Annotated in this window: 55 protein-coding genes, 2 tRNA genes, 1 other RNA gene and 3 pseudogenes; 38 read left to right on the top strand and 23 right to left on the bottom strand. The window is 70.1% G+C overall.

The genetic code is table 11. The annotated features are described in order from the left end of the window. The coding region (locus ACX9I7_RS26360) for a DNA polymerase III subunit gamma and tau (RefSeq protein ID WP_459388728.1) at positions 1 to 1,307 on the bottom strand (1,307 nt) is incomplete at its 3' end. Between the two features lie 108 nt (positions 1,308 to 1,415). Continuing rightward, positions 1,416 to 1,510, bottom strand: an RNA gene (gene ffs / locus ACX9I7_RS26355) — signal recognition particle sRNA small type. Between the two features lie 122 nt (positions 1,511 to 1,632). Between ffs and ACX9I7_RS26350 the strand changes: the two genes are divergently transcribed. The 5 genes from ACX9I7_RS26350 to ACX9I7_RS26330 all read left to right on the top strand — a co-directional run bounded on the left by ACX9I7_RS26350 (position 1,633) and on the right by ACX9I7_RS26330 (position 4,956). Further along, a tRNA-Ser gene (locus ACX9I7_RS26350) sits at positions 1,633 to 1,720 on the top strand. 385 nt (positions 1,721 to 2,105) lie between these two features. Then, positions 2,106 to 2,447 (top strand): PadR family transcriptional regulator, encoded by a 342-nt coding sequence (locus tag ACX9I7_RS26345; protein WP_451195416.1) that lies wholly within the window; start codon positions 2,106 to 2,108, stop codon positions 2,445 to 2,447. Beyond that, a complete protein-coding gene (locus tag ACX9I7_RS26340) occupies positions 2,444 to 3,403 on the top strand; it encodes a hypothetical protein (protein ID WP_414168435.1) in 960 nt (319 codons plus the stop codon). Before ACX9I7_RS26345 ends, ACX9I7_RS26340 begins: the two co-directional genes overlap by 4 nt. A 380-nt stretch (positions 3,404 to 3,783) precedes the next feature. Further along, positions 3,784 to 4,386: a phosphatase PAP2 family protein gene (locus tag ACX9I7_RS26335; RefSeq protein WP_459388727.1), complete on the top strand. Its 603-nt coding sequence runs from the start codon at positions 3,784 to 3,786 to the stop codon at positions 4,384 to 4,386. Between the two features lie 150 nt (positions 4,387 to 4,536). Further along, positions 4,537 to 4,956 (top strand): arsenate reductase ArsC, encoded by a 420-nt coding sequence (locus ACX9I7_RS26330; RefSeq protein ID WP_414168437.1) that lies wholly within the window; start codon positions 4,537 to 4,539, stop codon positions 4,954 to 4,956. A gap of 58 nt (positions 4,957 to 5,014) precedes the next feature. On the opposite strand, the gene ACX9I7_RS26325 is transcribed toward ACX9I7_RS26330, so the two are convergent. The 3 genes from ACX9I7_RS26325 to ACX9I7_RS26315 form a co-directional block, all read right to left on the bottom strand. After that, complete coding sequence (locus ACX9I7_RS26325) at positions 5,015 to 6,265, bottom strand: tyrosine-type recombinase/integrase (protein ID WP_414168439.1); 1,251 nt, start codon at positions 6,263 to 6,265, stop codon at positions 5,015 to 5,017. A gap of 11 nt (positions 6,266 to 6,276) precedes the next feature. After that, the gene (locus tag ACX9I7_RS26320) at positions 6,277 to 6,576 is read right to left on the bottom strand and encodes a helix-turn-helix domain-containing protein (protein WP_414168441.1); all 300 of its coding nucleotides are present in this window, start codon (positions 6,574 to 6,576) and stop codon (positions 6,277 to 6,279) included. Positions 6,577 to 6,708: 132 nt separating this feature from the next. Continuing rightward, positions 6,709 to 7,254 (bottom strand): helix-turn-helix transcriptional regulator, encoded by a 546-nt coding sequence (locus ACX9I7_RS26315; RefSeq protein WP_414168443.1) that lies wholly within the window; start codon positions 7,252 to 7,254, stop codon positions 6,709 to 6,711. Between the two features lie 279 nt (positions 7,255 to 7,533). Here ACX9I7_RS26315 and ACX9I7_RS26310 point away from each other — a divergent pair, with 279 nt between their 5' ends. The 4 genes from ACX9I7_RS26310 (at position 7,534) to ACX9I7_RS26295 (ending at position 12,635) form a co-directional block, all read left to right on the top strand. Then, complete coding sequence (locus ACX9I7_RS26310; protein WP_459388726.1) at positions 7,534 to 9,069, top strand: DnaB-like helicase N-terminal domain-containing protein; 1,536 nt, start codon at positions 7,534 to 7,536, stop codon at positions 9,067 to 9,069. Between the two features lie 299 nt (positions 9,070 to 9,368). Next, entirely contained in the window at positions 9,369 to 10,118 is a 750-nt protein-coding gene (locus ACX9I7_RS26305; protein WP_459388732.1) for a DUF2637 domain-containing protein, read from the top strand. Positions 10,119 to 10,454: 336 nt separating this feature from the next. After that, a complete protein-coding gene (mobC, locus tag ACX9I7_RS26300; RefSeq protein ID WP_459388725.1) occupies positions 10,455 to 10,940 on the top strand; it encodes a plasmid mobilization relaxosome protein MobC in 486 nt (161 codons plus the stop codon). After that, positions 10,941 to 12,635, top strand: a complete 1,695-nt coding sequence (locus ACX9I7_RS26295; RefSeq protein ID WP_459388724.1) for a relaxase/mobilization nuclease domain-containing protein — start codon at positions 10,941 to 10,943, stop codon at positions 12,633 to 12,635. 80 nt (positions 12,636 to 12,715) lie between these two features. On the opposite strand, the gene ACX9I7_RS26290 is transcribed toward ACX9I7_RS26295, so the two are convergent. Next, positions 12,716 to 13,117, bottom strand: coding sequence for a winged helix-turn-helix transcriptional regulator (locus ACX9I7_RS26290; RefSeq protein ID WP_451195428.1), 402 nt, complete (start codon positions 13,115 to 13,117; stop codon positions 12,716 to 12,718). Between the two features lie 91 nt (positions 13,118 to 13,208). On the opposite strand from ACX9I7_RS26290, the pseudogene ACX9I7_RS26285 reads away from it, so the two are divergent. Beyond that, positions 13,209 to 14,058 (top strand): annotated as a pseudogene (locus ACX9I7_RS26285) (SDR family oxidoreductase). A 111-nt stretch (positions 14,059 to 14,169) separates the two neighbouring features. Here ACX9I7_RS26285 and ACX9I7_RS26280 read toward each other — a convergent pair. Then, a pseudogene (locus ACX9I7_RS26280) lies at positions 14,170 to 14,571 on the bottom strand (rho GDP-dissociation inhibitor); the annotation flags it as partial. A gap of 287 nt (positions 14,572 to 14,858) precedes the next feature. Between ACX9I7_RS26280 and ACX9I7_RS26275 the strand changes: the two are divergent. After that, a complete protein-coding gene (locus ACX9I7_RS26275) occupies positions 14,859 to 15,410 on the top strand; it encodes an HD domain-containing protein (RefSeq protein ID WP_459388723.1) in 552 nt (183 codons plus the stop codon). Between the two features lie 6 nt (positions 15,411 to 15,416). On the opposite strand, the gene ACX9I7_RS26270 is transcribed toward ACX9I7_RS26275, so the two are convergent. After that, positions 15,417 to 15,884, bottom strand: a complete 468-nt coding sequence (locus ACX9I7_RS26270) for an NUDIX domain-containing protein (RefSeq protein ID WP_451195436.1) — start codon at positions 15,882 to 15,884, stop codon at positions 15,417 to 15,419. 2 nt (positions 15,885 to 15,886) lie between these two features. After that, complete coding sequence (locus ACX9I7_RS26265; RefSeq protein WP_459388722.1) at positions 15,887 to 16,630, bottom strand: XRE family transcriptional regulator; 744 nt, start codon at positions 16,628 to 16,630, stop codon at positions 15,887 to 15,889. A gap of 110 nt (positions 16,631 to 16,740) precedes the next feature. On the opposite strand from ACX9I7_RS26265, the gene ACX9I7_RS26260 reads away from it, so the two are divergent. The 14 genes and pseudogenes from ACX9I7_RS26260 (at position 16,741) to ACX9I7_RS26195 (ending at position 30,250) form a co-directional block, all read left to right on the top strand. Further along, positions 16,741 to 17,433: an HAD family hydrolase gene (locus tag ACX9I7_RS26260; RefSeq protein ID WP_459388721.1), complete on the top strand. Its 693-nt coding sequence runs from the start codon at positions 16,741 to 16,743 to the stop codon at positions 17,431 to 17,433. 470 nt (positions 17,434 to 17,903) lie between these two features. Further along, complete coding sequence (locus tag ACX9I7_RS26255) at positions 17,904 to 18,035, top strand: hypothetical protein (protein ID WP_459388720.1); 132 nt, start codon at positions 17,904 to 17,906, stop codon at positions 18,033 to 18,035. 70 nt (positions 18,036 to 18,105) lie between these two features. After that, a pseudogene (locus tag ACX9I7_RS26250) lies at positions 18,106 to 18,312 on the top strand (DUF7848 domain-containing protein); the annotation flags it as partial. 67 nt (positions 18,313 to 18,379) lie between these two features. Then, on the top strand, positions 18,380 to 18,625 hold the full coding sequence (locus ACX9I7_RS26245; RefSeq protein ID WP_459388733.1) for a hypothetical protein: 246 nt from the start codon (positions 18,380 to 18,382) through the stop codon (positions 18,623 to 18,625). 215 nt (positions 18,626 to 18,840) lie between these two features. Next, positions 18,841 to 19,998: a hypothetical protein gene (locus ACX9I7_RS26240; protein ID WP_459388719.1), complete on the top strand. Its 1,158-nt coding sequence runs from the start codon at positions 18,841 to 18,843 to the stop codon at positions 19,996 to 19,998. Next, positions 19,991 to 20,611: a cyclodeaminase/cyclohydrolase family protein gene (locus ACX9I7_RS26235; RefSeq protein WP_459388718.1), complete on the top strand. Its 621-nt coding sequence runs from the start codon at positions 19,991 to 19,993 to the stop codon at positions 20,609 to 20,611. The genes ACX9I7_RS26240 and ACX9I7_RS26235 overlap by 8 nt, the downstream gene beginning before the upstream one ends. After that, positions 20,608 to 21,453 carry a bifunctional 5,10-methylenetetrahydrofolate dehydrogenase/5,10-methenyltetrahydrofolate cyclohydrolase gene (locus ACX9I7_RS26230; RefSeq protein ID WP_459388717.1) on the top strand — a complete coding sequence of 282 codons (846 nt, stop codon included), beginning with the start codon at positions 20,608 to 20,610 and terminating at the stop codon, positions 21,451 to 21,453. Before ACX9I7_RS26235 ends, ACX9I7_RS26230 begins: the two co-directional genes overlap by 4 nt. Before the next feature lie 619 nt (positions 21,454 to 22,072). Then, a complete protein-coding gene (locus ACX9I7_RS26225) occupies positions 22,073 to 24,100 on the top strand; it encodes an HNH endonuclease (RefSeq protein WP_459388716.1) in 2,028 nt (675 codons plus the stop codon). An 8-nt stretch (positions 24,101 to 24,108) separates the two neighbouring features. After that, positions 24,109 to 25,494 carry a hypothetical protein gene (locus tag ACX9I7_RS26220; protein WP_459388715.1) on the top strand — a complete coding sequence of 462 codons (1,386 nt, stop codon included), beginning with the start codon at positions 24,109 to 24,111 and terminating at the stop codon, positions 25,492 to 25,494. Positions 25,495 to 25,866: 372 nt separating this feature from the next. Then, positions 25,867 to 27,039: a restriction endonuclease gene (locus ACX9I7_RS26215; RefSeq protein WP_459388714.1), complete on the top strand. Its 1,173-nt coding sequence runs from the start codon at positions 25,867 to 25,869 to the stop codon at positions 27,037 to 27,039. A gap of 42 nt (positions 27,040 to 27,081) precedes the next feature. Beyond that, a complete protein-coding gene (locus tag ACX9I7_RS26210; protein ID WP_459388713.1) occupies positions 27,082 to 27,318 on the top strand; it encodes a hypothetical protein in 237 nt (78 codons plus the stop codon). Between the two features lie 223 nt (positions 27,319 to 27,541). Then, complete coding sequence (locus ACX9I7_RS26205; RefSeq protein ID WP_459388712.1) at positions 27,542 to 28,453, top strand: exonuclease domain-containing protein; 912 nt, start codon at positions 27,542 to 27,544, stop codon at positions 28,451 to 28,453. Positions 28,454 to 28,898: 445 nt separating this feature from the next. Then, positions 28,899 to 29,069 (top strand): 50S ribosomal protein L32, encoded by a 171-nt coding sequence (gene rpmF / locus ACX9I7_RS26200; RefSeq protein ID WP_392751049.1) that lies wholly within the window; start codon positions 28,899 to 28,901, stop codon positions 29,067 to 29,069. 5 nt (positions 29,070 to 29,074) lie between these two features. Beyond that, positions 29,075 to 30,250 (top strand): GTP-binding protein, encoded by a 1,176-nt coding sequence (locus ACX9I7_RS26195; protein WP_459388711.1) that lies wholly within the window; start codon positions 29,075 to 29,077, stop codon positions 30,248 to 30,250. 226 nt (positions 30,251 to 30,476) lie between these two features. Here ACX9I7_RS26195 and ACX9I7_RS26190 read toward each other — a convergent pair whose 3' ends face one another. Next, a complete protein-coding gene (locus tag ACX9I7_RS26190; RefSeq protein ID WP_459388731.1) occupies positions 30,477 to 30,890 on the bottom strand; it encodes a Fur family transcriptional regulator in 414 nt (137 codons plus the stop codon). Positions 30,891 to 31,092: 202 nt separating this feature from the next. Between ACX9I7_RS26190 and ACX9I7_RS26185 the strand changes: the two genes are divergently transcribed. The 3 genes from ACX9I7_RS26185 to ACX9I7_RS26175 all read left to right on the top strand — a co-directional run bounded on the left by ACX9I7_RS26185 (position 31,093) and on the right by ACX9I7_RS26175 (position 34,598). Then, entirely contained in the window at positions 31,093 to 31,353 is a 261-nt protein-coding gene (locus ACX9I7_RS26185; protein ID WP_459388730.1) for a heavy-metal-associated domain-containing protein, read from the top strand. A 120-nt stretch (positions 31,354 to 31,473) separates the two neighbouring features. Then, entirely contained in the window at positions 31,474 to 33,786 is a 2,313-nt protein-coding gene (locus ACX9I7_RS26180; protein ID WP_459388710.1) for a heavy metal translocating P-type ATPase, read from the top strand. A 128-nt stretch (positions 33,787 to 33,914) separates the two neighbouring features. Then, a complete protein-coding gene (locus ACX9I7_RS26175; RefSeq protein WP_459388709.1) occupies positions 33,915 to 34,598 on the top strand; it encodes a DUF899 family protein in 684 nt (227 codons plus the stop codon). 138 nt (positions 34,599 to 34,736) lie between these two features. On the opposite strand, the gene ACX9I7_RS26170 is transcribed toward ACX9I7_RS26175, so the two are convergent. From ACX9I7_RS26170 to ACX9I7_RS26120, 11 genes are all read right to left on the bottom strand, one after another. Beyond that, positions 34,737 to 35,216, bottom strand: a complete 480-nt coding sequence (locus tag ACX9I7_RS26170) for a hypothetical protein (RefSeq protein ID WP_387573405.1) — start codon at positions 35,214 to 35,216, stop codon at positions 34,737 to 34,739. Further along, positions 35,213 to 36,724 (bottom strand): hypothetical protein, encoded by a 1,512-nt coding sequence (locus ACX9I7_RS26165; RefSeq protein ID WP_459388708.1) that lies wholly within the window; start codon positions 36,722 to 36,724, stop codon positions 35,213 to 35,215. Before ACX9I7_RS26165 ends, ACX9I7_RS26170 begins: the two co-directional genes overlap by 4 nt. Then, positions 36,721 to 37,485, bottom strand: coding sequence for an ABC transporter ATP-binding protein (locus tag ACX9I7_RS26160; protein ID WP_387573401.1), 765 nt, complete (start codon positions 37,483 to 37,485; stop codon positions 36,721 to 36,723). The genes ACX9I7_RS26165 and ACX9I7_RS26160 overlap by 4 nt, the downstream gene beginning before the upstream one ends. Before the next feature lie 75 nt (positions 37,486 to 37,560). Further along, positions 37,561 to 38,517 carry a M48 family metalloprotease gene (locus ACX9I7_RS26155; protein WP_459388707.1) on the bottom strand — a complete coding sequence of 319 codons (957 nt, stop codon included), beginning with the start codon at positions 38,515 to 38,517 and terminating at the stop codon, positions 37,561 to 37,563. Positions 38,518 to 38,519: 2 nt separating this feature from the next. After that, on the bottom strand, positions 38,520 to 38,978 hold the full coding sequence (locus tag ACX9I7_RS26150) for a BlaI/MecI/CopY family transcriptional regulator (RefSeq protein WP_459388706.1): 459 nt from the start codon (positions 38,976 to 38,978) through the stop codon (positions 38,520 to 38,522). Positions 38,979 to 39,015: 37 nt separating this feature from the next. Continuing rightward, positions 39,016 to 39,846 (bottom strand): ABC transporter permease, encoded by an 831-nt coding sequence (locus tag ACX9I7_RS26145; RefSeq protein ID WP_387573395.1) that lies wholly within the window; start codon positions 39,844 to 39,846, stop codon positions 39,016 to 39,018. After that, on the bottom strand, positions 39,843 to 40,556 hold the full coding sequence (gene ccmA, locus ACX9I7_RS26140; protein WP_387573393.1) for a heme ABC exporter ATP-binding protein CcmA: 714 nt from the start codon (positions 40,554 to 40,556) through the stop codon (positions 39,843 to 39,845). Before ccmA ends, ACX9I7_RS26145 begins: the two co-directional genes overlap by 4 nt. Beyond that, entirely contained in the window at positions 40,553 to 41,920 is a 1,368-nt protein-coding gene (locus ACX9I7_RS26135) for a lanthionine synthetase C family protein (RefSeq protein WP_387573391.1), read from the bottom strand. Before ACX9I7_RS26135 ends, ccmA begins: the two co-directional genes overlap by 4 nt. Further along, entirely contained in the window at positions 41,917 to 45,069 is a 3,153-nt protein-coding gene (locus ACX9I7_RS26130) for a lantibiotic dehydratase (RefSeq protein WP_459388705.1), read from the bottom strand. Before ACX9I7_RS26130 ends, ACX9I7_RS26135 begins: the two co-directional genes overlap by 4 nt. A 46-nt stretch (positions 45,070 to 45,115) precedes the next feature. Then, positions 45,116 to 46,114 carry an LLM class flavin-dependent oxidoreductase gene (locus ACX9I7_RS26125; RefSeq protein ID WP_459388729.1) on the bottom strand — a complete coding sequence of 333 codons (999 nt, stop codon included), beginning with the start codon at positions 46,112 to 46,114 and terminating at the stop codon, positions 45,116 to 45,118. Next, the gene (locus tag ACX9I7_RS26120) at positions 46,114 to 46,689 is read right to left on the bottom strand and encodes a hypothetical protein (protein WP_387573387.1); all 576 of its coding nucleotides are present in this window, start codon (positions 46,687 to 46,689) and stop codon (positions 46,114 to 46,116) included. The genes ACX9I7_RS26125 and ACX9I7_RS26120 overlap by 1 nt, the downstream gene beginning before the upstream one ends. A gap of 474 nt (positions 46,690 to 47,163) precedes the next feature. On the opposite strand from ACX9I7_RS26120, the gene ACX9I7_RS26115 reads away from it, so the two are divergent. The 6 genes from ACX9I7_RS26115 (at position 47,164) to ACX9I7_RS26090 (ending at position 50,959) form a co-directional block, all read left to right on the top strand. Continuing rightward, complete coding sequence (locus ACX9I7_RS26115; protein ID WP_126915190.1) at positions 47,164 to 47,319, top strand: gallidermin/nisin family lantibiotic; 156 nt, start codon at positions 47,164 to 47,166, stop codon at positions 47,317 to 47,319. Positions 47,320 to 47,576: 257 nt separating this feature from the next. Further along, entirely contained in the window at positions 47,577 to 48,665 is a 1,089-nt protein-coding gene (locus ACX9I7_RS26110; RefSeq protein WP_387573385.1) for a PP2C family protein-serine/threonine phosphatase, read from the top strand. 60 nt (positions 48,666 to 48,725) lie between these two features. Next, positions 48,726 to 49,346, top strand: coding sequence for an HhH-GPD-type base excision DNA repair protein (locus tag ACX9I7_RS26105; RefSeq protein WP_387573383.1), 621 nt, complete (start codon positions 48,726 to 48,728; stop codon positions 49,344 to 49,346). A 66-nt stretch (positions 49,347 to 49,412) separates the two neighbouring features. Further along, positions 49,413 to 49,616, top strand: a complete 204-nt coding sequence (locus ACX9I7_RS26100; protein WP_189456054.1) for a DUF5988 family protein — start codon at positions 49,413 to 49,415, stop codon at positions 49,614 to 49,616. 200 nt (positions 49,617 to 49,816) lie between these two features. Then, complete coding sequence (locus tag ACX9I7_RS26095) at positions 49,817 to 50,113, top strand: type II toxin-antitoxin system VapB family antitoxin (RefSeq protein WP_004929488.1); 297 nt, start codon at positions 49,817 to 49,819, stop codon at positions 50,111 to 50,113. A gap of 123 nt (positions 50,114 to 50,236) precedes the next feature. Then, complete coding sequence (locus ACX9I7_RS26090; protein ID WP_459388704.1) at positions 50,237 to 50,959, top strand: LytR C-terminal domain-containing protein; 723 nt, start codon at positions 50,237 to 50,239, stop codon at positions 50,957 to 50,959. A 112-nt stretch (positions 50,960 to 51,071) separates the two neighbouring features. Here ACX9I7_RS26090 and upp read toward each other — a convergent pair whose 3' ends face one another. Next, the gene (upp, locus tag ACX9I7_RS26085) at positions 51,072 to 51,707 is read right to left on the bottom strand and encodes a uracil phosphoribosyltransferase (protein WP_229355688.1); all 636 of its coding nucleotides are present in this window, start codon (positions 51,705 to 51,707) and stop codon (positions 51,072 to 51,074) included. A gap of 147 nt (positions 51,708 to 51,854) precedes the next feature. Here upp and ACX9I7_RS26080 point away from each other — a divergent pair, with 147 nt between their 5' ends. The 4 genes from ACX9I7_RS26080 to ACX9I7_RS26065 all read left to right on the top strand — a co-directional run bounded on the left by ACX9I7_RS26080 (position 51,855) and on the right by ACX9I7_RS26065 (position 53,609). Beyond that, the gene (locus ACX9I7_RS26080) at positions 51,855 to 52,121 is read left to right on the top strand and encodes a hypothetical protein (protein WP_387573378.1); all 267 of its coding nucleotides are present in this window, start codon (positions 51,855 to 51,857) and stop codon (positions 52,119 to 52,121) included. Between the two features lie 233 nt (positions 52,122 to 52,354). Continuing rightward, complete coding sequence (locus tag ACX9I7_RS26075; RefSeq protein ID WP_358632049.1) at positions 52,355 to 52,885, top strand: tRNA adenosine deaminase-associated protein; 531 nt, start codon at positions 52,355 to 52,357, stop codon at positions 52,883 to 52,885. 34 nt (positions 52,886 to 52,919) lie between these two features. After that, positions 52,920 to 53,417, top strand: a complete 498-nt coding sequence (tadA, locus tag ACX9I7_RS26070) for a tRNA adenosine(34) deaminase TadA (protein WP_459388703.1) — start codon at positions 52,920 to 52,922, stop codon at positions 53,415 to 53,417. A gap of 105 nt (positions 53,418 to 53,522) precedes the next feature. After that, positions 53,523 to 53,609, top strand: a tRNA-Ser gene (locus ACX9I7_RS26065). Between the two features lie 58 nt (positions 53,610 to 53,667). Here ACX9I7_RS26065 and ACX9I7_RS26060 read toward each other — a convergent pair. Then, a partial coding sequence (locus ACX9I7_RS26060) for an ABC transporter permease (protein ID WP_459388702.1) occupies positions 53,668 to 56,118 on the bottom strand: 2,451 nt, incomplete at its 5' end.

Genomic DNA, 56,118 nt, shown 5'->3' with positions numbered 1-56,118 from the left:
GTCACGGCCGCGCGTGCCGCCGCCGGGCCGGACAGGCCGGCGGCCGGAGCGGGGACGTGGGAGGGGGCGGGGACGTGGGCGTCCGGCCCCGGGACGTAGCCGACGGCCGTGCCGGGCGGGGCGGGGGTGAAGGCCGCGGCGGCCGTCGCCGCGCCGCGCTCCAGGCGGTCGAGGCGGGCGCGGACGGATCGTTCGTCGTCGAAGGCGGCGGGCAGCAGGACGCGGGCGCAGATGAGCTCGAGCTGGAGGCGCGGGGAGGTGGCGCCGCGCATCTCGGTCAGGCCCTCGTTGACCAGGTCGGCGGCGCGGCTGAGCTCGCCGCCGCCGAAGACGGACGCCTGGGCCTGCATCCGCTCGACCACGTCCGCCGGGGCGTCGATGAGGCCCTTCTCGGCGGCGTCCGGGACGGCGGCGAGGATCACCAGGTCGCGCAGCCGCTCCAGCAGGTCGGCGACGAAGCGGCGGGGGTCGTTGCCGCCCTCGATGACGCGGTCGACGACCTCGAAGGCCGCGGCGCCGTCACCGGCGGCGAAGGCGTCCACGACGGCGTCGAGCAGGGAGCCGTCGGTGTAGCCGAGGAGGGACGTGGCCATGGCGTACGTCACACCGTCCTCGGCGGCACCGGCGAGGAGCTGGTCCATGACGGACATCGAGTCACGCACGGAGCCGGCGCCGGCGCGGACGACCAGCGGGAGGACGCCGTCCTCGACGGGGATCTTCTCCTGCTCGCAGACCTCGCCCAGGTACTCACGGAGGGTGCCGGGTGGGACGAGCCGGAACGGGTAGTGGTGGGTGCGCGAACGGATCGTGCCGATGACCTTCTCGGGCTCGGTCGTCGCGAAGATGAACTTCAGATGCTCCGGGGGCTCCTCGACGACCTTCAGCAGGGCGTTGAAGCCCGCCGAGGTGACCATGTGGGCCTCGTCGATGATGTAGATCTTGTAGCGGCTGCTGGCGGGGCCGAAGAAGGCCTTTTCGCGCAGCTCACGGGCGTCGTCCACACCACCGTGCGAGGCGGCGTCGATCTCGATGACATCGATCGAGCCGCGCCCGTTCCGCGCCAGGTCCTGGCAGGACTGGCACTCCCCGCACGGGGTGGGCGTCGGGCCCTGCTCGCAGTTCAGGCAGCGGGCGAGGATGCGCGCGCTGGTCGTCTTGCCGCAGCCGCGCGGGCCGCTGAACAGGTACGCGTGGTTGACCCTGTTGTTCCGCAGGGCCTGCTGCAACGGGGCGGTGACATGCTCTTGCCCGATGACCTCTGCGAAGGACTCGGGGCGGTAGCGGCGGTAGAGCGCGAGGGACGACACACCTACGACGATATCGGGCCCCACTGACAAGTGGCCTCCGTCACAGATCCCCCGGCCCGCACCCAGGGGCGCGCGGAGCCGCTCCGACTCACCGGGAGCCCGGAAAACACAAGGGCCCCTCACGCACCCGCCAGAGCCCACTTACCCTTGCTGCCTTCCGGCCCTGGGGGAGTTGGGTGAGATAGCGCCACGTGAGGGGCTTGCCCCCAGCGTAGCGGATCGCCGGGGGTGCTCGGCCACTCCTCGCCCCCTCCCCACACACCCGGACCCTCTCCCGGGAGCACGTGTTCGCGAGCACCCCTCGGAGTCTTGTATTGTTTGCGGCGGAGGATTCGCCTAGAGGCCTAGGGCGCACGCTTGGAAAGCGTGTTGGGGGCAACCCCTCACGAGTTCGAATCTCGTATCCTCCGCCAGTGCCTCACCGGGCACGAGAAGACCCCGACCGGGAAACCGGCCGGGGTCTTCTGCATTCCGTGGTCTCAGTTTTGGTCTCAGTTGGCCGGGAGCCTCCACTCACCGGTCGCGGGTGGACGGTCTGCGGCGCCGCGTCTCCCCCGTTGACCCTATGGCCCTCGTCACCGGCAGTCGCAGCCGGCAGCCGACTTCGCCTCGTGGGCCGTGACCGCCGGGTCGGCGGCTTCTTCGGAGTCCGTGCAGCAGGCGGCGACACTGCAGCAGGTCTCCGGCAGGCCGGATCAGTGACGGTGGGCTTGGCGGCGCGGGAGACCCTGCCCCTGGTACGTCCTCCGGGGGTGCTGACGAACGTAATATTTCGGCTCCCGATATATGCTCGCAGGCGTGACGAGACAGAAGCCGCTTTTGACGGAACCGCAGTACTTCATCCTTGCCGCGCTCATGGACGGGCCCTTGCACGGCTACGGCATCATCAAGGCCGCCGAGCAGGCCACCGGCGGCCGGCTCAGGCTCGCTGTCGGCACGCTCTACGGTGCGCTGGAGCGGATGGAGCGGTCCGGGCTGGTGGCCACCGACCGCGAGGAGATCGTGGACGGCCGGGCCCGGCGCTACTACCGGCTCACCCAGGAGGGTGCCGACGCGCTCGGCCGGGAGGCGCTGCGCATGCAGCAAGCGGCGGCCGTCGTCATCGGGCGCTCGCGGGCAGCAGGGGTGGCCGGGGCATGAACCGTCTGCTGCTGGCCGCCTACCCCAGGGCATACCGTGCCCGGCAGGGGGAGGAGCTGCTGGCCACTCTGGCCGAGGCGTACCCCGGCCGCTCCTGGCCCCCGCTGCGGGAGGCTGTCGCGCTGATGCGCGGAGGGGTGCAGGCCCGTGCCCGTGCCACGGTCGAGGACCGGTCCCGGCCGTGGTGGCTGGACGGCCTCCATCTGGCCGCCCTCGTCCTCGCCGCTCTGGCACTGGTGCCGTACCTGCAGGACGTGTGGGACTGGGCACTGCGTATCGACCCCGGCGGCCGTGCCATCAACTTCCATCACGCCGGCTGGTTCCCGTGGGCCCAAGGCTCCGGCACCTTCACGCGGACCCTGCCCTACGGGCTGTTGCCGCTGGTCTGCCTGGTCGCGCTGCTGCGCGGCAAGCCGTGGATCGCGCTGCCGGCCGCGGCGGCGATGATCTACGCCGGTGCGACGGTCGGCAGCTCGACGCTGTTCGGTGACGAGGGCGTGGTGGGCCCGGGCTATTACGGGATGGCCGCCCCGATCCGGGCAACCGACCTGGCGCTGTCGGTGGCCCTGTTCATCGTGAGCGCGGCACTGACGGCCTGCCGTCCCGGCCGGCTGCGCCGCCGCTCGTACAGCTGGCTCGTACCGGTGGTGCTCGCCATGGCCGTCGCCGGAGGCCTGCACATCACCTCGGGCGATCCGTGGTTCCAGCGCGGCCAGCTCGTCCTCGAAGTCGCTGCGCTGATCGCCGCGTGGATGGCGACCACCGCCACGGGCGACTACCGGTGGCTGATCCCCGTCGCCGCGTTCACGATCGTCCGCACGCAGGCGATCGTCGTCCAGCCGGACTGGCTCATGGAGTCCCTGCCGAGTCTGGCCGTCCTCATCGCCCTGATCATGCCCCTCCCGGCCCTGGCGATCGCCGCGCAGCGCCGGCACAGCGGCACACCCCTCGGATAACAGCGGTTCCGCAACCGGACGGCCCCACGCAGTCCAGGGAGGCGCACGGCCGGACCACTGCCCCACGGAAAGAGAAAGCATTGGCTCGGCAAGATCACTCGAACCTGACCGCAATCCGGCCGGACACCCCCGGACAGGCCCCCGGAGCCATGGCCGGCCGGAGCCCTTCCCGGACGGTACGGCCGTCTTCGATCAGCCGGGCCCCAGCTCTACTGTTCCTCCTTGGGTTCGTCGCGGTCTACCTGATCGCTGTCTGCACCCCGTTCGGGCAAATAGCGGAGAACTCGCTGATCAAGGGATACGTCACTCAGGCGTGGGTCTCCCCGTGGACCGATCCAACGGCTGACTGGGGCCCGCCGCCGTTGATGCACAACTCGGCCATGCCCACCCTGATCGCGGGCACGTCCATCATCGCTGCCGTCGCCCTGGTGCGGAGGTGCTGGTGGGAGGGCTGCGCGGCAACCGGGGTCGTGGTGGCCACGGTCACGGGCACGGAGGCGCTCAGGGCGGTCCTCCCCCGTCCCGATCTGGCCGGTGCTATGGAAAGGCCCACCGAGGTGAGCTTCCCCAGCGGTCACGTGGCCATCGTCGCCGGCCTGGCCCTCGGCGCGATTCTCGTCGCTTCCCCGCGCGTGCGCCCCTGCGTCGCCGCTGCCGGAATGCTGTGGCTCGCCTTCACCGCCGGCGCCGTCCAGGCTCTCTACTGGCACCGGCCCAGCGACGCACTGGGGGCCACTCTCCTGGCCTGCGCCAGCTACACCCTCGCGGCCCGGTTGCTGCCACCCACCGCCGCACCGGGCGTCATACGACGCCCTCGTGCACTGCCGGCCCTCATCCTCGCCCTGTCAGCGGCCGGCGCGCTCGCCGCCAGCGCACGGGAAGACTCCGCCACGCGCCCGCTGGCCTTCGCCACAGCGGCACTCCTGTGCTCGGCCCTGGTCTGGATCGCCGTAATGGACCGCGATCAACAGCGCGCAGCGTGACCGGCCAAACGACCCAAGCCCCCCATTAACGCCATCAGCGGCGTGTCACAGACCGTCAGCCCAGCTGGCATCCAAACTCATTGCCCGAACCGTGGCCCCCACTCCCCAACTCCCCCGCTGCCCCAGCCGCCACAGCAGAAGGTCCCGCCCATGTCTGACACCCAGCCCAAGCCGTCGGTGCTGTTCGTGTGCGTCCACAACGCCGGACGCTCCCAGATGGCCGCCGCCTTCCTCACCCACCTCGGCCAGGGCAAGGTCGAGGTCCGCTCAGCCGGCTCCGCCCCCGCCGACACCGTCAACCTGGCCGTGGTCGAAGCGATGGCCGAGGTGGACATCGACATCTCCGCCCAGACCCCGAAGGTGCTGACCACCGAGGCCGTCCAGGCATCCGACGTCGTCATCACCATGGGCTGCGGCGACGCCTGCCCCGTCTTCCCCGGCAAGAAGTACCTGGACTGGAAGCTCGATGACCCCGCCGGCCAGGGAGTTGGTGCAGTCCGGCCGATCCGCGACGAGATCGAACGGCGAATCCGCGGCCTGCTCGCCGAGTTGCTGCCCACGGGCAGCTGAAGACCGGCACGACGGAAGCCCGGGCCTCTCCGAGGATCCGGGCTTCCTGCCTCTGCCTTCAGCTGCCCTGCGAGAGACCGCCGTTGACCGTGTCGGCGGATCCCCACAGCAAACTGCCGATCCTGTCGGCAGTGTCCTGGAGGACCCGGCTCGTCAGGTGCTGGTACCGGCGCCGCATCCGCGCCGACTTACCGGGCTCCCAGCCCATGATCGCGTCGACGACGACGTCCGGAACGCCGAGGATCAGCAAGACGGTTCCCGCCGTGTGACGGGCGTCGTGGAGGCGGCCCTCACGGATCCCGGCCGCCTTCAACAGGTCCTTCCACTTGTGGTGGTCCGTGTTGGGGTTCAGGGGCTCGCCGGTCGGCGAGGTGAAGACGTACCCCTTCTCCACCCACAGGTCCCGCGCGAGCCGTCGCTCGCGGTCCTGCTCCTCCTTGTGCCGCCGCAGCAGCTTCATCAACTCCTCCGGGACGCCGATGGGCCGCTTACCGGCCCGCGACTTGGTCTCCTTGGTCTCGCGCCGGGTGTTGATCTTCTGCGGGCAGTAACCGGGCTTACGCCCGCAGCGGTCGCCGCAGCCGTGCTTATACCTCGGCCGCAGTCGGCCACGGCTGACCCGGATCACTCCGGCCTCCCAGTCGACGTCCGTCCACTGCAGGCCGAGGGCCTCGCCCTGGCGGAGGCCGAGAGCGAGCGCGATGACCCAGCGGGCGGTGTTGCGATGCCGCTCGGCCTCCAGCAGGATCCGCTGCACCTCCTCGACCGAGTAGGGCTCGACCTCTTCCTCTTCGAGGCGGGGCGCTTTGGCGATGGTGGCGGGGTTAATGGTGATGTGACGGCGGCGAACGGCCTCGTTGAGCGCGGTTCGTACGGTCCGGTGTGCCTGGTGGGCGGTGCCTGCCGAACTGCCGTTGTCCTGCATCTTCTTGTAGAAGCGCTCCAGATGCTCAGGCTCCAGCTTGGCCAGGCGGTGAGCCCCGACACCGGGTATGAGGTGGTGGTAGACCGCGACGCGGTAGCCGTCGATGGTGTTCTCGGAGACGTGCAGGGCAGCGATGTTCTCGACCCAGTGGGTGAGCCAGGTCGTCACCGTCCAGGTCTGGCCGGCCTTGCGGACGCTTCCGGCGTCGCGCTGCCGCTCCAGCTCGCGTACGGCCTTGGTGACTTCGGCGCGGGTCTTGCGGCCGATGTGACGACGGTCGGGGGTGCCATCGTCCTTGGTGCCGACGGTGACGCGGCCGTGCCAACGGCCGTCCTTGCCAAGGTAGATGGAAGAGGCGCCGTTGGGCTGGCGGGACTTGGTCATGTCCGCCGCCCTCAAGCCGCAGCGGCGAGGTCGGCCGCGCCGAGGCGCCGGGCGAGGAACTCGTTCACCGCCTCGGCGGGTATTCGGCGCAAGCTGCCGATCTTCACGGAGGCGATTTCGCCGGAGGAGACGTACTCGTACATCTTGGTGCGGCCGATGCCGACGCGACGGGCGGCTTCGGCGACGGTGAGCCCGACGAGGGTGGGATCGCCGTGGGAGTCGGCCCGTTCGGCCATCAGCGTGCGGAGGTTCTCCTCCGGGACGCCGAGGAGATGGGCGATCTGGGCAACGGGCAGGTGGTTCTGAGGCAAGGGGCATCCTCGTCCCGGCAGGCCGTGAAGGGGCGGCAACCCCAGGCCATGCCGTGTTGATCGTTCAGGGATGGGCGTTGATGTGATGCCTGCCGTTCGGTGTTCGTAGCACCAGGGCAGCAGGTGAAACGGTTACTCGGCGGCGGGCTTGGCAGAAGCGTCGTCGCCGATGAGGCGCCTGTGCGAGTGGGGCACGTCGCGGTGGCGCACGAAGTCGCCACCGGAAGCGCCGGTGACTTCGTAAGCGACCAAGGCCCTGACCATCTCTTCCTGGTCAGGGTGGGCCTTGATGTACTCCTCGATGTCGTCCCTGGCGCGGTCCATGGGCTTACGCGCGGCCCGCCAGTCCTTCCACTTCTCGACATATTCGCCGACGAGCCTGCGCACCTGGGCGTTGGAGACGTGGCCCGGAGGGCCGGTCAGGTCGTCGAGCGGAATGTCGAAGACCTTGGAGAACCCGAGGGCTTCGTCGAGGTTGACCCTCCGGCGGGGCTTACCGCTCTCGATGCGCCAGATCGCGGCCTGGTTCACCGGGTGGCCGACCTCGGCCATGCGCTCGGCCAGCTTCTGCGTGCTCCAGCCGCGGATCTCGCGCTCGAGCTTGATGCGCTCGGCCACATTGCTCTCCGGCAGGGGCCGATCGGGGCCGGCGCGGGCGGCACCTTCTTCGCTGCTCATTGCTCGCGCCTCCTTGCGACATGCCTCCACCGGACCAGCGCGGCCCGGGGTGAACAGCTAACTCCATTTCGGAAACGAATGCAACCCATTCGGGAGCGCATCGGATGAGGTAATGTGGTTTCCCGTCCGGGGCTGAACGGCGTCGGACATGAAGAAACCCCCGGTGCTACGAACACCGGGGGCCGAAGAAGAAAACCTCATGACCGCCCATCCCTGAACGATCCAGACCGGCCTGGCCGGGGTTGCCGCCCCATATGGCCTGCCGGGTGAGGAGTTTCCTTGCCAAAGGGTACGGCCCAGCCGCCGGAGATGCCATCCCGGCAGGCAGCAGGGCCCGTGTCGCCGACCGACATGACCGTTCAACCACCGCATGACGCGGTCGCTGAGCAGGCCGTCCTCGGCGCCTGCATGCACGGCCCCGACGTGATCGACGAAATCCGCCCCATGCTGGACGCGGCCGACTTCTACCGGCCGCAGCACGAGACGATCTGGCGAGCGCTGCTGGCTCTCCGGGGCGAGGACAAGCCGACCGACCCGATCACCGTGAGCGATTTCCTCACGTGCCAGGGCGACATCACCCGGGTCGGCGGAGTGGTCTACGTCCACCAGCTCTACGGCGCCCCGCCCTCGGCCAGCCACGCCGCCTACTACGCGGACATCGTGCGCCGGACAGCCGCCCTCCGCCGCCTGCGCGAACACGGCATCCGCACCGTGCAGCGCGCCCAGGAACCGGGCGCCGACCCCGACGAGATCCGCTCGGAGATCGAGACAGATCTCGGCGCCGAGCGGGAGCGGGCGCTCGCCTCCGGCAGCGGGCGCCTCTCCCGCTACCTCGTCGACGGCTGGCGGTTCGTGACCGAGACCGGCGCGGACAAAGAGCCGCTGTGGGGCACGCGGGAGAAGACCGCGTGGGCGTCCGGCGAGAGCCTGATGATCGTCGGAGCCCCGGGCGTCGGCAAGACCACCCTGGCCCACCAGGTCGTCCTCGCCCGCATCGGCCTCCAAGGCACCGTGCTCGACATGCCGGTCGCACCCAGCAAGCGGGTGCTCTATCTGGCCATGGACCGTCCGCAGCAGATCGCCAAAGCCATGGCTCGCCGCATCGGCCAGCACGACGAGGCGATCCTGCGTGACCGGCTCGCCGTGTGGCAGGGCCCCCTGCCCGCAAGCCTCGACAGGGAGCCCGACCTCCTCGCCGACCTGGCCGCCGCCCACCAGGCCGACACGATCGTGATCGACAGCCTGAAGGACGCGGTGAGCACCCTCGTCGACGACGCCCTCGCCGTCGCCTTCAACAACGCCCGCCAGCGCGCCATCCGCAATGGCGTCGAGGTCATGGAGCTGCACCACCAGCGCAAGTCCCAGGAAGGGACCGCGAGGGACACACGGCCTTCCCTCGACCGCGTCTACGGCTCCACGTGGATCACCTCCGGCGCGGGCAGCGTCCTGTTCATCTCCGGCGAGGCGGGCGACCCCGCCGTCACCCTCCACCACCTCAAGACGCCCACCGGCGAGATCGGCCCGCTGCAGCTCATCCACGACCACGCACACGGCACCACCACTCTCGACCCCGCTCTGGATCCGATCACCATCCTGCGCGCCGCCCCCGGCGGCCTCAGCGTCCGTGATCTCGCCACCGCCCAGACCGGCGAGAGCAACCCGGGCCGAGCCGCCGTCGAGAAAGCACGCCGAGCCCTGGACAGCCTGGCCAAGGCGGGACTGGCCACCAAGGCGGACGGACTCGCGGGCGGCAGCGGCGGCGGACAGCAAGCCCGCTATTACGCGTCCGCACGCCACATCGCCGCCGTCTGCTGACCTCACCGCGCGAGCGGGCTGACCGTTCACGGGACCGTACACACGCCCCTCACGGAGCCACGGCCCGAAAACCGTTCACACCAATCACGCTCGCGACAAAACCGCAGGTCAGACGATCACGCGACCGTACACGGCGTACACGCGCCGAGCGTTCACGCGCGAGCCCCCCCCTTTAGAAGGGGGCTCGCGTGTACGCCCCCTCCGTGAACGCCCCTCCAGCACCCCAGAAACCCCCGGAGCACTACCCCGTGACGCCCCTCGCCCTCACTCACCGGGCCACCGGCTGGGACCGCGCCGCCATCACAGCCCTCGGCAGTGCCGGATGCGCCCTCTCCTACGACGCCCTGCAGCAGATGGCCACCGCCATCCACGTCCGCGGATTCCTCACCTACCTCTTCCCGCTCGTGATCGACGGCTTCATCGCCTACGGCGTCCGCGCCCTGCTCGTCCTCCGGACCGCGTCCTTCGGCGCCCGCCTCTACGTCTGGGCGCTCTTCGGCACCGCCACCACCGCCAGCATCTGGGCCAACGCACTGCACGCCATACGCCTCAACCAGCAAGCCCCACCCGGCGGCCTGTACCTCGGCGATGCCACCGTCGGCGTCCTCTCCACCCTTGCCCCGCTCGCCCTCGCCGGAGCCGTCCACCTCCACATCCTCATCGCACGGCACACCGCCCAAGTTCCGCCCCGCCACGACGACCACGCGGGTGGTCAAGCGCACCCCGAGCCACGGGAGGACGTTGACGAGGGCCCCGTCGTCGAGACGGATCGAGACGATCTCCAGCAACGAGGCCAGGGGGAACTGTTCAGCGACGGCACCTTGTCCGACCGCCCACGCCGCATCGGCCGACCGACCACTGCCGATCTGGACGATCTGGTTGAGCTCGCACGACCCCTGTTCACGGCGGACGAAATCCCCACCCGTGGCGCCGTTCGCCAGACGATACGAACCGCCGGCCACCGCATCAGCCAGGACCGGCTCACCCAGGTCATGAACGCCCTCCGCCCGCCGGCCTCAGCGCCGACCGGAACGCTCGCCACCGACTGACCGGAAGTCTCCGCAGGTCAACGCCCACCGGACCGTCCCGGGGACCGACCGGAACCGGGGACCGACCTTGCGGACCGGCCCCCGCGGGCCGCTGGATGACACCACGAGACGGAACGCGGACCAGCCTCGCCGCCGGTGCCACCCCCGACGCGAACATCAATGGAGAACACGCACATGCACGGCCAGCACCACAAACTCGCCATCGACCAGCTGGAGATGACCACCGCCTCAGCCCAAAGCGCAGCAAGGTATCCCGCTGGACCGTCCAACGGCCGGTCCAGCGGGGAAGCCCCCGCCCCGGGGGTGGCGGAGGTCCTCGGGCACCAGGGGGTGCCCGTGAAGGAGAAGCCCGTCGGCTGCTCCGAGCCGTCGCTCCCCCGCGCCGCTGATGAAGCCGCCCTGTACCGCGTCGCGCGTCGCCGTCAGCGCCAAACTGTCCAGCGCAAAGAGCGTGTCGACGTCCGCTACAGCGTCGTCGAGAAGAACACGATCGTCACCAGAGCCCGTTCGATGAACATCGCAGCCGCCCATCTCGTCGGGGCGGTCATCATGGCCTACCTTGAAGGTGACCTCGCCCTGCCCGGCCAGCGCACCGCGACCGACGATCTCATCGACGAGCTGAACGCCCTCCGCACCCAGGTCGCCCACATCGGCCGCAACGTCAACCAGATCGCCAAGGTCCTCAACTCCGGAGCCAGTTCACACCCTGTGGACGCCACCGTCCTCGCCGCAGCCACACGGACTCTGGATACCGTTCGCGCCGTCGTCACCGACATCGACGTCACCTCGTACCGCGCGGCGGCCGCGAAGGCTGCTGCCTGAATGATCGCCAAGATCTCCAACGGCAAGAACACCGCCAAGCTGATCGCCTACCTCTACGGCCCCGGCCGGGCCAACGAGCACACCGACCCGCACCTGGTCGCCTCCTGGGACGGCATCGCCCCCGACCCGGGCCGCTCGGAGGACTTCAACGGGACGAAGAGACATCTCGTGAAGGTCCTGGATCTACGGGTGAAGCAGGCCGGCCACCGCGCGCCCGAACAGTACGTGTGGCACTGCTCGATACGGACCGCGCCGGAGGACCGCATCCTCAGCGACGACGAATGGGCGGACATCGCCCGCCGCGTCGTCAACGCCGCCGGCATCGCACCCGAGGGGGATCCGGACGGCTGCCGCTGGGTCGCCGTCCGCCATGCCGACGACCACATCCACATCGCCGCCACCAAAGTCCGGGGCGACCTGCGCACCGCCCGCCACTGGAACGACTACCTCCGCGCCGACAAGGAACTCGCCGCCATCGAGAAGGATTACGGCCTGCGTCAAGTCGTACGCGGCGACCGCACCGCCGCCGAGCGCCCCACCCGCGCGGAGAAGGAGAAGGCCCGGCGCACCGGCCACCGCCTGACCGCGCGCGAACGCCTGCGCGCCACCATCCGCACCGTGGCCTCAGCCGCCACCGCCGAGGAGGAGTTCCTCGCCATGCTCTCCGGCTCCGGCGTCCTGGTCGAAGCACAGCGCTTCCCCTCCGGCGACCTCCGCGGCTACAAGGTCGCCCTCCCCGACGACACCAATGCCTCGGGCGAGCCCATCTGGTTCTCCGGCTCCAAGCTCGCCCCCGACCTGTCCCTGCCCAGGATCCGCGAACGCCTCAACGCAGCCGACCACGAACCCGCCGCCCAGCGGGCGGAAGGCCGCAAGCCCAGCTCCTGGCTCCGGGCGACCGCGGCCGCCGACCGCATCCCAGGTGTCCTCGACCACGGCGACGATGACGCCGCAGCCCAGGCCCACATCGCCGCATTCGGCGAACTCATGGACGCCCTTCCCCTCCTCGCCCCCACGAACGCCAAAGCTCAACTCCAGCAAGCAGCCCTCGCCTTCGAACGCGCCACGCGCTCCCGCATCCGTGCCGAGCACCACCACGCCCGTGCCCTGCGGAGCAGTATCAAGAGGCTGCTGCGGGACCCCGTCGGCAGAGCAGACGGAGCCGGCCTCGCGATGCTCCTCGACGCCGCCGTGCTCGTCGTCATGGCCGCTGCCCGCTGGCACGACATCCGCCGCCACGAACAGCAAGCCGCCGCAGCCCGCAAAACCCTGTGCCACCTCCAGGCCGCCTACGGGCAGGCAGTCCAGCCCGTCCTCACCGAACTCACCCGCCACACGCCCCGCGCCGAGATCGTCCGCCGGTACGAGGCCGACGTCCGCCGCGCCCTGCCCGACCACGCCGAGCGCATCCTGGCCGACCCGGCCTGGCCCGCCCTGACCACCACCCTCGCCCGCGCAGAAACAGCCGGCCACCAGCCCCACGAAGTCCTCGCCGAAGCCGCAGCACAGCGCGAACTCCACACCGCCCAGTTCCCCGCCGAAGTCCTCACCTGGCGCATCACCAACCAGCCCGGCAAACGGACCACAACAGCAACCACGCGACGTAGCCAAACCTCCCGACGAGAGGTCTCCGCCCGGCCTCTGCCCGCCCACCGACAGCCGGCCTCACTGGATCCGCGCGGGCCACACCGCTGACCTGAAACCGTGGCCGGAAAGGGCCCTGGAGCTCACGGCCCGCGGCCCTGCAGCAGGGCACCTGGCGTGGGCCCGGTTGTTCACAAGCTCTTCGACTCGTCGTACGCCGCGTGGGCTGTGAGGACCTGGTCCATCCGTCGCTTGGCCCAGCGCGCGAGGCCCGACACCTGCTCGGCGGCTTCCTTGCCGAGGTCGGTCAGGGAGTAGTCCACGCGGAGTGGTGGGGTCCCGGGTTGAGCGGCACGGTGTACGAAGCCGTCGCGTTCCAGAGTCTGCAGGGTCTGGGCGAGCACCTTCTCGGTGACACCGCCGGTCGCGCGGCGCAGTTCGCCGAAGCGGTGCGGGCGGTCGAGCAGCGCGGCCAGAACCATGACGCCCCAGCGGCTGGTGACGTGCTCGAGGATCAAGCGCGAGGGGCACTGTGCCAGTGCCTGGTTGGCATTGGGCTTGAACCGCTCGGGGTCCGGCGGGCCGACGCTCATCGCAGTGCCTTACTTCAAAGTGCGTACTTTCCGGTGATTAATACCCAATCTAGGGTGAATGGCGAGCCCAGAGAAAACGGAGATTCCAGACATGAGCCTCGTCGTCACCGGTGCCACCGGGAACCTCGGCCGTCTTGTCACAGAGGGCCTGCTCGCAGTGCAGGTCCCGGCAGAGCAGATCGTGGCCGTCGTGCGCAGCAAGGAGAAAGGTGCCGTGTTCGCCGAGTGCGGTATCAAGCTGCGGATCGCGGACTACGCACAGCCCGAGACGCTCGCCGGCGCCTTCGCCGCGAATGACCGGGTACTGCTGATCTCCGGCAACGACTGGGGAGCACGCGTGGCGCAGCACCAGGCCGTGACCGACGCGGCGAAGGCGGCTGGGGTGGCCCTGCTCGCATACACCGGCGTCCTCGGCGGCCCGGAGGCGGACTATCGCCTAGCCGACGACCACAAGGTGACCGAGCAGGCAATCCTCGCCTCCGGTCTGCCCTACACCTTCCTACGCCACGGCTGGTACAACGAGAACCTCACCCTGAACCTCACCGCGATCATCGAGCGCGGCACGGTCGTGGGCAGCGCGGGCGACGGCCGCATCGCGCGCCGACTTCGCCGCCGCGGCCGTCGCCGTACTGACCGGCCAGGGGCACGAGAACAAGGCGTACGAGCTCAACGGCGACACCACGTGGAGCCACGCGGAGTACACGGCCGAGCTGTCACGGCAGACCGGCAAGACCATCTCGTACCAGAACGTCCCCGCCGAGCAGCACCTGGCGATCCTCACCGGAGCGGGCGTGCCCGAGGCGAAGGCGGAAGTCCTCGTGGACGTTGACGCGGCGATGTCGCGCGGACTGTTCGCCCGGCGCAGCGACGACCTGGCCCGGCTTATCGGGCGCCCGACGACCCCGCTGTCGGCCACGATCGAGGCGGCACTCGCCGACTGATCCACCCCTGTGAAGCAGCGGCCGATCCCCGGCCGCGGCAGGCCCGACGCCCCCTGACCCGTACGGCCTGGAGATCATTTCGTTTGGAGTTCTTAGCCAGTCTTTGGCGAGCTTGTAGGACCACTCGAAGTCGGCGTACGCGGTCCCGTCATCGCCGACGATCCGGCTGCGGACGTTGTAAGCGCCGGAGCGAGCCTGCAGGCCCGTGGCCGCCTCCTCGGCCGGAAGCTCCTTCTTGTACGGGCTTCCAGCAGGCGAGGGACCGTACGAACCGAGCATGTCTTCCAGCTTGTCCACCGTGGTGCCCGCGCGCTTGACCGCGTGGATGTACCTCATGCCCGAGGTGTCGCCGTAGTTCACACGGAACTCCAGGCCGAGGCTGTACTCCACGCCTTCCTTGATGACGACCGGGCCGGCCAGGAGGCGGCCATCGGCAGGGTCCAGCCGCCGCCGCTCGCGCCCTTCGGAACTCACGGTCAGCGCCAGCAGGACGAGCTTGGGCTCTTCACTCATCGGGCCCCCCTCGGAATGGGTGTGATCAGAAGACGTTCGGGCACAACCTGTCCACGTCGAAGATCACGGAGTGGCTCCCGTGGGTGATCAGACGAGTGAGCCCCGAGAACGGCCGGAAATCGATCACTCTCCCCAGGTCGCTTCCCTCAAGGAGCTTGAAACGTGTCGAGTAAGAACCGCCCACTCTCTGCGCATTCCTACTCGACTCCCCCTCCCCAACACACCCTTCGGGACGGCGAGCAGCGAACAGCCCTCTCCAGCAAGGTCCGACGCGTAATCTCAAATCCATGTCACCGGACCAGGCATCCGAACTGTCGTGTTCGCTCCTCGCCGAGCCCCTGCCCCGGCGGTGGGCCCACAGCCTGGGTGTTGCCACCGCAGCGAGACGTCTGGCTCCGATCCTCGGGGACCACGCGGATGCGCTGGTCACGGCCGCTGTCCTGCATGACATCGGCTATTCGCCAACGCTCGTCTCAACTGGCTTCCACCCGCTTGACGGAGCTCGGTTTCTCCGTGCCCACGGCCAGGCAGAGGAAGTGGTCGTGCGGCTCGTGGCCAACCATTCTTTCGCCCTGTTGGAGGCGGAAGAGCGGGGCCTTCGGGAGGCGCTGGAGGCCGAGTTCCCCCTGCCCGACCAGGGCCTCCTGGTCGATGCGCTCGTGTACTGCGACATGACGACGACGCCGGCCGGGGAGCCGACCTCCCACGCTGAGCGCATTGCCGAGATCGTCGGGAGGTACGGGCCGGACAGTGTCGTGGGCCGGTTCATCCGCCAGGCGGAGCCGGAGATCGGGAGAGCTGTGGAGCGCGTCGGGTCCCGCCTTGCCGGGCGTCACTGACACCGTTCACATGACGTGCGGGTACTCGCCGCGTAGGAAGTGGCCGATCTGCAGGCGCATGGAGAGGTGGATGTCGAGTTCATCGAGCTCCCCCGGGAGCACCCAACGCACTCCGTCCGCTTCCTCATTGACCGTGGGCGTGCCACCCACCGGCTTGCCGATGTACGTGACTTCGTACGCTTGCCGGATCTCTCCGTCGCTGTAGGCGACGACGTGTCCGGGTGGGGAGTAGACGCCCAGCAGTCCGGTGACTTCCGCGACGATCCCGGTCTCCTCCTTGCACTCTCGGACCGCGCACTGGGCGGGCGACTCGCCGATGTCCTGCACGCCGCCGGGCAGGGCCCACTGGCCCGTGTCGCGGCGCCGCTGGAGGAGGATCGCACCGTCCTCCCGCGCCACCAGCAGGTTGGAGGCGGGGATCAGCGTGTTCGGCTTCGGGGCCGCGGGGTCGTTCCAGTACTCGGTGCGGGCCACGCTCACACTCCTGACTCGGGGTTCCAGGGCTTCGCCGTGTTCCAGACCGCGTCGAAGCTGCCGACGTAGTTATCGAACCAGCCTTCGCCGCACCGCTGGACGTGGAACAGCGGATTCGCGCTCGCGGGCCGGCCCCAGATGTGGGGGTTGACCAAGAGGTTGTCGTCGTAGCGGAACAGGCTGTTGTAGAGGGTGGTGTCGTGCAGGCGCACCTCGCAGCCGGCGTGGGCGACGAGCTCCCGGTAGTACGTGAGCGAAGCTCTGATCTTGGCGCTGAGGGTGTCGCCGATGCCTTCCTCCTCGCCGCGCTGCGCGACTGCGGCTCCGTCCGGGTTTCCGAAGCAGAGCCGTACGCTCACGCCCTCGTCGGCCCGCTCCGCAAGCATCGCTGCGACCCGGGGGTTCGTCTGCGCGTAGAAGGTCCCGCTGAACACCAAGACGTCAATGTTCACCTTGGCACCGGCGAGGAGGGACAACCACACCTCCCGGGGGACGGAAGCACGGTTGGCGTAGGTCTGGATGAGTTCCGCCTGTGTGGCGTCCTGTGCCCGCCGGTCGGCGTTCGGCCACAGGTAGCTCTCTTCCACACCGAGTTCCTGGCACACGATGAACCGGTGCCGCTGGTGCGGGACGCGTCCTTGGGTGATCCACCGCTGGACGCTCTTCGGGATGACGCCGCACCTCTCGGCCAACTCGTCCTGGGAGACGCCGCGCTGGGCCATCATCGTGCGTAGCCGCGTGTTCACAGAGCCATGATGAGGGACATTCCGGGGACGTTTCAGCGGTTCGCCAAGATCAGTAGAAGGCTCCTGGACTCGCTTGCTGCCGCCAGGGGTTACAGCCATAAGCTGATGCGATGCGCCGCCTCGTCTACTGGGACATCGACCACACCCTCATCGAGAACTCCGGCGTCTCGAAGGAGACGTACGCCGCCGCGTACGAAGCGCTGACGCACGAGGCGCCCCGGGCTGCCGCCGTGACGGCAGGGCGGACCGACCGGTCGATCATGCTCGGGATGTTCGATGCCCATGGTCGCCGGATGCCGTCATGGGCCAAGGTCGAGGCGGCGTTGGCCCGCGCCGGCTCCGCTCGGTTCGAGGCGTTGCAGAAACGTGGCACCGCGCTCCCGGGCGTCCGGGAGGTGTTGAAGGCCGTCGGGCGCATGGATGGTGCGGTGCAGTCGGTCCTGACGGGCAACATCCGGGAGAACGCGCTGGTCAAGCTGGCTGCCTTCGGGCTTGACGGGTTCCTCGACCTGGAGGTGGGCGCTTATGGGGCCGATGGCGACGACCGGGCAGAGCTCGTACCCGTCGCACGAGCACGCGCGGCCCGCGCCTACACAGGGGTGGACGATCTGACGCCGATGGTCCTGATCGGGGACACCCCCCGGGACGTGGCGGCGGCCTTCGACAGCGGCGTGAACATCATCGCGGTCGCGTCCGGTGTGCACGACGCCGCCGCTCTTTCAGCCGCTGGGGCCCCGTTCGTCCTGGCCGACCTCCAGGAGACAGACACCGTGCTTGAGGCCATCGAACAGGCCCTCGCATAGGGACATTTCCCGGGACACTTTCATGTCCTGCGGACGTTTCGAGATTCCCCTTCAGGTGGTTACCCCGTCCCACGAGGTGAGCCGATGATCACCCCGTCCAGCGAGCGACGAATCGGTGACCGCCATGACGCGAAGGAACCTCCCGCAAGACCGCCTCGCCCTGCCCGGATGGGTCGCCCGAGGTGTGTCTGTACGCGACACCAAGCAGTGCAGGGTCGGGATCATCCACGGGATCGGTGACCCGGTCCGATTCTCCGACGACCCGCTGTCGCGCTGCGTCTGGCTCCTGCCGCCCGGAGGCGGGTTCGAATGGCGAGCCGCCATCGACGAGATCGAGAGATACGAGGGGACTCCAGGCAGTGGAGAAAGTCCCGGCGCCATGGGGGATGGAGCAGGTTCCCGTCTCCCCGGAGAGGGTCAGGGAGGGCGACTGGGTCCTGCACGGGGGCGCGTGGCGTCGCGTAAGGGACATGCACCGGTCGGAGCACGGACGGGTCCTGCACTTCAAAGACCACCCGCCCAAGACGGTGGACGGCCCGCTCATGATCGCCCGGAAGAAGGCCTACCCCGGCCGGGGAGCGAAGTGGGGCATCGCGCGGTGAACAAGCCCGACGAGGGCACTCCGAGACCGCACCCGGCCCAGTCAGAAGTGGGTGCGCCGTGACCACCGCGATGGTGAGGACCAGCGAGACCGTGCAGGGCCTGCGGTGCGTGCGAAGCGTATGGCGGTTCGTTCTCCACCGCATCGTCCTGCACCCCGAAACCGTGGCCTACGGGGCCCAGTGCCTCGCCTGCGACTGGAAGACCGAAGGCGCCGACGATCCGTCGCCCGTGCAGCTCGCCTGCATGAAGCACACCGGTCGGTACGCGGAGCACACCGCTTTCTGGACGTACTGCCGGGCCATGTCCTACGTCCAGCGCGCAGAGAAGGAAGACGACACCGGTGATGAAAGCCGACCGACCCGACCTGGAGAGGGCCTGGCGACACGTGGTGACCACCCCGCTGGGGCCGGGTCCCGGCCCCGACTACGCCTCCCCGCCCGGCGCGCCGGGACCGTCCTGTCCGTCCTGTCGCCGGATCGACGCCGACCTCGCCCAGGCCGTGAAGAGCGGCGACGTCATGGCTGAGACACGGATCGCCCGGCAGCGCGCGGCGCACTGGTCGAGCATGCACTCGACGGTCCAGTGGTGAGCACGTCCTGGTCCGGCCTCAGGAGCGACGACATGCTCTGCCCGCACGGCGGTCACAGCCTCAGACCGGTTCATGCGGGCGTGTACCGGTGCAACGAGCACGGCATCACGATCGTCCGCAAACCCCTGTGCTCCCTGTTCGTCCTCGCGCCTGCCCGGCCCGACGACGCGACCCTCGCACAGGCACTTTCGCAGGCAGCCGATTGACCGACCTCCATGGAGGAGGCAGCGAAGGTGAACGACCTCTCCATATGGGCGTCCGCGCTGATGTCAGCCGTGGACGCCGACAACCTCAACCGCCCCGAAACATGCTGTCGGGACGCCCGCACCCCACATGCCCTGGCCGGTGCCCCTGCCACTGTTCTCGACCATGTCGCCTTGGCCTACGAGGACTTTCAACGCTGCGGCGCCTTGCCGCTGGGTCGGCTACGCTCGGACGCGGTCGCCCACCGGCTGACCGTGCACGAGGACGGCGAGAACGTCCTGGTCGCCCGCATGGTGGTCCCCGGCGGCCCCTGGCCCGGGCATTACGGCCTGGAAGCCGTGGCCTTCACTGCGGAACGCGCCGTGATGCCCGGGGCCTTCCCACCTTGTGAGGAACGTGGCCAAGTCCTCGCGTTCGGACGGATCGTGGCCGCGTCGAGGGCGTACACCGCTCGCGCCTCCGGCGGTGCCGTTCTCTTCCCCGAACAGCTCGCCGTCACCGCACATCCCGCCCGCCAGTCCTTCGGGGTCGTCTTCCTCGACCGGTTGACCACCCTGTTCCGTGACCGGGTCCTGCCGCTCATCGATGACCGGCACGAAGGCATGCACGCCTTCCCGCTGCGCAGGCTCCGGCAACTGGCTTTTCTCGCCCACGAGTGGGGCCACCGCCAGGGCTCCGGCGCGGAGCTGGAAGTCCCGGCCCGCAGTCGGCGCTTGGCCGCCGTCATCGCCGAACTCCGCGCCGACCTCGAAGCCCTCGCCATGCTGGAGACCTGCTCCGAAGCCTGGGCACCGTGGGCAGCCGGTGTCCTGATCACCGACCGCATCGCCCGCGAGGCGTGGCTCCGCCGCCCGCAGGCCCAGGTGGACGCCATCGCCGCCCGCCACCTGCTCGCCCTCCTCCTGCGCCACCAAGCCGTCACCCTGACCTCCGGCCACCGCATCGTGCTCCACCTCGACCAGGCAACTGCCTTCCTGTACAAGGAATTGGAGACGGTGCGAAGCGTCACGGAAGAGCTTTCCGCGGGAGAAGCCGGGGCAGTGGGCCGCTATCTTGCCGGGTGCGGCTGGGCCATCACCGACGGGGCCACGTGCTACCGCGAGCTGGAACAGCCCATCGCCCGGTACCTCGGCTACCAAGCCTCCATGAAGGAGACCGCCCGTGCGTGATCAAGCCATCGAGACGTATCTGAACGAGCTCGCGGCCAAGGTCCCCGCTCCTGGCGGGGGCGCCGCAGGGGCCCTGCACGCTGCCCAGGCAGCCGCCCTGGTCGCCATGGTCGCCCGCTACAGCACCGGCCCGAAGTACGCCGACCACGAGGAGACGGTCGCCCGGATCACGGAGCAGGCGGACTCCCTGCGCGAGCAGGCGCTCCAGCTCGCCGCAGAAGACGCCGCCGCCTTCACTGCCGTCACCGACGCCTACAAACTCCCCAAGGACACCGCCGAAGCCAAGGCCGCCCGCTCAGCGGCCATCGCGGACGCCCTCCTCGGCGCCGCCCGCCCCGCCGAGGCCACCATCACCTGCGCTGCCGACACGGTGACCTTGGCCGAGAAGCTGCTGCCCATCGGCAACCGCAACGTCATCACCGACATCGGCGCCGCAGCGGAGGCCGCACGGGCAGCAGCCGCGACCGCCCGCCTGAACATCGAGATCAACCTCTCCGGCATCAAGGACCCCGATGCCCAAACCGCCCTGCTGCGCTCCGTCGCCCTGGTGGACGCGCTGGCCGACCGTACCGAGCACATCACCGCCACCGTGCGCAAGGAGATCACCAGGTGACCGCCAAGCCCCTCCTCGGCAAGGAACTCGCCGCCGCCATCCGTGCGGACGTCACCACCCGGGCCGCCCGCCTCGCCGAGGCCGGCACCCCGCCCCGCCTGACCGTGGCGACCGCCACCAAGGACGAGTCCTCGGCCTGGTACGTCTCCTCCATCGCCAAGGCCGCCACAAAGGCCGGCATCACCTGCGACGTCCTCGACCTTGGCCCCGACGCCAGTGCCGACAGCATCAGTCAGACGCTGCGGGAGCTCTCCGCGGACCCGGCGGTGCACGGCATCATCATGCAGACCCCGCTCCCCGACGGCATCCGGCTCGACGGCGTCGCCGAGGCCATCAGCGTCGAGAAGGACGTAGACGGCGCCAACCCCGCATCCCTCGGCCGCCTCGCCGTCGGCCGCCCCGCGTTCGCCCCGGCCACGGCCGAAGCCGTGATCGAGCTCCTCGACCACCACGGCATCCCGCTCTCCGGCGTCCAGGTCGCTGTTGTCGGCCGCTCCGCCGTGGTGGGCAAGCCCCTCGCCCACCTCCTGCTCAACCGCGACGCCACCGTGACCGTCTGCCACTCCCGCACCCGTGACCTGCCCGCCGTCACCGAACGCGCCGAAATCCTCGTCGCCGCGGTCGGCCGCGCCGGCCTCATCACCCCCGCCCACATCGGCAAGGACGCTGTGGTCATCGACGTCGGCACCAACGTCACCGACGACGGCCTCCTCGGGGATGTCGCCCCCGAAGCCGCAGAGACGGCCTCCGCGCTCACGCCTGTGCCGGGCGGAGTCGGCCCTGTCACCACCGCCCTCCTCCTCCGGCACACAGTGCAGGCCGCAGAACAGAAGCTCGCTTGATCGCCAGTAAGTCAGCGCACAGGGGCGCCAGGTGCGAAGAGACAGCCACGCGCCCCTGTGCCGCTGCGTGGCTTTGGGCTGACCCGCTTGGTCCTACGTCCCATGCATCTTCTTCCACCGCCTCTGGTAGCTCAGGTCGCCTTGGCCTGCTCTATTCACGCTGACAAAGGCCCAGGTCAAGGCCCCAACCAGCCTGCAACGTCACGGACTTACGCGATCTTTCGGACAGGCTCAACGTTGGCGGCCATCACCGTCCACCACCTCCAGGTCCTGGACGACCCCATCCCTGCCACTGACCACGGCGTCAGCGTCGACTTGATCATCGCGCCCGACGAAGTCATCGCCTGCCCCGCACCGCCCGAGCGGGATCGTGCGGGACCACCTCGACCCGAGAAAATCGCCGCGACCCCAGCCTTGCAACGCAGGCAGACCAGCTGATGAGCACACCAGTTTGACCCTGATCTCATCGCCACCCTGGCACCATCCGCCCTGAACATGAGCCTAGAGAATCGTTCCATCAGGGGCCAACTATCCCTATGCCACGGCCCGTTGTCAGTGCCGCCGATTACTCTGCTTCACGGCGGGCTTGTTATGTCCAAGCAAGGCAAGGGGGCGACCTGTGCCGGGATTCGACACGCAACGATTCTTCGACGCGCGACAGAGACAGTTGATCTACGAACAGGCCGAGGGTCTGTGCCAACGCTGCGACATAGCGCTTGGCGCTGGCTGGCACGCAGACCACCGCATCCCCTGGGCCGAAGGTGGGCCCACGACTGTCGAGAACGGGCAGGCCCTGTGCGAGGGCTGCAACCTGAGAAAGGGACAACAGATGCAGTACGCGGACAACTTCGTGCCCCGCCCCTTCCAGCGGGAGGTCAGCACAGTCGTCCTCGAAAGCATCAGGGCCAATAAGGACCGCACGATCGTCCTCGCGTCCCCAGGGTCAGGGAAGACACTCGCCTATCAGTCGTTGGCCACCCGGCTGATCCGTGAAGGGCTGATTGACTACGTGGCCGTCTTCGTCCCCCGCGTAGCACTCGCCCAGCAGTGCGAAACCAGCTGGATGCACAAGGGGCTCGACGGAGCCGTAGGCGGTCTTTGCTTGCTGTTCGACAGCACCAAGCGCCTGGGGATGATCCGCCACAAGATCAGCGACCCCCCGCTGACACATCCGAACGAGCCGGGAAGTGGCTTCGTGGCCACCTACAGCGCGCTGGTCAGCAGCGAGCGCCTGTTCATCGAATGGGCCCGCAAGCACGAGGGCCGATTCCTTCTCATCGCTGACGAAGCTCAGTTCTGCGGGGCTACCGGTGACAAGGAGGAAGGCGGCGGCACCAAGGCAGGTGGGCTCGTCAAACGCGTACACGCCTTCGCACGCCACACACTGTTGCTGACCGGCACTCCCTACCGAGCTGACAATCAGCAGCTCATCCTGGCGGACTACGAGCCCGATCCGACCGACCCGCGGCGGATGACACTGGTTCGCGACGCCGAGGCGACCTACGCTGACGGCATCGCAGAAGGCTACTTGCGCCGGTTCGAGATGCACCTCACCGAGGCTCGCATTACACGACGAACCGTGGGTGCCCTCGATGCCCCTACCGGCGAAAACGTCCTGGAATATAACCTTTCGGACGATGGAAGCGAGCTCGTTCCCGTACTGCGGGACGAACGGACCTGGCAGCCGCTCGTCGACCGCGTCGTCGGAGCCGTGAAGGACAAGCAGAAGTTCAATCCTGCGTATCGGGCGCTCATCTCCTGCATGGGGCAGAACGAAGCGAAGAAGGTCCAGAGGTACCTGCACGAGCGCTATCCCAACCTGCGCGTGGGGCTTGCCATCTCCTCCGACACCGGCGCCCCGCAGGAACTGAAGAACTTCAAGCACAAGCCGATGGACGTCCTCGTCACCGTGCGAATGGCCTTCATCGGCTACGACTGCCCGGAGATCACTGTCGTCGGGGTCCTCACCCACTACCGCGACGGTGGGCATCTGATGCAGCTCGTCGGCCGTGGGCTGCGGGTGTGGGACAAGATGCCACCGCGGGAGCAGTCCTGCGTGATCGTCGCTCCCGACGATCCCAAGATGCAGGGATTCCTCTCGCTCCTCCGTGACGAGAACGAGCAGGGGCTCAAGCTCTTGGACGAACGCGAGGACCGCGAGGCCGGATCTGAGCCGGTTCAGGAGACGTTGTCGTACGTCGAGGCGGCCGTCGCAACCACGACCAGGGCAGCAGGCAACGAGAGCGAGATGGACGCGGATGAGCTCCAGCTGGTGGAGTACATCAAGGCAGCGGTCGACTCAGCCGAAACACCACTCAAGCTCAAGGACGTCGTCGAGCTCGCTGGGATCATGCTGAAGGCAGCGCCGAGCGTTCCCGAACAGCGCGCCGAGCCGGATGGACCGCCCATCCACGAGCCGCCCAAGACAGAGAGGGAGCAGATCGCTGAGATCAAGGCCCAGACCGCAGAGGCCATCAAGCAGTACCTGTACCAGCGGGGCGTCTCACCCGACTCGCCTGGCTACCAGGAGGCGATGGTGCAGGCGACGAAGCGTGTGAACGATGCCGCCGGCTTTAACGCCCAGCAGGCCAACACGCTCGAGAAGGCCAACAAAAGGCTGCGGGCCGTTCTGAGCGCCCTCAAATAGGAGTTCCCATGTCTGTGCGCGTTGAGTCAAACAGCTACCTGACCGACGAACAACACCGCGTCTACACCCTCCGGGAGGCTCTCGAACGGAATGGTGGCACGCCTTCGGGCTTCCTCGAGCTTCTCGCCGTGGTGATCGACGACGAAACCTGGCGGAAGGTACCAACCGGCGTCAACAGCGACGAGCCATTCGAGGACTTCGCCTCCTTTGTCAAAGCGAAGCCGCCCTTCGGCCTCGGGGCCAAGGTCGAGGATGTGCGCGTCCTTCTTCAGATCAAGCACCCCCATGAGGGTGTCCGCCGCGTCCGCGAGCAGATGGACCGGATGCGAGCGGAGGTCAATAGGCTTCTCGGGATCAGCCCCAGTGAGGATCCAGTCACACGCGATGCTCACGATTTCGGGGGGTACGCCAAGGCTGGAGGCTGGCTGTTCGGATTGAAGGTCGCCCGTTGCGTGCAGCCGGGATCGAATCAGAGAGAAAAGCCCGAATCGTCACCTCGTGGCAGTCACAACGAAGCGACGAAGGTGTCAGCAAATGAATTCGGGCGCCGGGCAGGCTGCTCAGCCAATCGTGTGATGCGCTTCTACCGCGCCTGGTCCAGGGCAATCGAGGACGGTCTCGTCCCCAGCTTCGAAGACCTGCAGCCAGGGGTCGACATCGACTTGCCCGACGCGGACGCCTGGAGCCAGTACTACACCACCCGCTCCAGCGGTGAGTCCGAGCGTGGGGTGCGAATCACTGCTGCTGCAGAAGCAGAGGGCATCCGTCCCACCAAGGCTCTGGAGGTGGCGGAAAACCCCACAGCGCTGCGCGTGGCCATCCTCTCGGACTCCGGCACTGCAGAGGCAGCCAGGAACGCCCTCATGGATCGACTGGAGGACGATCCCGACCTCCAAGCCGCGATGGCGAAGCACATCTCTGACACGGCCACGCTCAGGAAGGCGGTCGCTGCCGAAACCAAGCGTGCAGGCCAGGTCGAGTATGTTCGAACTGCGCTCGAGGAAGGCACGATCAAGTCGCCGGCCGGCCAGATGATTCAGCTCCCCGACGACGTCAAGACTGAAGCTGAGAAGCAGCTGACGCCTTCCGACCAGGCTGCGCGGAGCGGCCCCGCCGAGGCTGCCGCGGCATACGAGGTGCTGCACCAGTTCGTGGTCCGGTCAGTCCAAAAGAACCCGCAAGTGAATGTCCAAGAGCGTAGGGCCGCGTTGCACGGCCGTGTGCGTCAGGCATCCAAGGCATTCGAGCAGCTGAGCCTCGACGAGGTCGGGGAACTGTACGACGAGGAACTGATCGAAAGCCTGGAGCAGCTCAGCGGGCTCCTCGCAAACTGCATCCAAAGCATGAAGGCCGCAGCACAGCGGCCCCCGCTTCGCGCCGTGAGGGAGGCGTAGCGGACCGTGCGTCGTTCGGACCGGACGGCACGACCCGGTGGAATCACTTCGGGGTACATAGCTGATCTCAGTTCTGGTCTCATTCGCCTCCGTCCAACATCATCCGGACGGAGGCGCCACATGCGCTCCACCACAGGTCAGAACGCAGATGCCCTCGCCGGGTCCCCGGACGAGCGTTTGGAAAGCATCTTGGGGGCAACCCCTCACGAGTTCGAATCTCGTATCCTCCGCCAGCGCCTCACCAGGCACTATCGAAGGCCCTAACCGGTTCGCCGGTCGGGGCCTTCGTCATGCCGTGGTTGCAGTTGCCGCCTGGCAGCGGCTTCGCCCCGCTCTCGTACGGATGTCAGCCCCCTGTGCCAGGCTGCAACTGTGGATCTGGAAGAGCTGCTGAGCGCCATGGATCGGACCGCCGCAAACCTCGCGAAGCTCGAACGTGTGTGGGAGCAAGCCGCAAGCTTCATGCCCAGCCGTCAGTCGAGCACTGCATCGGGCCGGGAGTACGACGACCTCGTTCGCGCATGGGCAGACCTCCTTGCCGGCTTGCCGACGATCGACGGCTGGACGATCACCGACCCGCTCCCCGACATCGATGAACTCGATCGATCCATGTTTCAGACGCGGGACGCCGGCGTCTCAACAGCCTGGGTCGAAGACATGGCAGCACAGCCGGGCAAGGACCTGGCTGAGTACCGTCACAGGCTCAACCGGGCCCGTCGACGGGCCGCACGCGACCGGCTGCGACAGCTCCAAGTGCTGGTCGACACAGCCTTGCCCCTACTCGTCCAGGGAGTGCCCCGCGATTCCCGGGAGCAGCTGACCGCCCCTGCCGTGGGCCAGATCACAGCTGCCGTGACAGAGATCGAACGGCTGATGGGAGACGCGGCACAGCGACTCGGTCGATGGAGCGACCTCTACCGCCACATCCGGTTCGGGCAAGGTCACGACTGGCACGACATCGCCGAGTTCGATTGGCCCAGCGTGCGGGTCGACGTATCCGCCGCCGGCTTCTCGGACACGGATCCACTTCCCGTCCCCGATGCCGACCTCGGCCAAGCATCGGCCGGACATCTCACCGGTCAGGCGACCACCGCGCTGGAGTGGAGCATTCTGAACGACGACGGCTTCGAACGGCTGCTGTTCGACCTGCTGCGAAGCTTCCCGACGCACCAGAATGTGCAGCTGCTTTCCCATACACGGGCCGCCGACCGAGGGCGGGACCTTTCCATGGACCGCATGTTGCAGGACAGCACCGGTGGCATGCGGAGTGAGCGAGTCATCATCCAGGCCAAGCATTGGCTCACGAAATCTGTGAACCTGCCCGCTGTGTCCGGCACGGTGGCGACGGTGAGGCTGTGGGATGCCCCGGTGGTGCGAGCCTTGATCATCGCGACGAGCGGGCGCTTCTCAAGCGATGCCGTGATGTGGGCTGAAAAGCACAACGACAGCGGCAACGCACCATTCATCGAACTCTGGCCTGACAGCAAGCTCGAAGTCCTACTCGCCCAGAAACCCCACATCGCTGCCGCCCACGGCCTCCGGTAGAACTCGGCGAGACCACACTGAGCTCCTGCGTTTCCTGCACTCGTGCGGGGCGCCACCTTGCTGCACTCGGATCTGAGTTGGGAACCCCGTCCGGTCAACAGCCTCACCACAACGATGGCCGATGCCGCCCCTGAAGAGATGAAGCAGACGCTGAAAAACGTGGGCATCGACGGCGGGTTACTGAGCATCCCTATGTGCGGAAGCACAATCCTCGGCCGGGATGAAGCCAAATGGCTGGACGCCTGTTACTCAGCCAGTGTGACCCTACGAGCTGGCTGAATAACAGGCTGGGGCCTGGTGGCCTACGGGCCCCAGTCTGCTGTTCAAGCCTGGTGGGTCGCACACGTCTCCTCGCCCTTCAGCAAGGTCGCCTTCCCCGAGTAGTTGCGTCCTGCAGGCATCGTCCGGTCCACAAATCCCGAAAGATCCAGGCCATAAGAACACCCAGCTCTTGCTCCAAGATCGGCCGACAGGAATGGTGGGCGCCATGTCTTCTACCTGGGTGGCCATCGACTTCGAGACCGCGAACGAGCACCGGGGCAGCCCGTGTGCCGTAGGCATGGCGAAGGTCGTCGACGGCCGCATCACCGACACCTGGGGCACGCTGATCCAGCCGCCCGTCGGCCTGAGCCACTTCAACCCGTTCAACGTCGCTGTCCACCGCATCACGTCGGACGCGGTGGCGGGCGCACCCGACTGGAAGGCCACGCTGAGCGAAATCCTCGCGTTTGCCGACGGTCTCCCCCTCGTGGCACACAACGCCGGCTTCGACATGAGTGTCATACGGGCTGCCTGCACCGCTGAGGGCCTGCCCTGGCCCGAGCTGCGATACACGTGCTCGCAGGTCATTGCCCGCCGCACATGGAAGCTGCTCTCGTACAGCCTGCCGTACTGCACTGATGCTGCTGGGATCGTCCTCGACAACCACCACAATGCCGACGCGGACGCGACCGCATCGGCTGAGGTCATGCTCGCCGCGATGCGCACCGCCGAGGCGGATTCTCTCGACGCTCTCCTGTCCGGTCACCAGGTCCGATGGGGCTGGATGACACCGACAGGTGAATGGCAGGGCAGCCACCACAAGGGCCGCAGTGCCAGGGCCCGCACACCACTGCCTGGCGCGAACCCGGACGCCGACCCGGACGGCGAGCTGTACGGGGCGGCCGTGTGCATCACCGGCACGCTGACATCCATGACCCGCGACGAGGCGTTCCGCAAGCTCGCCGAAGTCGGGGCCCAGCCGGAGAAAAACGTCACCAAGAAAACGAGCATCCTCGTCTCCGCCTCCCAGACCCAGCTCAAGCCCGGCGCCGCCCTGAGCGGCAAGGCCGAGAAGGCCCAGGCCCTCCTGGAAACCGGCCAGGAGATCGAGGTCCTGGACGAAGACGAGTTCCTGCGCCGCCTGGGCAGCTGACCCCAGCTGCGTGCTGTAGCCGCTGGCAGGGGCCACCCTGCGCCTTGACCTGCGAGAACAGGCACCGCGCGGTCTCAGTTCTGGTCTCATTCGCCCCCGTCCAACGGGGTCCGCCAGCCCACCCGTCAACAGCTCCGCCCCAGGCCGGCACCGCCCCGCACCCGCCCGAACCCCCGGACGAACATTTGGAAAGCGTGTTGGGGGCAACCCCTCACGAGTTCGAATCTCGTATCCTCCGCCAGTGCCTCACCGGGCACTACCGAAGGCCCCGACCGGGAAACCGGCCGGGGCCTTCGGCGTTCCCTGGCGCGTGACGCCCATCACAGGCGGCGCCAGGTGTGGCACGGCGCCACACCGCCCATCGGCACCCCACCCCACCATTGGTAATGGTTTCCGTTTTCATATAGCGTGGCGGCACGCACCCGACGACGGAGGTCCCGTTCCCATGGCCGTGCCCAAGCGGAAGATGTCCCGCTCCAACACCCGCCACCGCCGCGCCCAGTGGAAGGCGAGTACGCCCCAGCTGGTGCCGGTCACCGTCGAGGGCGCCGTACACATGGTTCCGCAGCGCCTGGTGAAGGCGTACGAGCGCGGGCTGCTGCGCCCGGAGGGCTGACGGCCATGGCTGATCACCGGCTGCCGGTGACCGTCCTCTCCGGCTTCCTCGGCGCGGGCAAGACGACCCTGCTCAACCACGTCCTCGCCAACCGCGACGGGCTGCGCGTCGCTGTGATCGTCAACGACATGAGCGAGATCAACATCGATGCCGCGCTGGTGCGGGGCGGAGAAGGCGCGCTGTCGCGGACCGAGGAACGCCTGGTCGAGATGACCAACGGCTGCATCTGCTGCACCCTGCGGGACGATCTCCTCGAGGAAGTGGACCGGCTGGCCCGCGAAGGCCGCTTCGACTACCTGCTCATCGAGTCGAGCGGGATCTCCGAACCGATGCCCGTCGCCGCCACCTTCGCCTTCCCCCGGGACGACGGCGCGACCCTCGGCGACCTCGCCCGGCTCGACACCATGGTCACCGTCGTGGACGCCGCGAACTTCCTGCCCGAGCTCGCCGGCGGCGACGGCCTGGTGGAGCGCGGCCTCGACCAGTACGAGGACGACGAGCGGACGGTGAGCGATCTCCTCATGGACCAGATCGAGTTCGCCGACGTCATCGTGGTCAACAAGCTCGACCTGGTGAACGCGGCGGACGCCGACCGGCTCCGGGCGGCGCTCGCCCGGCTCAATCCGGCCGCCCGCGTCGTGCCGGCCGAGCACGGCCGGGTGGACCCGTCGGCGATCCTCGGCACCGGCCTCTTCGACCTGGAGCGCGCCCAGCAGGCGCCCGGGTGGGTCAGGGAGCTCAACGGCGACCACACCCCCGAGACCGAGGAGTACGGCATCTCCTCGACGGTCTTCCGCGCCGGGAGGGCCTTCCATCCCGAACGGCTGTGGACGTTCGTCACCGAGGAACTCGACTCCGGGGCCTACGGCCAAGTGCTGCGTTCCAAGGGGTTCTTCTGGCTGGCCGGCCGTGACCGGGTGACCGGGCTGTGGTCGCAGGCCGGGGCCGTGGCCCGGTTCGAGCCCGCCGGCGCCCGCGAGCCCGGCGGACAGGGGCAGGAAATCGTCTTCATCGGTACGGAGTTGCGTCCCGAGGCACTGCGGCAGGCGCTGTCCGCCTGCCTCGTACGGCCGGACGAGTCGCAAACGTCATGGCCCGACCCCTTCCCCGCCTGGGACGCCCACGGCCTGGACGACGGCGCCTGCGAGCACGATCACGGGCTGGAGACAGTCCGCGCGTGAGGCCAGGGCCCCGGGCCCGGCTGTCAACCGTCCCGCCAGGGTCGCCCCGGCGGGACGGCACTCGGCCGGCGGCGGCCCGCAGCTGACACGCCACCCCGGGGTCCGGGCGATCCGCGGGCGCGTCGTGGCTTGTCGCGCAGTTCCCCGCGCCCCTACGGGGCGCCGTGCCCCGGACCGCAGGCGCAGCCGGAGCCGCACGTCGGGTACGGCGTGTGAACGATCACGGTCAGCGCTCCTGCGTCTGTGCCTGTTCCTCCTTCCGGCAGCAGTCCGGACAGCGGCCGGAGAGTTCGACGGCGTGCCGGACGTCGGCGAACCCGGAGGTCCGGGCGATCCGGGCAGCCCATTTCTCCACGGGGTCGGATTCGACGGGCAGGCTGAGGCCGCACTCGGTGCAGACCAGGTAGCGGCGGTGGTCGGGGCCGGGGCGGTGGCGGAAGAGCCGCCCGCCGTTGGTGTCACGGAAGATGTCCGCACGGCCGGCCTCGGCCAGGGCGGTGAGGGTGCGATAGACGGTGGAGAGGCCGACGGACGAGCCCTCGGCCACGAGCCGCTTGTGCAGGGCCTGGGCGCTGACGAAGCCTTCCGCCACGACAAGGGCCCCCAGAACCACCGCACGCCGCTGTGTGGCGCGGCCGATCAGCGCCCGGTGGCCTCGCCCAGGGCCTCTGCGATGCCCTGGAGCTGGGTGGTCTGCCACTGCTGGAAGCCACGGGTGAGCCGCCTCCGCGCGAGCCGCGCCGCAGCCATGGCTCCGCCACCCTTCCGGAATACCCCTGGGGGGTATATCGTTCATGTTGTCGGAAGGGACGCCGGGCAGCGCCCGGCACCGCACCCCGCCCATGACCCGTAAGGAAGCAGCCATGACCTCCCAGACGAACTCCGGCACCGGCATCACCACGGTCTACAAGGTGACCGGCATGACCTGCGGCCACTGCGAGGGTTCGGTCTCGCAGGAGGTCTCGGCGATGGCGGGCGTGACGTCCGTCAAGGCCGTGGCCGCCACCGGCCTGGTCACCGTCGTCTCCGCCGGTCCGCTGGACGACGAGGCCGTGCGCGCCGCCGTGGACGAGGCGGGCTACGAGCTCGCCGGCCGCGCCTGACGATCTCGGTACCCCTCCCGGGTACCTCCCCGGTATTCCTCCGGTACCCCTCGCCGGTCCGTACCGCTCCGCTCATACGGACGCCGTACGGTCCGGCCCTCCTCCAGGAGATCCGCAGCAATGACCAGCATCGCTCCCGAGCAGACAACGGCCGTGCCGGCCGTCGACGTCGAACTCTCCATCGGCGGGATGACCTGCGCCTCGTGTGCCGCGCGCATCGAGAAGAAGCTCAACCGGATGGACGGCGTCACGGCGACGGTCAACTTCGCCACGGAGAAGGCCAAGGTCTCCTACGGCCCGGGCGTCGAGGTCGCCGACCTGATCGCGACGGTGGAGAAGACCGGCTACACCGCCCAGGAGCCCCCGAAGCCGGCGGCCCGCGCGGAGGCGGCGGCCCCGGGTGAGGACCGGCAGGGCGACAGCAGCGGCGACAGCGGCGGCGATAGCGACAGCGGCGGCTACAGCGGTGAGCTCGGTGCCCTGCGTCAGCGGCTGCTGGTGTCGCTGGTCCTGTCGGTGCCGGTGGTGCTGATGGCGATGGTGCCCGCGCTGCAGTTCGACAACTGGCAGTGGCTCTCGCTCACCCTGGCCGCCCCCGTCGTCGTGTGGGGCGCGCTGCCCTTCCACAAGGCAGCGTGGACCAACGCCCGGCACGGGGCCGCGACGATGGACACGCTGGTGTCGATCGGCACCCTCGCCGCGCTCGGCTGGTCGCTGTGGGCCCTGTTCCTCGGCCACGCGGGGATGCCGGGCATGCGGCACGGCTTCGACTTCTCGGTCTCGCGGGCCGACGGCTCCTCCTCCATCTACCTGGAGGCCGCCGCCGGAGTGACCGCCTTCATCCTCGCCGGGCGCTACCTGGAGGCGAAGTCCAAGCGCAAGGCCGGTGCCGCGCTGCGGGCGCTGCTGGAGCTGGGCGCCAAGGACGTGACCGTCCTGCGCGACGGGCGTGAAGTCCGCGTCCCCACAGCCGAGCTGGCCGTCGGCGACCGGTTCGTCGTCCGCCCCGGCGAGAAGATCGCCACCGACGGCACCGTCGTGGAGGGCGGCTCCGCCGTCGACGCCTCCATGCTCACCGGTGAGTCCGTGCCCGTCGACGTGACCGCCGGCGACACCGTCACCGGCGCGACCGTCAACGTCTCCGGCCGACTCGTCGTCGAGGCCACCCGCGTCGGCGCCGACACCCAGCTCTCCCGCATGGCCAAGCTGGTGGAGGACGCGCAGAACGGCAAGGCCGCCGTCCAGCGCCTGGCCGACCGCATCTCCGGCGTCTTCGTCCCCGTCGTCCTGCTGATCGCCCTGGGCACGCTGCTGACGTGGCTGTTCGTGACCGGCGACGCCACCGCCGCGTTCACCGCCGCCGTCGCCGTCCTCATCATCGCCTGCCCCTGCGCCCTGGGCCTGGCCACGCCGACCGCCCTGATGGTCGGCACCGGCCGCGGCGCCCAGCTCGGCATCCTCATCAAGGGCCCCGAGGTCCTGGAGTCCACCCGCCGCGTCGACACCGTCGTCCTGGACAAGACCGGCACCGTCACCACCGGCCGCATGACCCTCCAGGACGTCGTCACCGCCCCCGGCGTCACCGAGCACGACCTGCTGCGGCTGGCCGGAGCGCTGGAGCACGCCTCCGAGCACCCCATCGCCCGCGCCGTCGCCGACGGCGCCGCCGCCCGCACCGGCACGCTGCCCGTACCGGAGAGCTTCGAGAACGTCGCCGGGCTGGGCGTGCAGGGCGTCGTGGAGGGCCACGCGGTTCTCGTGGGGCGCGAGACGCTCCTCGCCGAGTGGGTGATCGAGCTGCCCGTCGAGCTCGCCGCCGCCAAGGCCGCCGCCGAAGCGGAGGGCCGCACCGCCGTGGCCGTCGCCTGGGACGGCGAGGCGCGAGGCGTCCTCACCGTCGCCGACGCCGTCAAGGACACCAGCGCCCGGGCGATAGCCGAACTGCGCCGCCTCGGCCTCACCCCCGTCCTCCTGACCGGTGACAACAAGGCCGTCGCCGAGGCTGTGGCCCGCGAGGTGGGCATCGACGAGGTCATCGCCGAGGTCCTGCCGCAGGACAAGGTCGACGTCGTCAAGCGGCTGCAGGGCGAGGGCCGTTCGGTCGCCATGGTCGGCGACGGCGTCAACGACGCCGCCGCCCTGGCCACCGCCGACCTGGGCCTGGCCATGGGCACCGGCACCGACGCCGCCATCGAGGCCGGCGACCTCACCCTCGTCCGGGGCGACCTCCTCGTGGCCGCCGACGCCATCCGCCTCTCCCGCCGCACCCTCGGCACCATCAAGGGCAACCTCTTCTGGGCCTTCGGCTACAACATCGCGGCCCTCCCCCTCGCGGCGGCCGGCATGCTCAACCCGATGATCGCGGGCGCGGCCATGGCCTTCTCCTCCGTCTTCGTCGTCACCAACAGCCTCCGCCTCCGCCGCTTCCGCTGAGGCCCGAGCCCTGGCAGGGAGGCCCGGACCGCACCACGCGGTCCGGGCCTTGCCGCAGGTGTGGCTCGCGTCATATGCCGGTAGTTTGGGGATTCGGGGCAGCCGTCCAGGGGGTCCAGGAGGTCGCGATGTTGCGGCAGACCCGACTGCCCGGCGAGTCGGCGGAGTACCTCGCCGCCCGGGAGGAGCTCCGTCTCGCCGAGATCGAGCTCATGCGGCAGCGCGAGGCGGTCGCGGCCCGGCGGCGGGCGCTCCCCCGGGGGACGCCGGTCGACGACTACGTCTTCGCCGAGGGCCCCGCCGATCTGGACGCGGGCGACGCGCCCGTGCGCGAGGTCGCGCTGAGCGGGCTGTTCACCGCCCCGGACCGGCCGTTGATCGTCTACCACTTCATGTACGGCAAGCGGCAGACCGAGCCGTGCCCGATGTGCACCATGTGGATCGACGGCTACAACGGCGTCGCCCACCACATCGCCCGGAACGCCGACTTCGTCATCGCCGCGGCCGCCGACCCGCCCACCCTGCGGGAGCACGCCCGGCGGCGCGGCTGGGCGCGGCTGCGGCTGCTGAGCTGCGGGGACAGCCGCTTCAAGTTCGACCTGGGCAGTGAGGACGAGGCCGGCGAGCAGGACTCGACCCTCTCCGTCTTCACCCGGGACGCCGACGGCACGGTCCGCCACACCTACTCCGCCCACCCGCGCCTGGCCGAGGACATCCAGGAGCGCGGCATCGACCTCCTCAGCCCCGTCTGGCACCTCCTCGATCTGACGCCGGGCGGGCGGGGCGCCTGGTATCCGGGGCTGGACTACTAGGCCGGGACGTACGCACCGGGAAACCCCCTCCGCCCGCTTCGCGGCGGGAGGAGGGGGTCTCCGTGGGCGGCGGCCGGAGAGACGGGGGTGCCCGGTCATCGGTGGGCTCTCTCCGGGGGCGCCGCCCGGGATGGTGGATCAGGGGTTGGTCGTGGGGTTCGTGTCGGCGGGCGGGGTCGACGGGCGGTTCTGCGATGGGGTCGCCGGTGGGGTCGAGCGCATGTTGCGGGCGTGTTCGAGGGAGCAGATCTGCATGCCGAAGGAGCGGAGCCGCCACATCTTTCCCGAGTTGCCCTTGATCTCGTCGACGCTCGGGTAGCCCTTCTCGTCGTGGGCGACGTTGTTGAGGGCGTAGACCTTGCCGTCGGGCGCCTGGAAGGTGATGGCGAAGCCGCTGTACGGCGTCGTGTTGCAGGCCACCTTTCCCTTGTCGGGCTTGAGCGGCCACGCGGCGCCGAACTGGTCGGCGGTGACCGCCTGCGGGTTGCTCTCGGCGCCCGGCCACTTCAGGACGGCGTCACGCTCCTCGGAGCAGCCCGTGACGAGGACGGCGCCGGCCAGCACCCCGGCCGCCAGGGCCAGCGCGCGGGCCCTCGTCCCGCGAGTACGAGTGATCATGAGTTTCCCGCCGCCTTTCGTGCCGCGTGAGTGATGCCGAAGGTGAAGAGGGCGATGGCCGCGATGCTGACGGGGACGGTGACCGACATGCGGTGCAGGTCGAGGTAGTTCGCCCAGGAGTAGGGGATGACCGGCCACAGCGTCTGCTGCATGGTGGTGCCGCCGACCAGCACGCCGATGAGGATCCCGATGATCCCGACCACCACCGCCACCGCCTGCGACGTGCGGATGGCCAGCCACAGGCTGAACGCGGTGAGCATGCCGCCGACCGCCGCGCCGGTGAGCGCGAGGGGCCAGGCGTGGCCGCCCGGGATGCCCGCCGCCAGATAGACGAGGGCGATGACCACGGACATCGCGACCGCGATCCCCACCGTGAGGCCCGTGAGCGCCAGGGCCGGCCGGGCCGCGCCCGTGGAGCGGGCGGCGACCGCCCGCCACCCCTGGCCCACGGCGCTCCACGCCACCAGACCCAGCACCAGCGTCCCTATGGGCAGGATCAGCAGCGTGAACAACTGGATGCTCACGTTCGGGTCGTGCCAGGACAGCCACAGGGCGATCAGGCCGACCGCCGCCGGGCACATCCACGTCAGCGCCGTGCCGCGCAGCATGCCCGCCACCGCCGGCAGGACCCTGGGGGTGCCGGGGCGTGCCGCCTCGGTCAGTGCCGACGCTGTGTTCACGGGCGCCGTCCGCGCCTGTGCCGTGCGGTGCTTCGCGATGCTCCGCGTCCCCCGCGGGCTTAGCCGCGGCAGCAGCAGGAAGGGGACGGCCAGCAGCGCGCCCAGCACCGTGGGCGGCCACGGGGACGCCTCGGCGAGCGCCGAATGGGCCTCCAGCGCCACGCCGTTGGCGTGCGTGCCGATCAGCGGCAGCGCGCCGCGGTCCAGCCAGGTGAACGGCAGGGCCGCCCAGGACGAGGACTCGGCGTTCACGACGGCCAGCATCGTCCAGGCGAAGCCCACGCCGAGGACGACCGCCCACGGCGTCTGCCGGGCCACCCACAGGAGCAGCGCCAGCATGCCCAGTTGCGACAGCCAGGGCACCACGACGGCCTCGGCCGCGCGGTCCAGGGGGACTCGCTGCGCGGAGTTCATCAGCCCGACGATCAGCAGCGGCGTGGCGCCGCCCAGCAGGTTGAGCAGGAGCGACCGGAGGGCCAGCACGCCGAACCGGCTGACGTGCCGGTGGAGCGGATTCACGGGCCGGTACCAGGTGGCTCCGCCCCGGGAGACGTCGTCGATACGGGTGGCGGTGGCCACCAGCAGCGCGGTGAGCATCGGGCCGACGAACATCGCCCACAGGTTCTGGTAGCCGAGGAGGTCGTGCCAGGTCTTTCCGGAGCCGGCCTGGGCGGACCCCGTGGAGACGTACAGGGCCGTGTTCACCAGGCCGAACGCCAGGCCGCCCAGGGGGAGGTACGTCACCGCGCTGCGCCGCCAGATGGCGGACTCCGCGCGGAGCGTCGCGAGCAGGCCCGGTACGGGGGCCGGGGGCAGGGCGGTCGTCATGACGTCATCGCCCCGGCCCCGTGCCCCGCGCCCGTCAGGGTGAAGTAGGCGCGCTCCAGATCGCCGTCGGGCGCCAGGTCGGCGAGCGGGCCCTGGTAGCGGAGGCGGCCCTGGGCGATCAGGCCGATGTCATCGGCCACGGAGGCGACTTCGCCCAGCAGATGGCTGGAGAGGACGATGGTGCGGCCGGTGTCGGTGAAGCGGCGCAGCGTCGTGCGCAGCGCGGCGATGCCTTCCGGGTCGAGGCCGTTCTGCGGTTCGTCCAGGATGAGGACGTCGGGGTTGCCCAGCATGGCGATGGCCAGGGCGAGGCGGCCCTTCATGCCGGTGGAGAAGCTCTTGGCCTTCTTGCGGTCCGAGGCGTTCAGCTCGACGGAGGCCAGCACCCTGTCGACCTCGGCCTCCGGGACGCCGAGGAGGTGACCGTGGACCATGAGGTTCTGCCGGGCGGACAAGTGGCCGTAGAAGCTGGGGCCGTTGATGCTCGCGCCGATGCGGGAGAGCGCCGGCCGGTTCCAGGGTTGCCCGAACAGCCGTACCTCTCCGGCGCTGGGTGGTAACAGGCCCAGGATCATCTTCAGGGTGGTGGACTTGCCGGCGCCGTTGGGGCCGAGCAGGCCGTAGATGCGGCCCGGCCGCACGGTGAGGTCCACGGAGTCGACCGCCGTCGAGCGCCGGAAGGCCTTGGACAGGCCCCGGGTCTCGATCACCGGTGTGCCCCCGCCCCCGATGGGCATCTCCGGATTCGCCGCCGAGTACATGATCTCTCCGTTCTGCTACAGCATGTAGCACTTGTGGGTGTGCGGATGCCCCGCCGCACACGGGATGTCTTTACGTCACAGCAGGATGCTCACGGCGCCGACCAGCGCCCCCGTCGCGATCCGCACCGACCACGCCTGCCACGCCGGCATCACCCGGGGCGGCGCCGCCAGCGCCCTTGCGCGGTGGGCCAGTTCTATGCCGGGGTCGAGGAATCCGGCACTGACGGTACCGACGGCGCCCACGCCGCCGGCCCCCGTGGCCGACAGGCCCGGACGGGCCGACCGGGCCTTGGCGTCTATCTGCGCGCACAGCGCCTTCGCCACGGCCGCGGCGCCGTCGGCCTCACGGGCGTTCTGGTCGGCCCACAGCTCGGCGGTGAGCCGCACTTCGGCGAGGACCGCCTTCCGGCCGGGGATCCACCACCAGGACCGCAGCGCACAGGTGGCCAGGAAGATCCACAAGGGGTGGTGCGCCCGCGCGTGGGCGCGCTCGTGCTCGATGATCGCGGAGGCGTCCGAGGACTCCGCCACCGCGGAGCCGAGGATGATGCGGGGCCGGACCAGGCCGACCGTGCTCGCCAGACTCCGCTCGGCCTGACCCTCGCCCTGCACAATCCAGACGTCGCCGCACTGGCGCGGCGCGAGCAGCGCGACCGTACGGCCCGTGCGGGCCACCTGGACCGCCCCGGCGACGAACGACACGGCGATCGAGACCAGCGGCACGACCGACGCCGCGAGCATCAGCTGCGCCCCCAGGGCCTGCAGCACATGCTGTCCGTCGATGTCCGTGACGCCGTTGCTGATGCCCCAGGCCATCGGCGCCCGCCACGGCAGCGCGTCGCGCAGCGGGCTGTGCGGCATATAGGGAACGGCCGTCGCCAGCAGGGGCGTCACCGCGAGGCCCACCGCGAGGACGAACCGTTCCCGGGCCGGTAACCGTGCCGACAGCCGGCGCAGCGCGTGCCACAGGCCGACGGCGACCAGGGGGCACCACCAGGCGAGCAGCACCTGTGGATAGCCCAACCAGCTCATGCTCACGCGGATACCCCCGCAGCGCCCTCGGAATCATCCTTACCGGCCTTACCGGCCTCGCCCGACGGATCGGCGATGCCGGCCAGCAGCGCGCGTACCTGCGCGAGCTGGTCGGCATCGCCGCTCACCGTCCGGACGAAGTTCGCCACGGCGAGGTCACCGAAGCCGTCGACCACTTGGCGCACCTGCTCGGCCGCCACGCGCTGCTCGACCTCGCGCCGGGAGGACCGCGCCCAGTACACGTACTGGCGCCCCTCCTTGCGGCGGGCCAGCAGCTCCTTGATCACCAGGCGCTCCATCACCGTCTTGACGGTGGTGTACGCCTGGCCGCCGTCGAGGCGCCGGGCACAGGTGCTCACGTCCAGCTCGGCCGACGACCACATGACATCCAGGATCGCCAGCTCAAGCGGCCCGAAGTGCGCCGCCAGGCCCTGGCCCCGACTACCTCTCCACGACGACATGCTACGCACCATAGCAGTTCACGGCACGCGTAGGCGATCAGTATTCGCCGATCGAACCCGCCTTCCTGGCACGGGACATGCCCGTCCGGAAGGTGATCAGCCCGATGGGCAGCATCACCGCCGACCAGATCGCCATGTGCAGCAACGACGGCGCCACCTGCGCCAGATCCGCGTCCACCAGCAGCGACTTGCGGATCCCGTCCAGCGCCTGTGTGGTGGGCAGCGCCCACGCCACGGACTGGAGCCACCCGGGCAGGATCGAGATCGGGTACATGACGCCCGACAGCAGCGTCGTCAGCGTCGTGATGCCCCAGCGCACCGGATCGCCCCGCTTGGTGATGAGCAGGACCCCGCACCCCGCCAGCCCGAAACTCCCCAACGTGACGACCAGCAGCGCGAGAACGGCGATCGTGGCGAAGAGGTTCACCGAGATCGGGATGTCGAAGATCGCGCCGAACACACCGAACATGACCACGGACCCGAGCGAGGTGCCCAGCAGCCCGACGACGCCGGAGTACAGCATCACCCGCGTCAGCGGCACCGGCATCATCACCACCGATTCCAGCGTGCCCGTCCGCTGCTCCATCTGGAGGTGGTTGCTGAACGCGCCGAGGCTGACGGCGACGAAGCCGGTGAACACCGACCCCGACATCAGGAAACTGATGATGTTGCCGCCGTAACCCTGAATTCCCGCGAACGTGTTGCCGTCCTGCAGGAACTTGCCCATGAGGAGGAACTGCACGAACGAGATCAGGGACGTGACCGTGCCCAGAGCGATGGCGGTCCGGTAGGAGCGGCGCTCCCAATAGATCTGGAGTACGTGGACCCCGAACTGCCGGACGGTGTTCACCGCGCGCGCCGTGCTCACTGCGCCTCCTGAAGGGTCTTCGGTTCGACCGTCGGGTCGGACGCGGAATCCGGCTCCGGTTTCGGCAGCGACAGAACGCGGCTGTCCACGATCCGCAGGAATTCGTCGGTGGTCCTTTCCAGATCCCCGTCCGTGTGCGTGGAGAACAGCACCGAACCACCGCCGTCGGCGTGTTCGGCGATGATCTCGTGGAACCTGGCGACGTTCTCGGTGTCGAGGTTCGCCGTCGGCTCGTCGAGCAGGAGCAGCGACGGGCTCCCCAGCAACGCCCGCGCCAGGCCGAGGCGTTTGCGCTGCCCCAGCGACAGCCGCATGAACTGCGTGTCGGCGAACTCCGCGAGCCCCACCCGCTCCAGCAGCTCGGCGATCTCCCGCTTGGCCCGCGCCCCGTAGAGGTCGCGCAGCGACGCGTAGTACCGCAGGTTCTGCGTACAGGTCAGCCGGAAGTAGAAGCTGCGCTCCGGGTAGAGGGAGACGCCCAGATGCGCCCGCGCGGCCACGGGCCGGCGTACGACGTCCTCGCCCTGAACGGTCACCGAGCCCGCGCTGGGCGTGATCAGCCCGCACAGGATCTTCAGGAGCGTGGTCTTGCCCGCCCCGTTCGACCCGAGCACGGGTACGAGCCGTCCTGCGGGAACGGTGAAGTCCACCTCGCTGAACACCGGAGTGGTGGTTTTGCGGTAGGACATCGACATACTGGCGACGGTCAACACGGGACACCTCCGCACAGCATGTACTCGGCGCTGGTGATCCGGTCGGCGCCCAGAGAGACCAGGGCCACCGCCGTACCGCCGGAGCCGGTCAGGAAGCCGGGCGAGTCCGTCGGCGCGCCCTGGACGTTGTCGTTGCGCATCCCGAAGGCGGCGGTCGGGTCGGCCATGGCCAGCAGCCGTTCCAGCGTCTCCCGGCCCGGGCCCGCCCACCGCCGGCCGTGCTGGGCAGCCACCGCGGCGATGTAGCGCTGGACGGTGATCTGCCCGGCGATGCCGTGGCACAGGGACGGGTTGTCGATGTGCCGTAACTCCACCGGCCGCCGTTCGACGGACTCCAGCAGCCGGATCGCGGTGTCGAGGAAGCGCGGGTCCACGCTCGCGCAGTTGGCCAGCGCGACCGCCCCGCCGAGGTTCCCGTAGCACCACGCCGCCCGCGCCAATCCCCGCTGTTCGCCCTGCCGCTCCGGCGGCAGCTTGAAGTAGGGCAGGTCGGGGCCGTAGTCGGTCTCCACCAGACAGTCCGTGATCAGCTCGCCCAAGGCGCCCACCGCCCCGGGCAGCCCGGGTACGGCCGAGCCGCGCGCCGCCGCCAGACCCAGGACGGAGGCGACGCCCGGCACGCCGTGGGCGAAGCCCAGGTTGAGGTAGCCGTCGTGCAGATGCGGGGACCGGTCGCGCTCGATCTCCGTGATCCTGGCCGGAGGCGTCCACAGCCCCAGCGGCGGCGGCACGACGACGAGGCGGCAGAACTGCTCCACGATGCGGTCCGCCGCGTCCCGCCGCCGCTCGTCGGCGTCCCCGGCGGCCAGCAGGTACATCGCGGCCCCGGCCAGCCCCGAGATCACGTCGTAGGCGCTGCTGGCCAGCCCTCCGGAGGGCGGCAGCGCGGCCAGCTGCTCGTCGACGCGGGTGATCAGGGTGGCCTCCACGTCGTGGAGGGCGCGCCGGTAGCGCTCACCGCCGCGCGAGAGGGCGCGCAGCGCGTACGCCACGCCCGCCGTGCCGTTGAACAGCCCCACCCCGAGGTCCACCGCGTGGGTGTAGGCCTCGATCAGGCGCTTGGCGTGGTCGAAGGCCAGCCTGTCCCAGCCGTCGTCCGGGCGCAGCTCGTCGGCGGCGGAGTACGCCAGGGCCATGCCGAGGTCGCCGGGGTCCGTGCCGAGCGGGTGCCACGCCTTGAGGGGCTCCGCCGTGAACGGGTCGGGGACGGTCAGCTCGGCCCAGTCGCCGGTGTGGTCGCGCATCCGGTGGAGGATCTCCCAGCCGGTGTCGGCGGCCGCGCTCCTGAGTGCCTGCGACGCGGGCGGTGAGGCGGGCGCTGTGGGGAGCGGTGAGAGGGTCACCGTTGCTTGGTCGTTCACGGCCGGGCTCCTTCCCTGTGGGCCTGGGATCGTCTGATGGCGCCGGTCAGGAACAGCGCCTGGTATTCGCGGTTCCGGGGAAGGCCCATCCGGTTGGCGAACATGTGCAGGAGGCTCTGGAGGGTCATCGCGCGCAGCCGCCACGGCCTGTCGTCCTTGGCGAGCAGCCGGTTGAGCACCCGCAGGTCGGGCGCGAGCGCGTCGCGCAGCAGCGGGCCCGCCGCGACCGCCGCCTCGGACGGTCGCTGTCGTACCAGGGGTCGTACCGCCTTGCGGAGTCCCGGGTCGGCCGAGGCGAACTCGGACCGGTAGCCGGCGGCGACGATGTCCAGCAGGTCGGCGGTCTCCTCGGCGGTGAGCTCCAGGGCCGCGAGGTAGTGGTCCATCAGGTGGGCCGCGTCCCGCACGATGCGGCCGAGCGTGCCGTCGAGCTTCTCGTCCTCCTCCAGCCGGTACGCCGCCGGCATCGCCTCCGGCGCCATGCACAGCTCCGGGCGGGCGGCGAGGAAACGGGACTCGGCGCAGAAGATCCGTTCGGCGACCGGCATCGCGTCGACGCCGCCGTACCGCTCCAGCTCCCGGACGTAGGTGTCGACGGAGAAACGATGCGCCAGGCCGTCGCGGACGCAGGCGTCGATCACCTCGCGCACCCGGTCGAGCGGAACGGTCGCGGAGCGCACCCGGATCCGCAGGTGGTCGTCCGGATCGGCGTAGCGGATGTGGAACCACTGGTCCGGTACGTCCGCGAGGGCCGCCGCCAGCCGGGTCAGGATCTCCTGTTGCCGCTCCCGGTCCCCGTAAACCCGCAGGTACCACCACTCGGTACCCGGCGGCAGGGTGCGCACGGCGTCGGCGGTGACGTCGAAGCGCGGCGCGGGCGGGGGCGGCGGTACGGGCACGGGGCGCCGCGCGACGGCCGAGAAGACCCCTTCGCTGGCGTACCGGTGACCGTCGCGGTCACGGACGATGCCCATCCGGCCGGGGACGGGCGCCTCCGTGACGCTCTCGTGCCCGTCGGCGACCTCCCGCCGCAGCAGGTCGCGGTGGATCCGGTCGGAGAGGTTCAGCAGGAGGCGGTTGTCCAGCATGCCGATGTACACGTACCGCGGCAGCCCCGCCTCCGCGACCCAGCGCCGCAGCCGCTCGTCCTGCTCGTCGGGCGTCCCGGACAGCGGCGGGACGCGCCACGTCGGCAGCGAGAGGGTCACCCCGCCGAACTCCACCCCGGGCAGGAAGTCCACCAGGGGTTCCATCTCGCCCCAGGTCCAGGCCGGCCGGACGGAACCGTCGAGGGCGAGCTCCTGGAGGAACCGGACGACTCCGGTGGCGATCTCCGGGTTGACGAGGTTGGCCGTGCGGACGGCCACCGGCCTCCCGGTGGGGGCGTGGACCAGATGGAACCGGCCCCCGTCGGCCCCGACCAGCAGATCGGCGAACGCGATCTGTTCGGGACCCCGACGGGGCTCCGACGCGTCGGTGTCCGCGTCCGTGGCCGTGTCCGTGTCCGCGGCCGCGTCGAACGCACCCGTCGTGACCGTGAGCCGGTAGTCGTACACGCTGGGCGCGACGACCACGTTGTTCACCCGCGCCCGGTTGCTGACGTAGTCCAGCTCGCACAGGATCACATCGGGATGGGCCGCCTTCTCGGCGGCGGCCAGCTCGCGGACGTGGGCGCCGACGGCGGGATCGCCGTACGCGAACCTGCCGCTCGCCTTGCCCGCCGGAATCGCCACGCCGATGGGGGAAAGGGTGATGCGCACGTCACCCTCGCCGTCCTCCCCGCCTTCGTCGAGCTGGAAGAACACGTCGTACGTCGTGGGCGGCGTCCCGGGAGCGGGCGGGAACGCGGCGAGGTCGTCCTCGGTGATTCGCACCGTGGTCTCCCCCGTGCGGCGGGCCCGGTCGATCAGCTCGGCCCGCAGCCTGCGGCCGAAGAGGAACACCTCGTCCTCCCCGTACGAGCTCTCGCTCACCCGGTGCGGCGAGCCCGGGTACCCGGCCGGGGCGCCGATGCCCCGCACGGGGTCGAACACGCGGTGCAGCGGCACGAGGGACTGGCCGAACGCCTCGGCGAACCGTTCGGTGTGCCGCTGGAGCTCCGGGAAACGCGCCGACAGGAGCGACATGCGGATCATCGCGCCCACGGCGGCCTCCACCTTGGGCGCCACCCCGGCGGGTACCTGTCCGGACAGCGCCAGGGTCAGATCGACCTGGAGCTGCTCCTGCGTGGCGTGGGCGTCGGTGCGCAACGCGGCGTACACGGCGTCCAGTTCGTCGGCGCCCTCGCCGACACGGGTGGCCCGGTAGCCGGCGACGGCCTCCCGCGCCACGCGCAGCCGCCCGGCCGTCTCACCGTCGGCGTCCAGTCCGGCGCGGGCCCACCGGTCCGCCGGGTCGCTGTCGAACGCAGAGGGGGTCAACTCGTGGATCAGAATGCCGCGTTCGACCAATTCGCCGACGAAGCGGACCAGGACCTCGCCGGGCGCGTCCGGGAACGCCTCGCCGAGGCCCTCCCGGATCTCCGTCAGCGTGACGGGCCGGTCCGCCAGCCCCATGACGTGCCGCACCGGGGGCGTGTACCGGACGCTGGACGTCTCGTGGACCTTCCCGTCCGCCGCCTGGGGGTTCACCATGACCGCGATCCGGTCCCCGGCCAGGTGCGCCGTCGGGTTGGCCACCACCCGCAGCCGGCCGCCGAGTTCGGCGACCGCGCGGCCGGTGAGCTGCTTGAGCCAGGGGAACCCGACGCGCGCGTGCTTGCGGTGCTCGCCGGGCGGGCCCAGGACCAGCGGCTCGTCCCCGAACCCGGCGAGCGCGCTGCCGCCGAAGACACCGAACGGCGTGGTGCGCGTGGCGATGCGGATCGCGTACTTCAGCAGGGCCCGGTGTATCGACCGGACGTTTTTGTCAGCCTCTTTCCGGCCTTTGCTCTCGCGGCCCGGCGACACCGCTTTCCGGTCTTGATCCACGGGACCGTCCGCGGCGGAAAGCAGCGCGTCCACCTGCTCGGCCAGCACCGAGCTGGCCACCCGGACGGATTCCCGGAACACCTCGTCCGCCCAGAGCGCGCGAATTCCCGTCAGCGGGCTTTCGTCGGCGGGCCGGTCCGGATAGAAACCGGTGGAACGAATGGGAGTGCGGATCAGCACGCGATCCGCCACCCGATATGCGGAACTTGCCATTATGAGTACCCCGTCACCCATGCGCAGATACCGTCGCGGCCAGAATGTCGTTGAGGTCCAGCAGTGTTTCGTCCGTGCCGTACCAGGAATGCACGCCCGTCAGATCGAGGATCACTTCGTCCACCCCGGCCGCCGCGTAGCGGGCCAGCCCGGCGGCGATGCCGGACGGGCTTCCGTAGAGGAATCCGCCGCCGGAGATCAGGGCCCGCGCGGCGGCGGCCGGATCGTTCGCCGGTACGTCCACCCCGGCCCGCGCCAGCATGTCGGCGTAGTGCGGCAGGACCAGGTGCCCGCCCGCGGACAGATGGGCCAGCTCGACGGGGTTGCGGCCGCGCCGCGCCACGGCCACCGGCACGGCCGCGACGACGGAGGGGCGGGGCCGGCCCGCGGCCTCCGCTCCCCTGGCCACTTCCGGCAGGACGGTGTCCCGGATGTAGCCGGCCGGCGCCAGCCAGGTGATCGCCACGTCGGCGACCTCGCCCGCCGCCCGGGCCATCGCGGGCCGCAGCACGCCCAGGCCGAGCCGCACCCGCGGATGGGCCACCGGCGGCAGCGCCTCACCCGGGTGGAAGTACCCAATCCCCCCGCCCTTCCCGGAATCCCGGGCGGCCGGAGGGTCCCAGCGCTGCGCGAGGCAGCTCCGGGTGGCGCGGACGAACTCGGCGGCCGCCTGGACGGGCCTGTCGTAGGGGGCGCCGAGCCGCGCCGTCTGCGCCGCGCGGCTGCCCGGCCCGTACCCCATGACGGCCGGCTGCCCGGTGACCGCCGCCACGGTCCGCGCCTCCAGCGCGGCCTGGGCCGGATGACGCAGCGGGGTGACCAGGACGCAGGTCCCGGCCGGGACCGGGTATCCGGCGCCGGCCAGATAGGCGAAGGTCGCGGCGGGCTCCAGCCCGTAGCTCTGGCCCTGCCACAGGCGGGAGAGCTGCGAGTCGTGGGCCACGTAGCGGGCGAACGGCACCGCCTGTTCGACGGTGGCGGGCACGGTGGGGATCAGCAGTGACAGCTTCATCACGGGCCCACCGAGGCCAGGCCGATGCTCCGGAGGTAGGAACCGGACAGCACGGCGGAGAACGGGTCGTCGCCGGCGGCGGTCGGCTCCGCCAGCTCCCACCGGTCGACCAGCCGGCTCGCGGCCTTGATCAACTCCTGGTCACCGGAGTCGAGGACGCACCGGACCAGCCGGTCCTCCAGCGTCTGCCGCAAGGAGACCGCGAACGGGCTGTCGCACTCCGGCAGGCACGGCCCGTGATAGAGCGTCAGCGCTCCACGCACCCGGCCCGCCTTGAGCAGGCCCAGCACCAGCAGCGCGTCGACCGTGACGGGCCCGGCCAGGACGTACCGGCGCACCGGCGCCTCGTAGCGCACGTCGACCCCGAGCTTCCGGGCCCGGTACGCCAGGGTGGGCAGCGTCGAGGCGGAGACGTCCCGCTCGTAGATGCGGTGGTGCAGTCCGTCGCGGCTCATCGAGCCGCCGGCCACGGCCAGGGCCGTGATGAATTCCATCGTTTTTCCGCTGGTGACCGGCCGGCCGTCCACTTCGTAGCGGCCCAGGACGCTGACCCGCAGCCGGGCCGGGATGTCCACCGTTAATTGCGCATCCAGATCGAAGTGCGGCAATGCCTCGGATGCGGAGTTCTCAGATTCTTTCCATGGCGTTTTGCAATCGGATGCCAAATTTGGCACTCGTCCCCCAAACCCCGTTTATGTTGCGACAGAACACCCCGAAGAGCGGCCGGTGCGCCAAAATCGACCAGACCTGATCAAATGGGGCGGTCACATTCACGTTACACGCTATTCACATGGCGCTTCTCGGGTCAACGGGGTATCGCCCACGTCACACCGAGACATGAGCCCTCAACCGTGTGTAGCCAGCATCTTTATCGCGAACCGGACGTCGGCACCCCATTTGCGGTGCATTAAGGGGCCGTTTTCGGCCAAGCCGGCCCCCGTGAAAGCCGTGTGATCGAGGCGTGAATTCCCACTGGCAGCTTGGATCCCGGTGAACGGACCGGCCGTTCCCGCCGACCCGGCACGGGTACCTCATGGAAGGACGAGAACATGTCTGACTTCGACCTCGACGCCAAGGTTCTGAACGACGAGCAGGCCGCCAACAGCCCGATGATCACCAGCATCTCGCTGTGCACCCCCGGCTGCCCCTCGGCCGCGGGCTGCACCACCAGCGTCTGCACCCAGGGCTGCCACATCAGCAAGTAAGCGCGTCTGCACGGGTGTTCGACTGCGCGCCGACGCCGGCGCGGTTGAACACCGACGTGGCCGCGAGTCCGCTTCAGGCGAGACCAGTCCGGGCGCTCCCCCGCACACGGGAGCGCCCGGCTCTTGCGTGGGCGCGACGACCTCGCGCGGCGACGGCGGCGGCAAGGGCCGGCCGTCGCCCGACTGGCGGAGGGCCGAACGGGCGAGCCCGGCCTCACCCAGCCCTATGTCCGTATTGTGGGGATATTCTATGGACTATGACCCAGCCAGGTCGGCCGCTGTTCCGTCGTTCCCCTCACGGTGGATGGTCCCCTGTCCAGCTCTCCCCGGTGATCCTCACCGTGGTCATCGCCGCCCTGGCGTACAACACCCCCAGGCGCATGGCGTTCAGCCGTCTCCTGCCCGCCGCGCCCGCGCTCGCCGCCGCGATGTGGCCCGTGCTCCCCACCGTCCTGCTGGGCACGGTCTGTCTGTTCCTCATGATCGGCCTCAGCATCGTGTTCCCCGGGCTGGGGACGTGGTGGACGGCGGGCGGGATCGTCGCGGTCACCGTGGCCGCCGCGTACGGCAGCCACGTCCGGCTCCAGCGGGAACGGACCCTCTTTCAAGTGCGGCTCGTCGCCGACGCGGCGCAGACGGTGGTCCTGGGGGCCATGCCACGCTGCTTCGGGGGCATCGAGATCGACTCGCTGTACGTCGCGGCCGCGGCGGAGGCCCGCATCGGCGGCGACTTCTACGAGGCGGCCGATACTCCGTACGGGGTCCGGCTGCTCATCGGCGACGTACGGGGCAAGGGCCTGCCGGCGGTGGGGGCGGCCGCGGCGGTGGTCAACTCCTTCCGGGAGGCCGCCCACGACGAGCCGGACCTGGGCGGCGTCGCGCGCCGCCTGGAGGCCAGCAGCAACCGCTACAGCGCCGCGTTTCCCCCCGAGGACCTGGTGGAACGGTTCACCACCGCCCTGCTCGTCGAGATCCCACGCGGTAGGGACAGCGTCAGGGTCCTCAATTGCGGCCATCCCCCGCCGCTCCTCCTCACCGGCGGAGCACTTCGCACCCTCCACCCGAGCGAACCCTCACCGCTGCTCAACCTCGCGGAGCTCATCGGCGACCAGTACACCGTCGACGCCTTCGCCCTCACCCCCGGCGACCAACTGCTCCTCTACACCGACGGCGTCACCGAGGCCCGCGACCTCGACGGCGCCTTCTTCCCCCTGGAGGACTGGATGCGGCGGCAGAACACCGCCCACCCCCGCGAGCTCCTCGACAGCCTCCACCACGACCTCCTCGGCTACAGCGACGGAGGGCTCAACGACGACATCGCCGCCCTCGCGGTACGGGTCGGCTGACGCGCCCCGCCCCCGTCCTTACGGCGTGCGCGCCGCGCCGTAAGGAGGGACCATCGCCCCATGGACCATCGCTCCATGGACCGCGGTCCCGGCCGGCCCCTGCGGCTCGCGCAGCAGGAGGACGCCGACGCGCTGCTCTCGCGCAGCCCGCTCGCCGCCCTCGTCGGGATGCTGCTGGATCAGCAGATCCCCATGGAGTGGGCCTTCACCGGCCCGTACACCATCGCCCGGCGGCTCGGGCACGACGATCTGGACGCGCACGAGATCGCGGCGTACGACCCCGAGGCGTTCGCGGCGCTGTGCGCCGAGAAACCGGCCGTCCACCGGTACCCGGGATCGATGGCCGGACGGGTGCAGCAGCTGTGCCGGTATCTGGTCGAGCACTACGACGGGGACGCGAGCGCCGTGTGGTCCGGGGCGGGGTCAGGGCGGGAGCTGCTGGAGCGGCTCCAGGCGCTGCCGGGGTTCGGGAAGCAGAAGGCGCAGATCTTCCTGGCGCTGCTGGGCAAGCGGCTGGGGGTGACGCCGGAGGGCTGGCGGGAGGCGGCCGGGAGCTACGGGGAGGCGGGCTCGTACCGCTCGGTGGCCGACATCACCGGGCCGGAGACCCTGGCGAAGGTCCGGGCCTACAAGCAGGAAATGAAACGAGCCGCCAAGCAGGCAGCGGTCAAGAAGGCGTGAGGCCGCCCCCTCGGGCCTGCGGCGCGTCGCGCCGCGCCGGGCGGGGAGCCCCGGAAGACTGTCCCCATGAGCAGCGCCAAAGCATTCCTCGAAGGCGGCCCGGACGATCTGCCGGAGCGGGTCGTCCCGATCACCCCTCCCGGGAACGAGCTGAAGGTCCAGTTCAAGGGTGGTTACGAGCACTTCAAGGCCACCGGGCGACACCAGGACACCGCCGAGGGCCGGCTGCGCGTCTTCGAGTGGTGGGAGCGGACCGAGATCGCCGAGTGAGCCGGTGATCTCCGTGGTCCCGGTGGTACGGAACGGCGGGGTGAGCGGACTCCGGGGTCCGCTGTCCGGAATGCGGACCCCTGGCGAAAGAATTCTCGTTCAGGAGTTCCATGCATCACTCCCGGTATGCGGCTGATTGTCGCCATCGCACTGCCGCGCCATGGCTGCGCCGGGAGCCGCTCGCCCGGTAGGCTTTCCGTGTGATCTTCAAGCGCATCGGAAACGGGCGGCCGTACCCCGACCACGGCCGGGAAAGCACCCGCCAGTGGGCGGATGTCGCCCCTCGCCCGGTACGCCTGGACCAGTTGGTGACCACCAAGCAGCAGCTCGACCTCGAGACGCTGCTCGCGGAGGACTCGACGTTCTACGGCGACCTCTTCGCGCACGTCGTGAAGTGGCGTGGCGATCTCTACCTGGAGGACGGGCTGCACCGGGCCGTACGGGCCGCGCTGCAGCAGCGCCAGGTGCTGCACGCACGCGTGCTCGAGCTCGACTGACCCGCCACCGGCCGGCCCGGGGCCTCAGTCACATGGCCGGATATTGACCCTTTTGGGTAGGGGTCCGCGCAACCCATTGATCATCTAGTAGGCAGCGGGTCCGCCCGGCACTACGCTGCGTTCATGAGCATGCTCACCCCTCCTGGCATGGGTGGTAAGTACCGCATCACGGGCCATCGTTTCCCGCATATGCGCCGCGCCCGCCATCGCCGCAGGATCGTGCTCGCCGGCGCTGCCACGGCCGTCGTGCTGGGGCTGGCCGGGTGGGGAACGGTCCAGCTCGTCGACGTCTTCTCGGGCACGCCCGCCACGGCGCGGGCGGCGGCCCCGGCCGCGAAGCGGAACGGCGACTGCAAGAGCGGCTCCGAAGCGGCCGGCGCGGCCGGGCGGAGGCTGCCCCGGGACCTGCCACGGCCCGGCGACATCACCGTCAACGTCTACAACGCCACGCCGCGCGGCGGGCTCGCCAAGATCACGGCGGACGAGCTGGAACGGCGCGGCTTCAGGATCGGCAAGGTGGGCAACGCCCAGGCCGACTACGACAAAAAGGTGAACGGCACCGGAGTGCTGATCGGCTCCCAGGAATCCCTGGAGGCCGCGCTGCGGGTGCTGGGCACCCAGCTCGCCGGGGCGGAGGCGCGGAGCGACCAGCGCGAGGGGCAGGACGTCGACCTCGTACTGGGTGCGGCCTATCAGGGGCTGACGCCGCCGGAGGAGTCCGAGAAGGCGCTCGGGGCGCTGGAGCGGGGTGAGGTGCCGCCTTCGCCCTCCCAGGCGCCGTCTCCGGCGCCTTCCCAGGCGCCGTCCTCGGCGGCGCCCAAGGGGAGCCCACCCGGCAAGTGCTGATGCACGCTGCGCCGCGCGGGGTCCGGTTCAGGGGCCCGTGCGGGCCGGTGGTGGTTTGTGCCCACCCGTTCCGCCCTGCGGAACGACTGCCCACAAACCACCGCCGCTCGTGTCAGCCTGCCGTGCCGTACATGCGGTCGCCCGCGTCGCCGAGGCCCGGGACGATGTAGCCGTGCTCGTTGAGGCGCTCGTCCACGGAGGCGGTGACGACCGTCACCGGGGCGCCCTCGAGCTCGCGCTCCATGACCTCGACGCCCTCCGGCGCGGCCAGCAGGCAGATCGCCGTGACGTCGTCCGCGCCACGGGCGATCAGCTCGTTGATCGCGGCGACGAGCGTGCCGCCGGTGGCCAGCATCGGGTCCAGGACGTAGACCTGGCGGCCCGAGAGGTCCTCCGGCATGCGCGTCGCGTACGTCTCCGCCTTGAGGGTCTCCTCATTGCGGATCATGCCGAGGAAGCCGACCTCGGCCGTCGGCAGCAGCCGGACCATGCCGTCGAGCATGCCCAGGCCGGCCCGGAGGATCGGCACCACCAGCGGGCGCGGGTGGGAGAGCCGGACGCCGGTGGTGGCCGTCACGGGGGACTCGATGCTGACCTGCTCGGTGCGCACGTCGCGCGTGGCCTCGTACGCGAGCAGGGTGACCAGCTCGTCGCAGAGGCGCCGGAAGGTGGGGGAATCGGTGCGCTTGTCGCGCAGGGTGGTGAGCTTGTGAGCCACCAGGGGGTGGTCGACGACGTGGATCCGCATGACATCGACATTAACCGAGCTTTAGGGCACGAGATGCCTTCGACGGTCTGTCGCAGCCCTGGCATCAAACCACCACTAAGGGGGAAAGTGGGCACGTACGCCCGGTCTGTCGCCGGGCGAGGACCTCGGCACGAGGTGGTGCTGCCCATGGCTGGCCGTGACAGGCGGGGATCCGGGTCGGCTGCCCGGACGCCCCGGAAGACGACGGAAGCGGACCCCCCGAAACCGGGCTCTTCCATAGATCCGCCGGGCCCCGACGACGGGCCGGAGAGCGCCGACGACCGCAGACGACGCCGGGCCCAGTTCCTCCGTGAGCTGAACGAGGCCAAGGAGCTGCGCGACCGCGTCCAGCCGCGCCGGGCCCGGGCGGCCCGGATGCGTCAGCAGATGCGCATGCGCACCTTCCGCTGGTGACGCCGATGAGGCCGATGACGCCGGCGACTCCGGTGCCGCCGGTGACCGGCGGACCCGCCCCCGTCACGTCCGTACGGCGCCCTCACGGGCCCCACGTGAGCGACATCTCTCGGACTGCTGCACGACGCAGCGCGGAAGACCTCTCGCAACGCCCAGGTTTCTGCCACGATTCCGAGTGGGCGGGGTGGTCCCCGTCCGACCCGGCACCGCCTATGACCAGTGGGAGAGTCACGGTGTACTTCGCCGCAATGCTCGCGCGCACCGAAGACGGGTGGGAAGCGAGCGACACAGAACTCGACAACGTGGAGACCCTGTCCGACATCGCCGACCTCGCCCGGGAGAGCGCGATCAACGAGGACACGGTCCTGGTGCTCATCGAGCAGGAGGACGCCTGGTTCGGCGTCGTCCGGGTGGACGGCGAGGACGACCCCCGGGTCTACCTCTCGAACGCCGCCGTCGCCAACCGCAGCTCGTACGGGGCGATGCTCGTCGAAGAGCTCGTCGGCCGTGAGGACGACGAGGACGTCGAGCTGGACGCCCTCGACCTCGACGGCACCGAGGACGGCGAACCCGACATCGAGGAGGAGGACGAGAGCGACGACGGGGCGGCCGCCTCCGTCGCGCCCAACGGTCCGCTGGGCGACACCAGGCTGCTGGAGGACCTCGGGGTGGACGAGAAGGTGCTCCTGGCGCTGGACGGGGACGCCCTCACCTCGATCGCCGACGTCCTCGGCTGCACCGAGATCCTGGAGGCCGTCCGCTGACATCCGCCCGGGCGGGTGCGCTCACACTGGTGCCATGAACGAAGCCGTCCACGACTCAGCCGTCCCCGTCCACGACCCGGTGCGCGAGCCCTGGCTCGCCGCCATGCGGGCCGCCCTGGCGGAGGCCGCGGCGGCCCCCGCCACGGGCGACGTGCCGGTGGGCGCCGTCGTGCTGGACCGGGACGGCTCCGTCATCGGCCGCGGCCGCAACGAGCGCGAGGCCACCGGCGACCCCACCGGGCACGCGGAGGTCCTCGCGATCCGCGAGGCCGCGCGGGCCGTCGGCGAGTGGCGGCTGTCGGGCTGCACGCTCGTCGTCACCCTGGAGCCCTGCACGATGTGCGCGGGCGCGATCGTCCTCTCCCGGGTGGACCGCGTCGTCTACGGCGCCGTCGACGAGAAGGCCGGCGCGGCCGGTTCCCTCTGGGACGTCGTCCGCGACCGCCGCCTCAACCACCGCCCCGAGGTGATCTCCGGGGTCCTCGGCGACGAGTGCGCCGAGCTGCTCACCCGCTTCTTCCGCGACCGGTGATCCGACCGGCGACGCGGCCGTTGACGCGGCCGGTGACCAGGACCACACCGCCACGGCCCGGAACGGATTTCAGAGCACGGCCCACCGTCCGCTAAGCTCTCTCTCGGTAGCGTGTCCGAGCGGCCTAAGGAGCACGCCTCGAAAGCGTGTGTGGGGGCAACTCCACCGTGGGTTCAAATCCCACCGCTACCGCTTGATGAACCGCCCCGATCCGGATCTCCGGACCGGGGCGGTTCCTTTTGTGCCCGGCTCAGTCGGCCTTGATGGCGACGAGCATGTTCATCCGGGCCGCCCGGCGGGCGGGCCACAGCGCGGCGAGCACACCGACCAGACCGGACAGCAGCAGGAAGACGGCCAGGCTGCCCCAGGGCAGGACCAGTTCGTAGGTGGCCATGCTCGCGCCGATCTGCTCACCGGCCGCCCAGCCGAAGAAGACGCCCAGGCCGACGCCCAGCACTCCGCCGAAGAGCGAGATGACCAGCGACTCCAGCCGCACCATCCGCTTGATCTCACCGCGGTCCAGACCGATCGCCCGCAGCATGCCGATCTCCCGGCGGCGCTCGGCGACCGACATGGCCAGGGTGTTGACGACGCCGAGCACCGCGACGAGCACGGCCATGGCGAGCAGGCCGTAGAGGATGTTCAGCATCAGGCTGACGACCTTGGCTATCTCGCGGGAGATGTCGTCCTTGCTCTGCACCTGGATGGCGGGGTTGTCGCCGAGGGCCTCGCGCAGCGACTCCTTGTTCGCGGAGCTCGCGCCGCCCTTGACCTTCACCATGACCTGGCGGTCGTCGACCTGGGGCATGTGCGGGGTGACCGTGGCGTTGTCGACCATGATCCCCTGGAACATCTGATTGCCCTTGTAGACGCCGGCGACGGTGAGCCTGCCGTTCGTGCCGTCCGGGTAGGCGACGGCGAACGAGGAACCGTTCTTCCAGCCGTGGCTCTTGGCGGTCTTCTCGTCGACCACGGCCTTGTCGCCCGTGAGGCCGGCGAAGGAACCGGCGCTGAAGCCGACCTTGACGAGCCCGCCGATGGTCCGGCCGTCGACGCCGGTCAGGGAGTCGTCCTCGCCGTCGACGCGGACCGGGGCCTCGCGCAGCGGGCTGCTGGACGTCACCTTGGGGTGGGCGGCGAGCTTGCCGGCGACGTCGGGCGAGAGGGCGTTCATATTGGCCATGACGACCACGTAGTCGGCCTTGATGGCGTCCGCGGCCATCTTGTCGATGGCCTTCTGCACGCTGCCGGCGATCACGGTGATGGCGGTGATCAGGGTGAGGCCGACCATCAGCGCGGAGGCGGTGGCGGCGGTGCGGCGCGGGTTGCGGACCGCGTTCTGCTGGGCCAGCCGGCCGGGCATCCCGAAGGCGCGCAGCACGGGGCCCACGGCGGCGATCAGCGGCCGGGAGAGCAGCGGGGTGAGCACGAACACGCCGACGACCAGCAGGAAGGCGCCCAGGCCCAGCGCGGACTCGCTGGAGGCGCCCGCGGCCACGGCGGCGCCGCCGGCCGCCAGGAGGCCGCCGATCACATTGCGCACGACGAGGGACTTGGCGGTGGCCGTGGCGTGGACGCTGTTCATCGCGGCGACCGGGGGGATCTTCGCGGCGCGGCGGCCGGGCAGCCAGGCGGCCAGCGTGGTCACGACGGTGCCGACGACCAGCGCGGTGATCACCGTGCTGCCGGAGACGACGAGCGGGCCGTCGGGGACGACGCTGCCGAAGCTCTCCATCAGCGGCCGCATCGCGGCGCCGATGCCGATGCCCGCCAGCAGGCCGATCACGCTCGCGACGGAGCCGACGAGGAGGGCCTCGATGAGGACCGAGCGGGTGACCTGGCGCCGGGTGGCCCCGACGGCGCGCAGCAGGGCCAGCTCCTTGGTGCGCTGGGCGATCAGCATGGTGAAGGTGTTGGCGATGATGAACGTGCCGACGAACAGGGCGATGCCCGCGAAGACGAGCATGCCGGTGCGCATGCCGTCCATGGCCTTGGCGGTGGCGTCGGCCTGCTCCTTCGCCAGCTGCTTGCCGGTGGTGGCCTCGGCGTCCTTGGGGAGGACCTTCTCGACGGCGGCCTTCAGGGCGGCCTGGGAGGTGCCCGCGGCGGCCTTCAGCTCGATCTCGTCGAAGCCGCCGGGCTTGCCGTAGAGCTTCTGCGCGGTGGCGGTGTCGAACAGGGCGAGGGTCCCGCCCGCGGAGACGTTGCCGTCGTCGGTGGTGAAGACGCCGGTGAGCTTCTGCCGGAGCACGGGGCCGTCGACGGACATCCGGACGGTGTCGCCGACCTTGTAGCCGCCGCGCTCGGCGGTCTTCGCGTCGAGCGCGACCTCGTCGGCGGCCCGGGGCGCGCGGCCGGACTTCAGCGGGTAGCGGGCGTCCTTGCCGTCGGCGCCGGGGTAGTAGTTGGCGCCGGTGGAGGAGGCGCCCCGGGTGGAGAAGGTGCCGTCCTTGTGCGGCACGGCCGCGAAGCCGCTGACGGAGCCGGTGGCGGAGGCGGCGCCGGGGACCTTGGCGGCCCGGTCGAGCAGGCTCTGCGGAAGCCGGGGGGCCTCGCCCGGGGCGGCCTGGGATCCGCTGCCCTTGTGGGGCCGGACGGCGACGTCGACGTTCGTGAAGCCCTTCTCGGAACTCTTCCGGAAGGCGTCGGAGACGGTGGAGGTGAAGACCAGGGTGCCGGAGACGAAGGCCACGCCGAGGAC

The organism is Streptomyces sp. L500, assembly GCF_054551825.1.
Note: the sequence above shows the minus strand (reverse complement) of the source record. Positions and strands in the feature narration are given on the sequence as shown.

Bases quoted from the DNA above. Each gene is read 5' to 3' on its own strand.
- ACX9I7_RS26175 (WP_459388709.1), top strand. From the start codon at position 33,915: ATGTTGCGGCAGACCCGACTGCCCGGCGAGTCGGCGGAGTACCTCGCC.
- ACX9I7_RS26330 (WP_414168437.1), top strand. From the start codon at position 4,537: ATGTCTGACACCCAGCCCAAGCCGTCGGTGCTGTTCGTGTGCGTCCAC.
- ACX9I7_RS26115 (WP_126915190.1), top strand. From the start codon at position 47,164: ATGTCTGACTTCGACCTCGACGCCAAGGTTCTGAACGACGAGCAGGCC.
- ACX9I7_RS26255 (WP_459388720.1), top strand. From the start codon at position 17,904: ATGCACCGGTCGGAGCACGGACGGGTCCTGCACTTCAAAGACCACCCG.
- ACX9I7_RS26290 (WP_451195428.1), bottom strand. From the start codon at position 13,117: ATGAGCGTCGGCCCGCCGGACCCCGAGCGGTTCAAGCCCAATGCCAAC.
- ACX9I7_RS26100 (WP_189456054.1), top strand. From the start codon at position 49,413: ATGAGCAGCGCCAAAGCATTCCTCGAAGGCGGCCCGGACGATCTGCCG.
- ACX9I7_RS26315 (WP_414168443.1), bottom strand. From the start codon at position 7,254: ATGAGCAGCGAAGAAGGTGCCGCCCGCGCCGGCCCCGATCGGCCCCTG.
- ACX9I7_RS26240 (WP_459388719.1), top strand. From the start codon at position 18,841: ATGGAGGAGGCAGCGAAGGTGAACGACCTCTCCATATGGGCGTCCGCG.
- ACX9I7_RS26185 (WP_459388730.1), top strand. From the start codon at position 31,093: ATGACCCGTAAGGAAGCAGCCATGACCTCCCAGACGAACTCCGGCACC.
- ACX9I7_RS26110 (WP_387573385.1), top strand. From the start codon at position 47,577: ATGACCCAGCCAGGTCGGCCGCTGTTCCGTCGTTCCCCTCACGGTGGA.
- ACX9I7_RS26080 (WP_387573378.1), top strand. From the start codon at position 51,855: ATGGCTGGCCGTGACAGGCGGGGATCCGGGTCGGCTGCCCGGACGCCC.
- rpmF (WP_392751049.1), top strand. From the start codon at position 28,899: ATGGCCGTGCCCAAGCGGAAGATGTCCCGCTCCAACACCCGCCACCGC.
- ACX9I7_RS26125 (WP_459388729.1), bottom strand. From the start codon at position 46,114: ATGAAGCTGTCACTGCTGATCCCCACCGTGCCCGCCACCGTCGAACAG.
- ACX9I7_RS26165 (WP_459388708.1), bottom strand. From the start codon at position 36,724: ATGACGACCGCCCTGCCCCCGGCCCCCGTACCGGGCCTGCTCGCGACG.
- ACX9I7_RS26245 (WP_459388733.1), top strand. From the start codon at position 18,380: ATGAAAGCCGACCGACCCGACCTGGAGAGGGCCTGGCGACACGTGGTG.
- ACX9I7_RS26260 (WP_459388721.1), top strand. From the start codon at position 16,741: ATGCGCCGCCTCGTCTACTGGGACATCGACCACACCCTCATCGAGAAC.
- ACX9I7_RS26090 (WP_459388704.1), top strand. From the start codon at position 50,237: ATGAGCATGCTCACCCCTCCTGGCATGGGTGGTAAGTACCGCATCACG.
- upp (WP_229355688.1), bottom strand. From the start codon at position 51,707: ATGCGGATCCACGTCGTCGACCACCCCCTGGTGGCTCACAAGCTCACC.
- ACX9I7_RS26160 (WP_387573401.1), bottom strand. From the start codon at position 37,485: ATGTACTCGGCGGCGAATCCGGAGATGCCCATCGGGGGCGGGGGCACA.
- ACX9I7_RS26150 (WP_459388706.1), bottom strand. From the start codon at position 38,978: ATGTCGTCGTGGAGAGGTAGTCGGGGCCAGGGCCTGGCGGCGCACTTC.
- ACX9I7_RS26340 (WP_414168435.1), top strand. From the start codon at position 2,444: ATGAACCGTCTGCTGCTGGCCGCCTACCCCAGGGCATACCGTGCCCGG.
- ACX9I7_RS26325 (WP_414168439.1), bottom strand. From the start codon at position 6,265: ATGACCAAGTCCCGCCAGCCCAACGGCGCCTCTTCCATCTACCTTGGC.
- ACX9I7_RS26180 (WP_459388710.1), top strand. From the start codon at position 31,474: ATGACCAGCATCGCTCCCGAGCAGACAACGGCCGTGCCGGCCGTCGAC.
- ACX9I7_RS26275 (WP_459388723.1), top strand. From the start codon at position 14,859: ATGTCACCGGACCAGGCATCCGAACTGTCGTGTTCGCTCCTCGCCGAG.
- ACX9I7_RS26155 (WP_459388707.1), bottom strand. From the start codon at position 38,517: ATGAGCTGGTTGGGCTATCCACAGGTGCTGCTCGCCTGGTGGTGCCCC.
- ACX9I7_RS26170 (WP_387573405.1), bottom strand. From the start codon at position 35,216: ATGATCACTCGTACTCGCGGGACGAGGGCCCGCGCGCTGGCCCTGGCG.
- ACX9I7_RS26335 (WP_459388727.1), top strand. From the start codon at position 3,784: ATGCCCACCCTGATCGCGGGCACGTCCATCATCGCTGCCGTCGCCCTG.
- ACX9I7_RS26105 (WP_387573383.1), top strand. From the start codon at position 48,726: ATGGACCATCGCTCCATGGACCGCGGTCCCGGCCGGCCCCTGCGGCTC.
- ACX9I7_RS26220 (WP_459388715.1), top strand. From the start codon at position 24,109: ATGTCTGTGCGCGTTGAGTCAAACAGCTACCTGACCGACGAACAACAC.
- ACX9I7_RS26295 (WP_459388724.1), top strand. From the start codon at position 10,941: ATGATCGCCAAGATCTCCAACGGCAAGAACACCGCCAAGCTGATCGCC.
- tadA (WP_459388703.1), top strand. From the start codon at position 52,920: ATGAACGAAGCCGTCCACGACTCAGCCGTCCCCGTCCACGACCCGGTG.
- ACX9I7_RS26195 (WP_459388711.1), top strand. From the start codon at position 29,075: ATGGCTGATCACCGGCTGCCGGTGACCGTCCTCTCCGGCTTCCTCGGC.